55 protein-coding genes (1 of these 55 running past the window's edge) are annotated in these 57671 nt (G+C 66.7%); 47 read left to right on the forward strand and 8 right to left on the reverse strand.

Going from position 1 to position 57671, the window contains the following annotated elements; all coding sequences use genetic code 11:
• The 3 genes from GF405_00660 to GF405_00670 all read right to left on the reverse strand — a co-directional run.
• Positions 1 to 276 (reverse strand): hypothetical protein (locus GF405_00660; protein ID MBD3366666.1); only part of this gene is annotated, 276 nt, incomplete at its 3' end.
• Between the two features lie 119 nt (positions 277 to 395).
• Positions 396 to 1460 (reverse strand): TGS domain-containing protein, encoded by a 1065-nt coding sequence (locus GF405_00665; GenBank protein ID MBD3366667.1) that lies wholly within the window; start codon positions 1458 to 1460, stop codon positions 396 to 398.
• Positions 1461 to 1545: 85 nt separating this feature from the next.
• Positions 1546 to 2388 (reverse strand): hypothetical protein, encoded by an 843-nt coding sequence (locus GF405_00670; GenBank protein ID MBD3366668.1) that lies wholly within the window; start codon positions 2386 to 2388, stop codon positions 1546 to 1548.
• Here GF405_00670 and GF405_00675 point away from each other — a divergent pair.
• The 3 genes from GF405_00675 (at position 2273) to GF405_00685 (ending at position 7229) form a co-directional block, all read left to right on the forward strand.
• Positions 2273 to 3919, forward strand: a complete 1647-nt coding sequence (locus GF405_00675) for a flippase-like domain-containing protein (protein MBD3366669.1) — start codon at positions 2273 to 2275, stop codon at positions 3917 to 3919. The genes GF405_00670 and GF405_00675 overlap by 116 nt on opposite strands.
• A gap of 346 nt (positions 3920 to 4265) precedes the next feature.
• On the forward strand, positions 4266 to 5441 hold the full coding sequence (locus GF405_00680) for a methyltransferase (protein ID MBD3366670.1): 1176 nt from the start codon (positions 4266 to 4268) through the stop codon (positions 5439 to 5441).
• Positions 5442 to 5861: 420 nt separating this feature from the next.
• Positions 5862 to 7229, forward strand: a complete 1368-nt coding sequence (locus tag GF405_00685) for an NADP-specific glutamate dehydrogenase (GenBank protein ID MBD3366671.1) — start codon at positions 5862 to 5864, stop codon at positions 7227 to 7229.
• A 145-nt stretch (positions 7230 to 7374) separates the two neighbouring features.
• Here GF405_00685 and GF405_00690 read toward each other — a convergent pair whose 3' ends face one another.
• From GF405_00690 to GF405_00700, 3 genes are read right to left on the reverse strand one after another with little or no spacing between them, the layout of a single operon-like run.
• A complete protein-coding gene (locus GF405_00690) occupies positions 7375 to 10368 on the reverse strand; it encodes a histidine kinase (protein MBD3366672.1) in 2994 nt (997 codons plus the stop codon).
• A gap of 8 nt (positions 10369 to 10376) precedes the next feature.
• Positions 10377 to 12296: a DUF3857 domain-containing protein gene (locus GF405_00695; GenBank protein MBD3366673.1), complete on the reverse strand. Its 1920-nt coding sequence runs from the start codon at positions 12294 to 12296 to the stop codon at positions 10377 to 10379.
• Positions 12297 to 14309, reverse strand: a complete 2013-nt coding sequence (locus GF405_00700) for a DUF3857 domain-containing protein (GenBank protein MBD3366674.1) — start codon at positions 14307 to 14309, stop codon at positions 12297 to 12299.
• Positions 14310 to 14525: 216 nt separating this feature from the next.
• On the opposite strand from GF405_00700, the gene GF405_00705 reads away from it, so the two are divergent.
• The 22 genes from GF405_00705 to GF405_00810 all read left to right on the forward strand — a co-directional run bounded on the left by GF405_00705 (position 14526) and on the right by GF405_00810 (position 32254).
• Positions 14526 to 15917 (forward strand): hypothetical protein, encoded by a 1392-nt coding sequence (locus tag GF405_00705; protein MBD3366675.1) that lies wholly within the window; start codon positions 14526 to 14528, stop codon positions 15915 to 15917.
• A 24-nt stretch (positions 15918 to 15941) separates the two neighbouring features.
• Entirely contained in the window at positions 15942 to 16640 is a 699-nt protein-coding gene (locus GF405_00710; protein ID MBD3366676.1) for an HAD-IA family hydrolase, read from the forward strand.
• The gene (locus GF405_00715) at positions 16637 to 17386 is read left to right on the forward strand and encodes a site-2 protease family protein (protein ID MBD3366677.1); all 750 of its coding nucleotides are present in this window, start codon (positions 16637 to 16639) and stop codon (positions 17384 to 17386) included. The genes GF405_00710 and GF405_00715 overlap by 4 nt, the downstream gene beginning before the upstream one ends.
• 142 nt (positions 17387 to 17528) lie before the next feature.
• Positions 17529 to 17774, forward strand: a complete 246-nt coding sequence (locus tag GF405_00720; GenBank protein MBD3366678.1) for a response regulator SirA — start codon at positions 17529 to 17531, stop codon at positions 17772 to 17774.
• Positions 17775 to 17776: 2 nt separating this feature from the next.
• Positions 17777 to 18145 carry a sulfur reduction protein DsrE gene (locus GF405_00725; GenBank protein ID MBD3366679.1) on the forward strand — a complete coding sequence of 123 codons (369 nt, stop codon included), beginning with the start codon at positions 17777 to 17779 and terminating at the stop codon, positions 18143 to 18145.
• Positions 18146 to 18198: 53 nt separating this feature from the next.
• Positions 18199 to 19431, forward strand: a complete 1233-nt coding sequence (locus tag GF405_00730) for an aminotransferase class V-fold PLP-dependent enzyme (GenBank protein MBD3366680.1) — start codon at positions 18199 to 18201, stop codon at positions 19429 to 19431.
• A gap of 84 nt (positions 19432 to 19515) precedes the next feature.
• On the forward strand, positions 19516 to 19935 hold the full coding sequence (locus GF405_00735; protein MBD3366681.1) for a hypothetical protein: 420 nt from the start codon (positions 19516 to 19518) through the stop codon (positions 19933 to 19935).
• A gap of 164 nt (positions 19936 to 20099) precedes the next feature.
• Positions 20100 to 20405, forward strand: coding sequence for a metalloregulator ArsR/SmtB family transcription factor (locus tag GF405_00740; protein ID MBD3366682.1), 306 nt, complete (start codon positions 20100 to 20102; stop codon positions 20403 to 20405).
• On the forward strand, positions 20405 to 20896 hold the full coding sequence (locus tag GF405_00745; protein MBD3366683.1) for a thioredoxin fold domain-containing protein: 492 nt from the start codon (positions 20405 to 20407) through the stop codon (positions 20894 to 20896). The genes GF405_00740 and GF405_00745 overlap by 1 nt, the downstream gene beginning before the upstream one ends.
• 36 nt (positions 20897 to 20932) lie before the next feature.
• On the forward strand, positions 20933 to 21631 hold the full coding sequence (locus GF405_00750; protein ID MBD3366684.1) for a cytochrome C biogenesis protein: 699 nt from the start codon (positions 20933 to 20935) through the stop codon (positions 21629 to 21631).
• 31 nt (positions 21632 to 21662) lie between these two features.
• Positions 21663 to 22961: a hypothetical protein gene (locus GF405_00755; GenBank protein ID MBD3366685.1), complete on the forward strand. Its 1299-nt coding sequence runs from the start codon at positions 21663 to 21665 to the stop codon at positions 22959 to 22961.
• A 10-nt stretch (positions 22962 to 22971) separates the two neighbouring features.
• Complete coding sequence (locus GF405_00760) at positions 22972 to 23211, forward strand: thioredoxin family protein (GenBank protein ID MBD3366686.1); 240 nt, start codon at positions 22972 to 22974, stop codon at positions 23209 to 23211.
• Positions 23208 to 23741: a hypothetical protein gene (locus GF405_00765; protein MBD3366687.1), complete on the forward strand. Its 534-nt coding sequence runs from the start codon at positions 23208 to 23210 to the stop codon at positions 23739 to 23741. Before GF405_00760 ends, GF405_00765 begins: the two co-directional genes overlap by 4 nt.
• Entirely contained in the window at positions 23738 to 24166 is a 429-nt protein-coding gene (locus GF405_00770; GenBank protein ID MBD3366688.1) for an arsenate reductase ArsC, read from the forward strand. Before GF405_00765 ends, GF405_00770 begins: the two co-directional genes overlap by 4 nt.
• A gap of 216 nt (positions 24167 to 24382) precedes the next feature.
• Positions 24383 to 25006 (forward strand): transcriptional repressor LexA, encoded by a 624-nt coding sequence (gene lexA / locus GF405_00775; GenBank protein MBD3366689.1) that lies wholly within the window; start codon positions 24383 to 24385, stop codon positions 25004 to 25006.
• A gap of 204 nt (positions 25007 to 25210) precedes the next feature.
• Positions 25211 to 25858 (forward strand): SagB/ThcOx family dehydrogenase, encoded by a 648-nt coding sequence (locus GF405_00780; GenBank protein ID MBD3366690.1) that lies wholly within the window; start codon positions 25211 to 25213, stop codon positions 25856 to 25858.
• Between the two features lie 47 nt (positions 25859 to 25905).
• The gene (locus GF405_00785; protein MBD3366691.1) at positions 25906 to 26160 is read left to right on the forward strand and encodes a hypothetical protein; all 255 of its coding nucleotides are present in this window, start codon (positions 25906 to 25908) and stop codon (positions 26158 to 26160) included.
• 3 nt (positions 26161 to 26163) lie between these two features.
• Complete coding sequence (locus GF405_00790) at positions 26164 to 27033, forward strand: Fpg/Nei family DNA glycosylase (protein MBD3366692.1); 870 nt, start codon at positions 26164 to 26166, stop codon at positions 27031 to 27033.
• 31 nt (positions 27034 to 27064) lie between these two features.
• The gene (gene dinB / locus GF405_00795) at positions 27065 to 28498 is read left to right on the forward strand and encodes a DNA polymerase IV (GenBank protein ID MBD3366693.1); all 1434 of its coding nucleotides are present in this window, start codon (positions 27065 to 27067) and stop codon (positions 28496 to 28498) included.
• Positions 28227 to 29438, forward strand: coding sequence for a DUF72 domain-containing protein (locus GF405_00800; GenBank protein ID MBD3366694.1), 1212 nt, complete (start codon positions 28227 to 28229; stop codon positions 29436 to 29438). Before dinB ends, GF405_00800 begins: the two co-directional genes overlap by 272 nt.
• 19 nt (positions 29439 to 29457) lie before the next feature.
• Positions 29458 to 29877, forward strand: coding sequence for a YjbQ family protein (locus GF405_00805; protein ID MBD3366695.1), 420 nt, complete (start codon positions 29458 to 29460; stop codon positions 29875 to 29877).
• Positions 29878 to 29881: 4 nt separating this feature from the next.
• Positions 29882 to 32254 carry a DEAD/DEAH box helicase gene (locus GF405_00810; protein ID MBD3366696.1) on the forward strand — a complete coding sequence of 791 codons (2373 nt, stop codon included), beginning with the start codon at positions 29882 to 29884 and terminating at the stop codon, positions 32252 to 32254.
• Here GF405_00810 and GF405_00815 read toward each other — a convergent pair.
• The gene (locus GF405_00815) at positions 32193 to 33677 is read right to left on the reverse strand and encodes a DUF4070 domain-containing protein (protein MBD3366697.1); all 1485 of its coding nucleotides are present in this window, start codon (positions 33675 to 33677) and stop codon (positions 32193 to 32195) included. The two genes, GF405_00810 and GF405_00815, sit on opposite strands and share 62 nt — an antisense overlap.
• A gap of 212 nt (positions 33678 to 33889) precedes the next feature.
• Between GF405_00815 and GF405_00820 the strand changes: the two genes are divergently transcribed.
• The 17 genes from GF405_00820 (at position 33890) to GF405_00900 (ending at position 49888) form a co-directional block, all read left to right on the forward strand.
• Positions 33890 to 34669 carry an MBL fold metallo-hydrolase gene (locus GF405_00820; protein ID MBD3366698.1) on the forward strand — a complete coding sequence of 260 codons (780 nt, stop codon included), beginning with the start codon at positions 33890 to 33892 and terminating at the stop codon, positions 34667 to 34669.
• Positions 34670 to 34717: 48 nt separating this feature from the next.
• Positions 34718 to 35779 (forward strand): dipeptide epimerase, encoded by a 1062-nt coding sequence (locus GF405_00825; GenBank protein MBD3366699.1) that lies wholly within the window; start codon positions 34718 to 34720, stop codon positions 35777 to 35779.
• Positions 35766 to 36572 (forward strand): hypothetical protein, encoded by an 807-nt coding sequence (locus GF405_00830; protein MBD3366700.1) that lies wholly within the window; start codon positions 35766 to 35768, stop codon positions 36570 to 36572. The genes GF405_00825 and GF405_00830 overlap by 14 nt, the downstream gene beginning before the upstream one ends.
• Positions 36573 to 36751: 179 nt before the next feature.
• The gene (locus GF405_00835) at positions 36752 to 38413 is read left to right on the forward strand and encodes a 2-oxoacid:acceptor oxidoreductase subunit alpha (GenBank protein MBD3366701.1); all 1662 of its coding nucleotides are present in this window, start codon (positions 36752 to 36754) and stop codon (positions 38411 to 38413) included.
• 32 nt (positions 38414 to 38445) lie between these two features.
• Positions 38446 to 39300: a 2-oxoacid:ferredoxin oxidoreductase subunit beta gene (locus GF405_00840; GenBank protein ID MBD3366702.1), complete on the forward strand. Its 855-nt coding sequence runs from the start codon at positions 38446 to 38448 to the stop codon at positions 39298 to 39300.
• Positions 39297 to 39866 carry a nitroreductase gene (locus GF405_00845; GenBank protein MBD3366703.1) on the forward strand — a complete coding sequence of 190 codons (570 nt, stop codon included), beginning with the start codon at positions 39297 to 39299 and terminating at the stop codon, positions 39864 to 39866. The genes GF405_00840 and GF405_00845 overlap by 4 nt, the downstream gene beginning before the upstream one ends.
• Before the next feature lie 85 nt (positions 39867 to 39951).
• The gene (locus tag GF405_00850) at positions 39952 to 40803 is read left to right on the forward strand and encodes a hypothetical protein (protein MBD3366704.1); all 852 of its coding nucleotides are present in this window, start codon (positions 39952 to 39954) and stop codon (positions 40801 to 40803) included.
• Positions 40804 to 40955: 152 nt separating this feature from the next.
• Positions 40956 to 42452: a sodium/solute symporter gene (locus GF405_00855; GenBank protein MBD3366705.1), complete on the forward strand. Its 1497-nt coding sequence runs from the start codon at positions 40956 to 40958 to the stop codon at positions 42450 to 42452.
• Positions 42449 to 42973 (forward strand): hypothetical protein, encoded by a 525-nt coding sequence (locus GF405_00860; GenBank protein ID MBD3366706.1) that lies wholly within the window; start codon positions 42449 to 42451, stop codon positions 42971 to 42973. Before GF405_00855 ends, GF405_00860 begins: the two co-directional genes overlap by 4 nt.
• Entirely contained in the window at positions 42973 to 43851 is an 879-nt protein-coding gene (locus tag GF405_00865; GenBank protein MBD3366707.1) for a histidinol-phosphatase HisJ family protein, read from the forward strand. The genes GF405_00860 and GF405_00865 overlap by 1 nt, the downstream gene beginning before the upstream one ends.
• Before the next feature lie 117 nt (positions 43852 to 43968).
• Positions 43969 to 45381 (forward strand): hypothetical protein, encoded by a 1413-nt coding sequence (locus tag GF405_00870; GenBank protein ID MBD3366708.1) that lies wholly within the window; start codon positions 43969 to 43971, stop codon positions 45379 to 45381.
• Between the two features lie 5 nt (positions 45382 to 45386).
• Positions 45387 to 46070: a Tol-Pal system subunit TolQ gene (locus tag GF405_00875; GenBank protein ID MBD3366709.1), complete on the forward strand. Its 684-nt coding sequence runs from the start codon at positions 45387 to 45389 to the stop codon at positions 46068 to 46070.
• Positions 46071 to 46089: 19 nt separating this feature from the next.
• Positions 46090 to 46500 carry a protein TolR gene (locus tag GF405_00880; protein ID MBD3366710.1) on the forward strand — a complete coding sequence of 137 codons (411 nt, stop codon included), beginning with the start codon at positions 46090 to 46092 and terminating at the stop codon, positions 46498 to 46500.
• 63 nt (positions 46501 to 46563) lie between these two features.
• Positions 46564 to 47277 (forward strand): TonB family protein, encoded by a 714-nt coding sequence (locus GF405_00885; GenBank protein MBD3366711.1) that lies wholly within the window; start codon positions 46564 to 46566, stop codon positions 47275 to 47277.
• Between the two features lie 4 nt (positions 47278 to 47281).
• Positions 47282 to 48655 (forward strand): Tol-Pal system beta propeller repeat protein TolB, encoded by a 1374-nt coding sequence (tolB, locus tag GF405_00890; protein ID MBD3366712.1) that lies wholly within the window; start codon positions 47282 to 47284, stop codon positions 48653 to 48655.
• A gap of 93 nt (positions 48656 to 48748) precedes the next feature.
• On the forward strand, positions 48749 to 49225 hold the full coding sequence (locus GF405_00895) for an OmpA family protein (GenBank protein MBD3366713.1): 477 nt from the start codon (positions 48749 to 48751) through the stop codon (positions 49223 to 49225).
• A gap of 297 nt (positions 49226 to 49522) precedes the next feature.
• Complete coding sequence (locus tag GF405_00900) at positions 49523 to 49888, forward strand: LysM peptidoglycan-binding domain-containing protein (GenBank protein ID MBD3366714.1); 366 nt, start codon at positions 49523 to 49525, stop codon at positions 49886 to 49888.
• Between the two features lie 105 nt (positions 49889 to 49993).
• Here GF405_00900 and GF405_00905 read toward each other — a convergent pair whose 3' ends face one another.
• Positions 49994 to 50797: a hypothetical protein gene (locus GF405_00905; protein MBD3366715.1), complete on the reverse strand. Its 804-nt coding sequence runs from the start codon at positions 50795 to 50797 to the stop codon at positions 49994 to 49996.
• Positions 50798 to 51057: 260 nt separating this feature from the next.
• Here GF405_00905 and GF405_00910 point away from each other — a divergent pair, with 260 nt between their 5' ends.
• From GF405_00910 to GF405_00930, 5 genes are all read left to right on the forward strand, one after another.
• Complete coding sequence (locus GF405_00910; protein MBD3366716.1) at positions 51058 to 51867, forward strand: hypothetical protein; 810 nt, start codon at positions 51058 to 51060, stop codon at positions 51865 to 51867.
• Between the two features lie 113 nt (positions 51868 to 51980).
• Positions 51981 to 52934, forward strand: coding sequence for a hypothetical protein (locus GF405_00915; GenBank protein MBD3366717.1), 954 nt, complete (start codon positions 51981 to 51983; stop codon positions 52932 to 52934).
• A 296-nt stretch (positions 52935 to 53230) separates the two neighbouring features.
• A complete protein-coding gene (locus GF405_00920; GenBank protein ID MBD3366718.1) occupies positions 53231 to 53566 on the forward strand; it encodes a hypothetical protein in 336 nt (111 codons plus the stop codon).
• A 100-nt stretch (positions 53567 to 53666) separates the two neighbouring features.
• Entirely contained in the window at positions 53667 to 55316 is a 1650-nt protein-coding gene (locus tag GF405_00925) for a DUF885 family protein (GenBank protein MBD3366719.1), read from the forward strand.
• Positions 55304 to 57671: the 5' portion of a hypothetical protein gene (locus GF405_00930; protein ID MBD3366720.1), read on the forward strand. The gene runs 233 nt beyond the window's last position; 2368 of the gene's 2601 nt are visible here — the first part of the coding sequence; its start codon is at positions 55304 to 55306; its stop codon lies off the right edge, out of view. The genes GF405_00925 and GF405_00930 overlap by 13 nt, the downstream gene beginning before the upstream one ends.

Consider the following 57671-nt stretch of genomic DNA (forward strand, 5'->3'; position numbering starts at 1 on the left):
GATCTGGTCCTGTCCGTCGATGGTCACGGAGGACGAGCCGCCCTCGCCCTTCAGGACGAAGTTGATCCCGTCGGGTATGTCGATGTCCCGGTTCCCGTCGCCGGTGTAGGTCCCGGGCATGACGAGCACCGTGTCACCCTCGGCGACGGTGTCGACCGCCGCCTGGATGGTCTGGAAGGCCGTCGGTTCCGATGGGTCGACGACCCAGGTCGTCGCGTGGGCCGCGGCCGTCAGGAACACGGCCGTCAGTACGGCAGCTGTCGCAGTCCACTTCATCCCAACCTCCCGTTCGTGGGACGCGGTGCAGGGCTTGAAACCCCGTGAGATCCGCCTTCCTCAGAATGCAATTTCGGGGCCGGATCTCCCGTGACAGGCGTCCCGCAGGGCCCCCCGCGCTACATGTCGACGTGGATCTCGAGGATGTCTCCGTCCTCGACGAGATGCTCTCGGTCCACGACCTGTCCGTCGAACTTGCCCGAACCCCAGACCCGCGCCGACTTCATGTTCTCACCGAACTCGCGGTGGATCTGCCGGGCGACGTCGAGGACCGTGCTCCCGCGCGGCACGACGAACGGCTTCTTCATGTCCGGCTTCTTGCCGGGGATCTTGCTGTAGATCCTGACGATGTCGAGGAGCCTGACAACCGCCTGTTCGAGCTCCGGCACGCCCTTCCCGAGCTGCGCACACAGCGGGACGACGGTGAGACCCTCCTCGTTGACCTCTCGGAGCAGCTCGAGGTTCTCGTTGGCCTCCGGACTGTCGAGCTTGTTGGCCGCGATGAGGGCCGGCTTGACGTTGCGCGGAAGCTCGTTCTCTCCCGGATCGTGCTTCGTCGAGAGACGGATGGCCTTCTTCGCCAGAGCCTCCTTCAGAAAGAGATACATGTCGACGCAGTCGGGGGCGCCGAGATCGACCACCACGATCGCCGCGTCGGCGTTGCGGATCATCTCGGGCATCCAGGGATCGATGTGGTCGGGCGAGAGCGGCGGGCCGTCGATGAGCTGAATCTGAATGTCCTCGTACGGCATCATCGCCGGGGCGGGGAGACGGGTCGTGAACGGGTAGTTCGCGACCTCCGGCGTCGCGTTCGTCGTGGCCGCCACGATCGACGACTTGCCGGTGTTCGGCGTCCCGACCATGATGACCTGCGGCGCGTCTTCCTTCGGGATGTGGTAGGAGATCCCGCCCTTCTTCTTCCGGCTCTGCTGCTCGCGCTCGTCCTTGAGCTTGGAGTAGCGCCTCCTGAGTTCGCCGCGGAGCTTGTCCGTCCCCTTGTGTTTCGGGATGACGGCCATCATCTCCTCGAGGGCCGCGATCTTGTCCTCGATCGTCCTGGCCTGTCGGAAACGTTCCTCGGCGGCCTTGTAATCAGGAGTCAGGTTCGCGGGCATGGAGCTCCACACTCTCAGCTCTTGAGGTTCTTCCGGGGCGGTCGGACCGCCCGACAGCGACGGGAACATGGTAGCGCACGCGGGCCGCCCGCGGCAAGCCGGGGTCGCCGGAGAACGCGTGGCTCGGGGGAGAAGCGGGAGGGAGGCTGGGCGATCAGCCCTGCAGGTACATCGCCTTCAGTCCGCCCCACGTCGCGGCCTCGACGGGCGTCTGGGCCACGTCGGCGACGTAGTCGGTGTCGTCGTCGTCGCGGGGATGGGCTCCGGCCTCGTTCAGGATGGCGCGGAGCGCGTCGTCGGCCTCCATCTCGGTCACGGGGGCGGAGGGGAACCGCGTGGTCGCGGTGCCGTTCTCATGGCAGGACGTCGGAAGGTCGTTGCCCTCCATGTAGATCGGACCCGAGTCGCCCGAGATGACGACGGCGTCCGACGCATCGCTTCCCGGTCCCGGAGCGTAGATGTTCGCCACGATGTTGCCCGTCGTCCCGTTCCTCGTCCGCGTCCCGTAGTTCGAGCCCCACCCGTAGACGACGTTGTTGACCATGTCGACGTTCGATGCGTCGTCGAACTGCGGGTTCCGCTCGTAGCCGTTGACGAAGAGGTTGTGGTGAAGCGAGATGTTCGAGACGCCCGTCCTGATGAGCGAGTTCTTCACGCATTCGGCGAGGATCGACCACTGGATCGTGATGTCGTGCGCGCTGATGCAGATGTCCACGTTGCCGTCGCTCGCGCGCCGGAACGAGCAGTGATCGATGACCACGTTGTAGGCGCCGTCCCAGATGCGGAGGTTGTCGCCGGCGTTGTCGTCGGGTGCGTCGGTCACGCGGATGTTGCGGACGATGATGTCGTGCGCCTCCTTGATGTCGAGGAGCGCACCGTAGATGCCGCCGTGCGCCGCCGTGATCGTGATGCCGGGGGCCGGCGCGTCGGTCGCGTCGATCGTCAGATGGTGTCCCGAGATCCGGAGCGTCTTCTCGAGCGGAATCGTCCCGCCCACGGCGAACGTCACGACCCGGTGCGACACCGGTCCCTCGACCGCATCCCGAAGCGTGCCGGGACCGTCGTCGGCGAGCGAGGTGACGACGTACGCCTCGCCGCCCTCGCCTCCTGTCGTGTCCGAACCGAATCCCTCGATCGGTCTGTCGGGGAACGCCGCCCCGGCCGTACCGGCGACGAGGAGCGCCGCCGCCAGAGTCCATGCCGCCACGTGTGTAGAGCCTCTCATCCCATTCCTCACCATGGTGCTCCTCCCTTCGGCCTCCCGGGCGCGTCAATCTAGCGTGTCTTGTTGCGTTTTGCAAGAAGCGTTCCCCGTGACAGTCTCCTCGCGGCGTCCGCTTGACCCCTGTGAGCCCCGGCCCTACACTCGGGAGACGCGCTTCGTGACGCCGCGCCCGGTCGGACGGGTCGGCGCGCGGAGGAAGGGGGGAGTTCGAGTGGCCACACAGGACGCGCCGCGGCTTCCGTTCTCGAAGATCCGCAGGGCGGCGGCGATATTCGTGCTCGGGAGCATCGCGATCCTCGCGGTCACGCTGGTTCTGACCACGGACGAGACCACCTGGGAAGGCGTGGTCTCGTTCGGGGCGGTGCTCATCGTCGTCCTGTTCGTCGTTCAGCTCATGAGGATGGTGCTCGAGGCGCTGGGCCTTCTTGTGCTCCTCCGGGCGTCCGGAGAGCCGGGCGTGACCTTTCTCGAGTCGCTCGAACTGACGGTCGAGGGCTACTTCGTAGGTCAGCTGATCCCGTTGAGCGCGGCCGGCGTGCCGTACCAGGCCTATCTCCTGGTGCGGAAAGGAGTGAGGGCCGGATGGGCCTCGGCCGCCGTCCTCGTCAAGGGGTTCATCCCGGGGCTCTTCTTTCTCGGCGTCCTGCTTGTCGTGGCGGGGCTCCTCGCGCTGGGGTGGGAGGGCCCCCCCTCGACGCTCGCCTTCCTCAAGATCGTCGCTCCCATCTCCGCCATCCCGACGGGGCTCGTCGTCGCGCTGTTCGTGATCATGGTCAGGAAGCCGAAGCTCTTCGACAGCTTCGTGGACCACGTGACCCGGTTCCTCTCCAGGCGCTTCAAGGGACGCGGCCGGGAGAAGGTGCTCCAGGCGCGCGACGAGATCGAGGAGGAGTCGCGTATCTTCCGCAGCGCGCTCAGCACGCTCGGGCGCGAGCGGCGATGGACGCTCGTCTGGGGATCGATCCTGGTCGTCGTGGCCTTCATCTGCGAGTTCGTCGTCGGGCTCGTCATCCTCCTGGGATTCGGCTACGATGGTCCGCTCGTCGAGCCCCTGGTGCTCCAGAGCGTCCTCAAGCCGATCCTGACGGCCTCACCGACGCCGGGCTCGCTGGCGATCGGGGAGGGCGGCTACATCGGCTTCTTCGCGGTCTACCTGCCCGAGTCGTTCGTCGGCGTCTCGCTTCTGCTCTGGCGGCTCGTGCTCTACTTCGCCCCGATGTTCATCGGCGGTCTGATGGTCGCGAAGCGTGTCGGACTCGGGAGGTTCTCGAAGAGTCCCGCGACGCCGAGCGAGCAGGAGTGACGGGCGCGAGAGCGGACGGTCGCCGGTCGCCGCGGCGACGAACACGGCTTTCTTGCCTCGGGAACGGGAAATCCGCTTGACCAGTTCAGCAAGTGGACGTATCATCCCACACGAAGGACGGAAGTCACGGGTCGACCTCCCCGGTCGGCCTTGACATAGATTCAAGACGGTCCCATACGACCGCGTGCCGTCGACACTGCTCTCGAACGCTGGACGATCCACTCCAGCTCGCGGATGCCCCGCTCAGGCAGGCGGGGCATTCTTTCTCTCGGGAGACACTCGAGCCGACGGCTGCTGACCGCACCGGTGACCGCGCGTGCGGTCTCCCGGGACTTGAGGAACCTGCATGGACAGAACCTCCTACGAGATCACCGCGTCCCTGAAGCACGGCGAGAGGACCTTCCGGTCGGCCGGCGGGCTCTTCTCGAAGAACAGGATCGCCAAGTCGACATCGCTGCTCGTCAACGCCATCTCGCCCGGGCCCGGCAACCGCATCCTCGATTACGGCTGCGGCTACGGCGCCGTCGGCATCGCGCTCGCCGACTCGGCTCCCGGGCTCGACATCCAGATGGTCGACTCCGACATCCGCGCGGTGAGACTGGCGCAGCGGAACACGCGGGCGAACGAGGTGCGCAACGCTCACGTCCTGCTCGACCACACGCTCAACCGCTTCCCCAACGGTTCGTTCAACATCGTCGCTCTGAACCCTCCCGTGGACGACGGGACCGAGCTCATCTTCGAGATGATCGAGCGGGCCCAGCCCAAGCTCCGGCACGGCGGCTTCTTCTTCCTTGTGGCCAAGTCGAGCCGCGGCGCGCGAAGCTACATGAAGAAGCTGACGCGGACGGTCGGCCCGGCAAAGGTCGTCAAGCGCAGCGGCGGCTACTGGGTGATGCGGGCGGAGCGCAGCCCCATCCGTCCTCCGGAAGTCGTCGAACTCTCTCGATACGAACACACGGTCGAGGGGATCCTCCGCGGCCGGAAGTACAGCTTCAGAACGCGCGCGGGCATCTTCTCGCGGAAGGCCATCGACGACGGCACCGCGCTCCTCATCGAGTCGATCGATGTGCGTCCGCGGCACTCCGTCATCGACATAGGCTGCGGTTACGGTCCGATCGGGATCGTGTGCGCGCACCTGGCATCGGTCGGCCGCGTCGTCATGGTCGACTGTGACGCGAGGGCGGTGGAGTACGCCGACCTCAACATCCGGTCGCACCACCTCAACCACGCGCGGAAGAACGGCAAGCCGCGGGTCGAGGCCGTCCTCGGCGACCGGTTCGACGCGGTCCCCGGCGAGCGCTTCGACCGCGTCGTCTCGAACCCGCCGTTCCACGCGGGCGTCGACGTCCTCCATCCGCTCGTCGAGGAGGCGCACCAGCATCTCCGGATCCACGGTCGGATGTACCTGGTTCTGATGCGCTACCGCGGCGTCCTCAAGCAGATGCGGCGCGTCTTCGGGAACGCCGCGGTCGTGGCGGAGGGCGAGAAGCACGTCGTCGTGATGTCCGAGAGGACGCGCTGACCGCTCCCCGCCGTCCGGCCGCCGATCGGAGACCGGAGTCCGGACCGGGATCCCTCGATCCCCGGATTCCTCTGCAGTTGTCGTCTCCCGCGGCCTGGAGCCTCTACTGAGCAGCCGTTCAGCGTTGACCCTCCCGACCTGCCGTGATAGACTCCATCGTTACGCTCATTACCATGAGATGAACTCAGGAAACGCCCCGGGGTGGAGACATCCGGGGGCATTCCATGCCGCACCGACCCGGGACGGCGGCCGGGCCGACGACGGCCGGAGCAGGTCCGGAATCCCGGGGTCGGTGTTCGAAAGGAGGCCCTCCGAAGCAGTACGATGTTCGACCGGTGTGGGCCCACAGCGGGCCCGGTGGCGGACGGGAGAGCCCGTCCGGTAGTTCAGTTCCTCACGTTCCAGCAGGAGGAGTGAAGAATGGCGAGAGCCGCTGCGTGTGATGCCTTCCTTGATGGCGTCAAGGCGAAGAACCCGGCGCAGGACGAGTTCCACCAGGCGGTGTGCGAGGTCGTGGAGACGATCTGGCCCGTCCTCGACCAGCGCCCCGAGTACCGCAAGGCCAAGATCATCGAGCGGATCGTCGAGCCCGAGCGCATCATCATGTTCCGCGTTCCGTGGGTCGACGACTCCGGCGATGTCCATGTGAACCGTGGCTACCGGATCGAGATGAACAGCGCGATCGGTCCCTACAAGGGCGGCCTCAGGTTCCACCCGAGCGTCAACCTCGGCATCCTCAAGTTCCTGGCCTTCGAGCAGGTTTTCAAGAACAGCCTGACGACGCTCCCGATGGGCGGCGGCAAGGGCGGTTCGGACTTCGATCCGAAGGGCAAGAGCGACACCGAGGTCATGCGCTTCTGCCAGGCCTTCATGAGCGAGCTGTTCCGTCACATCGGTCCGAACACCGACGTGCCGGCCGGTGACATCGGCGTCGGCGGCCGCGAGATCGGCTTCCTCTACGGCCAGTACCGGAAGCTCACGAACGAGTTCACCGGCGTACTGACCGGCAAGGGCCGGAACTGGGGCGGCAGCCTCATCCGTCCCGAGGCGACGGGCTACGGCGCCGTCTACTTCGCGCAGGAGATGCTCGGAACCCGCGGCGAGGACCTCAAGGGCAAGACCTGCCTGGTCTCCGGCTCGGGCAACGTTGCGCAGTTCGCCTGCGAGAAGCTCCTCGACTTCGGCGCGAAGCCGGTCACGTTGTCCGACTCGTCCGGCTACATCTACGACGAGGAGGGCATCGACCGCGACAAGCTCGCGTTCGTCATGGAGCTCAAGAACGTCAAGCGCGGCCGCATCAAGGAGTACGCGGCGAAGTACTCGAACGCCGTCTATACCGAGCGCGATGCGAGCGCCGATCACAACCCGCTCTGGAACCACAAGGCCGACTGCGCCTTCCCGAGCGCGACCCAGAACGAGATCAGCGAGAAGGACGCCCAGAACCTGGTCTCGAACGGCGTCTACGTCGTCTCCGAGGGCGCGAACATGCCGACGGTCCCCGAGGGCATCGAGATCTTCCTCGACAAGAAGATCCTCTACGGCCCCGGCAAGGCCGCGAACGCCGGCGGCGTCGCCGTCTCCGGCCTCGAGATGAGCCAGAACAGCCTGAGGCTCTCCTGGACGCGCGAGGAGGTCGACAACCGCCTGCAGGGCATCATGAAGTCGATCCACTCGGCCGCCTTCGAGACCTCGAAGGAGTTCGGGGACGAGGGGAACTACGTCATGGGTGCGAACATCGCCGGCTTCATCAAGGTCGCCGACTCGATGCTCGACCAGGGCGTCATCTAGCCCGTCACACCACGGCGGGTCGCGTCAATGATCCGCCGGACAACGAAGAGGGGGTCGGCATCCTCACTGCCGACCCCCTTCTTCTTCTCTGTACGTGTTGTCGGGCCGCGCCCCGGGGCAAAGCTCCCCGATCGCGCCCGCCTCCTCACCCGTCCGTCTTCCGTCCGTCCTTCCCCGGCTTCAGGATGACCCCGTGCCGGTCGGTGCTGTTGACGAGGATGCGGAGCGGCTCCTCGAGCCTGATGTGCCTCAGGTACCCGGTCTCCTCCTCGGCCGGCTGATTGTCGAGCCACTCGCTGTCGAGCGACGAGTGTTCGTCCTCCGGGCGCACCGTCAGGTACGCGATCCCGAACGAGGTGATGTTCTGGAAGAAGTGCGAGCCCTGGGACGGGTCGACCGCGATGTCGGGCATGTCGGTCTCGACGATCGCGCCGACCCCGGCGATCTGGCGCCAGCTGACGGGGATCCCGAGCCAGCGGTCCGCGCTTCCCCAGCGACCGGGACCGATGAGCAGGTACGTGCGCCCGGCGTCCCGGAGGGACCGGTCGAGCTTCCCGACCTCATCGGCGATCCTGACGGTCGCGTTCCGATCGAACGTGTCCGGGCGTACGTACACGATGTCGGTTATGCCCTCGGCCGCGCCGTGCCCGAGCGAGCTGCCGGACGAGCAGAGCACGTCGTCGCTGTCGATGCCGGAGAGGTCGATCTCCTCGGTCGAGGCCTCGAGGACGAGGGGCCTGATCTGGAGGAACGAGAACTCGTGGGGTCCGTCCTCGTTGAGCATGACCGCGAACTCGATCTCTACGTGGCACGTGAAGCCCGACTTCCCGACCTCCATCAGGAAAGCCAGCGTCTCCGGCAGCGGAAAACGGTCGCCCGAGAGCAGCCCGGCCATCGTGACGAGCTTGACCCCCGGCCTGCCCGAGCCGTCGTAGATGCGCTCGCTCTCCGGAACGTAGACCGAGCCGACGGGGAGGAAGGTCCCGTGTTCAGAGGCTGCCTCGACATCGAGAAGCGTCAGGTTCGCCTCCGGCTCGTCGGTCGGCTTCCGGACGGGAGCCTTCTTCGTCAGGTCGAGGGCATAGAACTGACGCTGCGCGTTGTTCAGGTAGTCGTCCGGCGTCGAGAACTGATAGAGCGCCCGGGGCTTCACCGGGGAGAACCGGATGCAGCGGCCCCCCTCGACAACGGTCTTCCCCATCCCGAGGGCGACGCAGGCGACGCCGTCCTCCGGCTCGATCCGCTTGATGGGATAGTGGTCGTACGTTCTGGCGACGCCCGCGGCGTTCGGATAGACGACGTCGCCGTGCCTCCGCCCCGTGATCTGCTGGATGACGACCGCCATCTTCTCCTCCTCGAGGCGGTTCGTCGTCGACTCGATGTAGCTCTTCGAGTCGGCCGAGTAGGTCGAGGCGTAGACCAGCCTGATCGCGCGGCAGAGTTCGTCGAGCCGCACCTCGAGGTCGTCGTGCGTGTTCGGGAGCATGTAGGTCTGGTAGATCCCGGCGAACGGCTGGTACGAGGAATCCTCGAAGAGGCTCGACGACCTGACCGCCAGGGGATACCGGACGCGCGAGAGAAAGGCCCGGAGCTCGCTGATGGTCTCCTCGGGAAGACGGGCGGCGAGGAAGGCCGCGCGGATGGTCACGTCGTCGTCCTCGGAGAGCGCCAGGGACGTGAGTCCCGACGTCTCCATGAACCGGTCGAAGACGTCGGTCGCCACGACGGCGGTCTGCGGTACCGTGATCCGAACGCCCGGAATCTTGTCCTCGATCTCGTAGGCGTCCAGGAGCGAGTTCATGAAAGCCAGCCCTCTGCCCTTGCCTCCCAGCGACCCGCGTCCGATGCGCGTGAACGAAGTCTCTGCCTCGAAGGTCTCGCTGGAGAACTCCTCGACCAGACCGGCCCGGGCCCGGAATCTGTGTTCCTTGAGCGCTCGGAGGAGGTACTCCCGGAGTTCCTCGGAGGAGTCGAACTCGTCCGCGGCGATCGCCCGGAGCGCCTTGGCCAGGTCGAACTCGGTCCGGGCCATCAGCCAGGTCGAGAAGTCGTTGCGCCGGGCGTGGTACATGAGGGACTCGTCGGGGACGGTTCGCACCAGCTCGACGAGTCTCCTGAGGTCGCCGGCTCGCGCGACCTCCGTGCCGTCGGGCGTCCGGAAGATGAAGTCGCCGAACCCCAGATGGTCCCGCATGAAGGCGCGGACATCGTGCATCAGTGTCGGCGACGTCTTCTGAAGGAACGTGGCCCCGACGCTGAAGGCCTCCTCCGTGCAGGTCCGGGTCGTCGACTGGATGAGCACCGGCGTCGTCGGGTCGTGCTCCTTGACCATGGACGCGAAGGCTACGCCGGCCATGTCGTCCAGCTCGCCGTCCTTCGGGAATCGCGCGTCGACGATGACGCCGAGCATGTCCCCGCGGGCCTTCTCGTAGATCGCACGTCCCTCCTCGAAGGTCGTGGCGAGCAGGATCTTGGGGCGGGCCCGCATCCGCATGAGCTGCTGCATGCGGTTGACGCCCTCCGACATGAGGGCCTGCGTCTGCTCCATGATCTCGCCGTAGAGCATCGGCAGGTAGGCGGAGTAGAAGCGGACAGAGTCCTCCACGAGCAGGATGCTCATGACGCCGGCCGTCGCCGCGTCGTGCGCGCGGTTCATCCGGTCCTCGGCCCACTTGATGATGGCGAGGAAGACCCGGGCGTCGCCGAGCCACACGAAGATGCGGTCGACGCACGAGAGGTCCTCCCGCGCCTTGAGAAGCGAGAGCTCTCTCGTGTCGTAGGCGAGGAGAACGACCGGGAGGTCGGACGAGTGGCTCTTGATGAGCCTGCCGAACTCGAAGACGTCCATGTCGCCGACGCGCGGCATCGTGATGATGAGGTCGGGGTCGATCTCCTGTACCCGCTCGATGGCCTCGCGCGCGGTCGACACGCGGAAGATCGTCGGGGCGGAGCTCAGGTTCAGCTCCTGATACTCGGTGAAGAGCATCTCGCCGAGGTTGCCGTCCTCCTGGAACGTGAACGAGTCGTACAGGCTCGACACCAGGAGAATGCGGCGCACGCGCCCCGGCATGAGATCGGAGAACGGCACGCGCTTACGCTCGATCGCCCCCGCGATCTCCTCGAGTGGTCTGAATCCCACGACGCCCCCTAGGCCTTCTCCAGCAGAATGAGGCCGTTCTTCGGCGACAGCAGGCGGTCGTAGGCCGCCTTGAAGTCGGCGTACCGTTCGGGTGGAACCCGCTTCGAGAGGAACTCGATGCGCTTGGTCCAGACGACCGAGCGCTCCTCCCGGTCCCACTCACACGCGAGTTCGAAGACGGCGTCGTCCGTCGCGACCTCGATCGGCTCGGGGATCCGGATCGGCTCGTAGCCCTCGGGAATCCGGGTCCTGAACTCGTAGATGCTCACGAGCTCGGCCGGAAGCATGAAGGAGAACTCCCGCTCCGCCAGCGACGGCTCGACGGCGACGCGCGCGAAGGCGAACGGGAACTCCGGGACGCGGAGGATCATCATGTCGCCCTGCGGCACTGCGAAATCGGGCGCGTCGATCGTCTGACGGACCCTGACCGGCTCGAGCAGGTTCTTGAGATCGGTCATGAAGTGCTCGACGTCGGTGGCTCCGGGACCGATGCTGCCGGTCGCCTCCTCGAAGAACTTCTGGACCTCGCTGTCGGTCGCGTCCTTGAGGGCGGCCCTGCACCTGCGGTCGAAGAACCCGGACACCTCGGCGTTCGCAACGAGCTCCGCCGCGCCGTCGTCGTCCAGCTCGGCGACGATGCTGCGCTCGCTGGCGTTCTCGGACGGACTGAAGGGCGGTATCTCGACGAGCTCGCCGGAACCGTCATCCATGACGACGAGCCCCGTGTTGCCGCGACCCCAGTAGAGATAGCCGTAGTGCACGTTGTCGAGGAAGGGGTCGAGGAAGCGGTAGCCGTCGCTCGACCTGACAGCGACGAGGATACTGTCGAACTGCTCCAGCGTCGGCACGTCGTCGACGAATGTCACCGGGCCGTCGTTGACCAGCACCGGCCAGGCGTCGACGCCCGCCGCGCGCAGCATGCTGACCAGCAGCACGGCCTTGTCACGGGTGTCGCCGTAGCGGTTCTCCATGACGAGCGACGCGTTGTTCGGCTCGTAGCCGCCGAGGCCGAGATCCAGATAGACGTTCCGGACGTTCTCAGCAACCTCGAGGAAAACGTCACGGATGATCCCGTCGGTGTCGGCAGCCCCCTCGGTGATCTCCGCCGCGCGCGCCGCGACGTCACCGTCCGTCTCGACGTGCTTGTAGAAGACGTCGGCGAAGAAGGCCGACGGTCCCTGCCAGTCCTCGTACGAGGAGTAGACAGCGCGCGGGTAGAGCTCGGCCGTCGGGGGCATGTTCTCCTCGGGCACGAGCCCGGGCACGTCCCGTACGTGCCATGCCTGATCGTCGAAGTCGGCATCGGCATCCGCGAACCCGGCGTCGCCCTCAACGACCGCCGTCGTCAGTGTCACGCCGTCCGGCAGCGTGAAGACGACCTCCTTGTCGAGGATCGGATCCTCTCCCCGGAAGTACTCGATCCCCGAGAAGCTGCCGTCGGGCGCGGGCTCCATGCGCGTCAGAAGCTGAAGCTCCATCGTCGAGCCCTTTCCGACGACCGGGAACGAGAACACCTTCTGGACGACGTTGGCGTAGATCGTCGCTCCCTCGAGGAACGCGGGCGTGACGTCGTTGATGGCGTCGGGCTCGATCTCGACCGTCCTGCCCGTCCGCCGGATGGTGACGCCCTTCACAAGCTCGAGCTCCTCGCGGTCCGCGTTGTAGTAGAATGACTGGTTCGCGTAGTTCTCGCGGCCCTTGAGGGTCAGGGTCTTCGTCAGGACGTTTCTCCTTGTCGTGACGGCCCCCTCGGCGTCCACGTCGATCAACTTCTGGATCTTCAGGAACAGGGCCGAGGCGTCCGGGTACTCCTCGGCGTCCGGCGCGTTCTCCCGAAGCTCGGCCACGTCGACGTCCTGCCACTGGTCGCACCACGCGAGGGGAGCGGCCAGCGCGAGGATCAGAAGCACAGAGGCGAAGCGTCGCATCTAGCCCTCCTCTCTCTTGAGGATGATCTCGCCGCGGATCGACCGGTCCGCCATGCGGGCCGCGCGGCGCAGGTTCTTGTACTCCTCCGGCGATATCTGGAACGAGTCGACGCCGAACGACTTGGAGTAGCTGACAACACCCTCGCCTCCGGTCTCCGCGGGCGGCGAGTAGCCGTAGTCCAGGTCGAGCGACACGACACCCTGCTCGAACGTGACCGGGTCCGGCATGCTCTTGACGGTGAGTCCCTCGGGGATCGCGATTTCGGCCTCCTCGTTCAGGCCGATCGTGATGCCGAGGTGAACAGGGTGCTCCCTCTCGGGGAGCGACGTCAGTCTTCCGACCAGCAGCTGTGACATGAAGTCGAAGGCGCCGGTGGCCGACGGGACACGGAAGAGCACATATGGATCGGCGTCGAGCAGATAGTCATCGACGGCGTAGCCGACGGTGATCGTCAGCGGCGTCGAGAGGTCCTCCGGGTCCGACGAGTCGAAGCTCGTCATCGTGGCGCCCGGATAGAGCGCCTGGACCGACTCCTCCCACATCATCTTCATCTGCTGAGGCGAGGTGGCCCTGGCGATCTGGCGGAGGATCTCCTCGTACATCCCGTTGCCCGTGACGGTCACCGTTCCGGAGATCGATCCGTCCTCGGAGAGCTCGGCCTTCTCTACGATCATTCCGGAGTTCCTGCTCGGCGGATAGTGCGGGGCCTTGAGGAGTTCCTCGCCGCCCTCCCTGAGGACCATGACCCAGCGGTCCCCGGGGTAGGTGGCGTAGACCTCGCGGCTGGTCTCCTGCGTCGGGTCGATGAAGACGTACTCGCCGTTCTCGCCCTCGATCGCGACGATGCCGTGCTCGAACGACGTGTTCGGGACCTCGGGGTCGGTCTTCTTAGAAACGTTGATCACCGTCACCCACGCGGGGACGCCGATCTGCTCGAGCATGGCCACCATGAGAACGGCCTTGTCGCGGCAGATGCCGTACTCCTTCTCGAGGGTGTACGCAGGCGTGTGCGGCTCGAGGAAGGCCCCGAAGTCCATCCCGATCCCCAGGTAGCGGACGTTCTCGAGAATCCAGTAGTGGATCGCGCGGATCTTCTGCTCCTTCGTCTCGAGGCCCTCCGTCAGGTCGGCGACCAGCTCGCGGACCTGATCGTCGGCGATGCACTTGTCGTCGTACATCCGCCAGAGTTTGTCGGAGAGCTCCTCCCACTCGTGGACGGTCGAGACGTTGACGCGCGTGGCGATCTGCGCCATCGGCGCCATACCGATCTCCCGCTCGATCTTCGGAACGTCCCGGGCTGTCCATGTGTAGTACGTCCAGTCCCCGCCCTCGCCGCGGTCCGGGTCCTCGACGACAGACCGTTCCTCGAACTCGACCTCGACGTCGCCGACGACGGCGTGCTTCAGGGGCATGTCCGGCGGACCCTGGATCGTCACGCTCGACTCGAGGATCGGCTCGCTGAACTGGAGGTAGAACGTCTGTGCGAAGGCGTCCTCGATGAGCGGCTCGTAGTCGTCGTGCGTCAGGAGCTCGATGGCGTCGCCCGGCTCGAGGTTCGGGAAGACGATCGTCTTCTCCCGGAAATCGGTCTCGTAGATGTTCATCGCAGAGAGCGAGGGAGGCGTGCCGTCCGTGACCAACTCGTCTCCGACGACGATCTCCGAACCGTCCGGCTTGATGACGCGCGCCATCAGGATCTCGTTGGTGCCGTAGCGCTGGTGGTAGACGGCCGAGTGGTCGGCGAAGTCGTCGACGCCCTCGTCTGTCAGGACTTTCGTGAGAGAGTGGCTGTACTGCTCGAACGCGCCCGTCTCGTCGAACTCGACCAGCGTACGGTCGAAGATGACCACCGCGTTCGCGTCCGGGTGCTCCTCGACGCCGCCGGCCTCGCCGATGATCCGCGCGGCCTCGTCGAGCTCGAGCGGCTCGGGGGCCGCGGCCGTCGGCACGGCGGGTGCCGTTGCGGCGACGAACACACTAAAGAGGAGTATTAGGTGTCTTCCCGCAGACATGCAGGCTCCTTTCGGATTGAGTGGTGCGTCAGTTCCGCTTCTCGTTGTTACATCTGTACTTCGGGAAACGATTATGCATGGAGAAGGGTCGAAGGGCAAGTGGCTCAGGAGGAGGCGGCCGGGCAGCTTGGTGCGTCCGCCGACCTTGTGGTACCATCCGCAGGGACGCGCGGACCTCAGTCCGGGCGTCCGACTCGATGCACAACGGGAGGCACGATGAGAGAACAGAGGGCGTTGAGACCGATGATGCTGCGTCTCGTGTGGCTGACGGCGGCCGTTGTCGTTCTCGGCGGGTCGGCGGCCGCACAGGAGACCGCCCCGTACATGACGCCGACGGCTCCGCCTGAGAGCGGGTACGGTTACAACGTCCCGCTCCCTCGCTGGCTCGTCGAGTCGTCCCTGGAGCACCGTCGGGCCTTCATCGAGGGTGTTGCGGGCGAGGCGGTCACGCTCGCCGAGACGGACGAGGAGACGGGGATGGGCCTGGTTCTCGCGTCGGCCGGGGAGCTGGCGGGGGTGACCGAGCGCATCGAGTCGACGATCGCGCAGATCGGTGAGATCGACTCCGCGTTCGGGATCCGCGGCATCTCCAGACTGGTGACGGCCGAGGGCGCGGTCCGCGACACGTTGTTCGGCTTCGTCGTGTGGCACGAGTCCGCCGCGGGGGAGAGCCGGAAGATAGCGAGGGAGTTCGAGGACACCGTCGACCGCCTGCTGGCGCTCGGCCAGGCCGCCGACCGGATCGGCGGCGAGCTCTCGTCGAGCGCGCGCGCCGGCCGCCGCGCGCTGGACAAGGGTGAGTACAGCTCGATCGCGGAGTCGGCGGTCACCATCAACCAGGCGACGGCGAACCTGGGAACCGTGGCGAACGAAGTGGTTGCGAAGGCGGACGAACTCGAGGAGATTGTGTGGGAGATTCGGGAGAGCGGCAGCACCCTTCTGGACGCCGAGTGGGACCAGGTCCTTCTGGCGACGAGCGAGGCCCGGCGGCTCGCGGCGCGGATAGTCCCGGCCCTCGAGGAGGCTCGGACATCGAGTCTCGCGTTCGGGGGCATGGCGACCGCGCTCCAGGAGATCCTCGGAACGCTGGATATGGTCGAGGACGCGCCTCGGCAGAACGGGCACTACGCCGTCCCGTGGAAGGTATTCCTTCGCGATCAGGAGGTCGTCGGCGATATGGTCCAGGGGATCCTCGAGATGGAGGGTCTCGATGAGATCGTCACGACCAGGGTGAGCGATCTGGCGAGACGTATCGTGATGGCCGACAGGCTGCTGGTCGAGTACGGCGTCTACTACACGGGTAACTATGTCGCCGGCGTCAGGGACGATATCGAGGCGCGCTACAGGGAGGACGCCGGGTACAGCGACAACGACCCGCAGAGCGAACGGCTCGACGTGCTCGAGGAGGTCGACCGCCGGCTCAGGGAAGATCTGGAGCTTCAGACGGCGCTCTTCGCCGCGACCTCGATGCGGACCGCCTTCGCGTCAGGGCAGGCCGCCGAGGGCGGGGCGATCGGGTCCGAGAGGACCGCGCTCAGCCACTACAAGAACGCTTGGCTCCACGCGCTCAACGCGGGCGCGATGGTCGACCGGGCCGCCTCTGACTGAAACGCGCGACCATCCAGGGAGGCAATGATCCGGGGCGTCTACTTCGACGCGGGCAACACGCTCATCTTTCCAGACTACGGGATCTACCGTGACGTGGCCGGCAGGCTCGGCGCTGCGATCGGCGTCGATGATGCCGTCGCGGCCGAGGCGCACGCGCGCTCGGCGTTCGATGAGGCGGTGGCTTCGTCGTCCGGGCGTGATGTAATGTCCTTCTGGGACATCTACTACACACCGTTCTACAGGCATCTCGGTCTGGCGGAGGAGAGCATCCCGGCCGCCATCGAGCTCACGCGCGACGCCAACGACGAAGGTCTCGGCATCTGGAAGGTGCCCGTCGAGGGGTACCGCGACACGATCGGGGCGCTGCGCGAGAGGGTCGATGTCATCGGCATCGTCTCGAACTCTGACGGTCGTCTCGACGACAGGCTCAGGGGGATCGGCATCCGCGACGACTTCGACTTCGTCATCGACTCGGCGGTCGTCGGTACGAGCAAGCCCGACGTCGCGATCTTCCGGGCGGCCCTCGACCTGGGCGGGCTGTCGCCCGAGGAGGTGGTCTACGTCGGCGACTACTACGCGGTCGACGTGGTCGGCGCGCGGGGCGCCGGCATCCGTCCCGTGCTCTTCGATCCTGTAGGGGCCTACGGTCCGGTGGACTGCGACATCATGACGACGTTCCCCGAGATCGTCGGGCTCGTCGACGCCTGGAGGGAGGGCGCGTGAACGTGCCGGAAGGAACGATGCGCTTCGCTCCATCCTGCCTGGCGGCGGGGCTCATGGGCGTCGGGCTCGACGAGATCCTGGCCTTGGCCAGTACGCAGACGGGGCTCGGCCTGTCGAGGCCCGTCGTCATCATCATTCAGATCGTCGTGCTCATGTTCGCCATCATCGTGCACGAGGTCTCGCACGGGTATGCCGCTGAGCAGCTCGGCGATCCGACGGCCCGGAGAATGGGCCGGCTCACGCTCAATCCCATCCCGCACATCGATCCGTTCGGCAGCATCCTCGTGCCCGGCATTCTCTTCCTCACGAGCCGTGTGACGGGCATGCCGCTCATCATCGGATGGGCGAAGCCGGTGCCGGTCGACATCCGGTACTTCAAGGACCCGCTCCGCGGGTTCGCCATCACCTCGGCGGCGGGCCCCGGGTCCAACTTCCTCCAGGTCATCGTCTACGCGCTCATCTTCCGCACGGCGGTGCATCTCGGCTGGCCGACGTGGGTCCAGTTCATCGGGATGCTGGGCGCGTGGTTCAACATGATCATCGCGTTCTTCAATCTCATCCCTGTGCCTCCGCTCGACGGTTCGCGCCTTGTCGCAGCCGTGCTTCCGCCCGACACGGCGGGTCGATACCTTGCCTTCGGGCGCTACGGCATGTTCGTGATCATCGCCCTCGTCTTCTTCGGCCTTCTCGATCCCTACTTCTCGGCTATCCGACGGCTTCTGATCCTCGTTCTCGGCCTCTCATAAGGCGCGAATCCCGGGGCCCGTGTCGGCATCCCAAGATGTAGAACACAGAGGTGAGCACAATCGACTCGCGGGCTTCGTCTTGTTTACTGTGCGCGCATCCTGGCACGGGGCTCGCGGGTCTTCTATTTGGGGGAGGTGTTCCATGTCCGAGCGACAGAACCCCGAGATCGCAGACACGCTCGACATGATCGGACAGTTCTGTCCCGAGCCCGTCATCCGCACGAACGAGGCCGTCGAGGCGCTCGACCCTGGACAGGTGCTCGAGGTGCTCGCGGACGACCCGTCCTCGAGGTCGGACATCGAGAGCTGGGCCAGGAGGACGGGCAACGAACTGGTGTCGGTCGATGAGACCGAAGGGACATTCAGGTTCCTCATCCGTCGGAGGTAGCCGTGGCAGACAGGAAGCGGATACTGTACGTTCAGACCTCGGGCGTCGACACGCCAGAGAGGACCTACGCGCCTCTCGTCCTCGCTACGACCGCCGCATCGATGGGCATCGACGCGATCGTCTACTTCCTCGGGAAGGGCGTGACGGTCGTCAAGGCCGGAGAGGCTGAGCGGGTGCAGCTCGGGGGCTTTCCCAGGCTCTCCGACGTGCTCAGGCGGGCGGCCGATGCTGGCGTGAAACTCCAGGCGTGCGACCAGAGCACCCAGATGCTCGGACTGTCGCGCGGCGACTACATCGGGCAGTGCGACGTCGTCGGCGCCGCCACACTGAACGACCTCATGCTCGAGGCCGATGCCGTCATCAGCTTCTGACGGACGCGCGACATCTCTTGACGCGTTCTGTTGTCACAGCGAAGGGAGGATCCATGCCGGAGGTTCCGGCAGCGCGAGGCTATCTGGACTACCAGTCGGGCGCGCCGGTCGACCCGCGCGTCGTCGAGGAGATGCTTCCCTACATGACGGAGCGGTTCGGAAACCCCGCCGTGCTCCATTCCGACGGCGACCCGGCCCGCGAGGCCGTCGAGACGGCCAGGGCGCGCGTCGCGTCCCTCATCGGCGGTGAGCCAAAGGAGATCGTCTTCACGTCGGGCGCCACCGAGGCATCCAATCTCGCCTTGAAGGGCGTCGCCCGGAGGATGGCCGACAAGGGCAGGCACATCGTCTCGTCGGTCATCGAGCACCGCTCGGTCATCACGCCGCTCAAGTATCTCGAGAAGCAGGGATTCGAGGTCACGTATCTCCCGGTCGACTCGGAGGCGACCGTCGATCCGGCGGCCGTGAAGGAGGCGCTCCGGGACGACACCATCCTCGTTTCCATCATGACGGCGAACGGGGAGGTCGGCACCATTCAGCCGGTCGGCGAGATCGCCACGCTCGTGAAGGACCGCGGCGTGTTGTTCCACACGGACATCGTCCAGGCCCAGGCCTGGGTCCCGGTCGACGTCTCGACGCTCCCGTTCGATCTCGTGACCCTCTCATCGAACGACATCTACGGACCGAAGGGCGTCGGCGCCCTCTACGTCCGCAAGGGGACCCGGCTCGAGGCAGTCCTTCACGGCGGCGGGCAGGAGCGGGGGCTCCGGTCCGGCACCGAGAACGTCCCGGGTCTGGTCGGCTTCGGGAAGGCGGCCGAGCTCGCGGCCGACGAGATGGCGTCCGACGTCGAGCGCGTGAGATCGCTTCGCGACCGCCTCTTCGAGGGTATCCTCGGCTCCATCGAGGACGCGGAGGTCAACGGCTCGCGGCAGCGGCGGCTTCCGAACAACGTCAATATCCGGTTCAAGTACATCGAGGGCGAGAGCCTCATCCTGTCGCTCGACATGGAGGGCATCCGCGCCTCGACCGGGTCGGCCTGCTCCGTCAAGACGCTCGAGCCGTCGTACGTGCAGATCGCGATGGGGGTGCTCCACGAGGAGGCCCACGGGTCGCTTCAGTTAACGCTCGGCCGGTGGTCGACCGGCGAGGATGTCGACAGGACGCTTGAAACGCTCCCCGGCATCATCGAGCGGCTGAGGGCGATGTCGGCATGGAAGCCCGGCATGACCTACGATCGCGACGACTTCGGTCACGACCACGATGGCGGGTCAGGCGAGGAATAGCGTTACAGTGCTTGACGGGCGTTCAGACGCCCTGCTAGTCTGCCGGCGTGTGGAGTCGGCGTGGGCCCCTGCTGGAGGTGTGAGATGGGCGAGTATGCGGAGAAGCCCCAGGTTCCGGAGTCGTCCCCGGCGCCGTCGGGCGGAGACCAGATCGTCAAGGACGTCTCGAGCCCGCTCTTCGAAGCGAAGGGCTGGATGAAGTTCCTTGGCGTCCTCATGATAATCTACGGCATCATCATGATCTTCACGGTCGTCGGCATCATCGTCTGCTGGCTTCCCATCTGGCTCGGCGTGCTGTTGTTCCAGTCGGCGAGCGCCGTCGAGGGAGCGCATCAGATGGGGGACAAGCGAGAGCTCCACAAGTCGCTCTCGAAGGTCAAGACGTACTTCACCATCCAGGGCATCCTGGCGCTCATCGGCATCGTCGTGGCGATCATCTCGATGATCGTCATGGGGACGGCCGGACTCATGGGTGCGCTGTCCTCGATGGGGAGCGGGTACTAGAGGAAGACGAGATCGCGCCGGCTTCTCCGGAGCTGAGGCGTGTGACGACAGGAGGCCCCGGGACGCGATTCCCGGGGCCTCTCTGCGTTTTGAGCGGGCGCCTGCCCTTGCGCAAGTCTTGGCGATTTGGTAAAATGCGCAAGTGTTTGAGAAGGGAGCTTCCCATGCGTTCTGAGGAGGAGGCGACGTACAGGGAGCGCGCCGAGATCATCAAGGCGATGGCCCACGCGACGCGCCTCTACATCGTGGATGTCCTCTCCGAGGGAGAGCGCTGCGTCAACGACCTGACGGAGCTCGTCGGCGCGGACATGTCGACGGTGTCGCGTCATCTTTCGGTCCTGCGCTCGGCCGGCATCGTCTCGGCCGAGAAACGCGGCTCGCACATCTACTACCATCTGCAGGTGCCGTGCGTGCTGAGGTTCTTCGAATGTGTCGAGGCCGTGCTCCGGGGAAGGAGAACCGATTCGTGATGACAGGAGCCACTGCAGCGAAGCGGGGCCGATTCGGTAGATCGGTTCTGGCGCTCGTTCTCATCCTGACGTGCTTCGTCGCCGCGTGCGACAGGAGCGGCGAGGACGCAGGCGTCCGTTCGGACGGAGACGCAGGGAGGACCCGAGGGGACACGACGGCGCCGTCCTCCGGCGATGCTGTCGCGAACCGTGACCTGCCCAAGCTGATCGACCTCGGCGCCGACAAGTGCACGCCGTGCAAGATGATGGCGCCCATTCTCGAGGAGCTGCGGACGACGTACGAGGGGGATTTCGAGGTCGTCTTCATCGACGTCTGGAAGGAGCCCGAGGCCGCTCGCGAGTACGGCGTGAACGTGATCCCAACGCAGCTCTTTCTCGATGAGTCCGGCGACGAGCTCTTCCGTCACCAGGGTTTCTACTCCAGGGAGGAGATCCTGGCGAAGTGGCGGGAGCTCGGATATGAGTTCGAGCCGTCCTCACCCACAAGCTAGGTTCCGGACCACCTGACAGGGGAGGATGCAGGCAGCATGGGTGAGCTCTTCGCGAACCTCACAAGGGCAGTTCAGGGAGCGCCGCTGGTGGCGCTCTCGGCGTCGCTCGCCTGGGGCGTGTTGAGCGTCGTCCTGAGCCCCTGTCATCTCGCCAGCATCCCGCTGATCGTCGGGTTCGTCGATGGGCAAGGGAGGATCTCCACGAGGCGCGCCTTCCTGATCTCCCTCTACTTCTCCGTGGGCATCCTCATCACCATCGCGGCCATCGGGGTCGCCACGGCCGCGGCCGGACGCATCATGGGAGACCTCGGAAGCGTCACGACGTACGTGATAGCCGGTGTGCTCGTGCTGGTGGGTCTTCACCTCATCGGCCTTGTGCCCGCGCCGTGGTCGGGTCCGAGCGGCGTGGCCGTGAAGCGCAAGGGCGGGCTCGCGGCCTTCGTGCTCGGGCTCATCTTCGGCGTCGCGCTCGGGCCCTGCACCTTCGCCTACATGGCCCCCATGCTCGGCGTCGTGCTGGGCATCGCGGGCACGAGCCTCGCCTACAGCGTCGTTCTGCTTCTGGCGTACGGCATCGGGCACTGCGCGGTCATCGTCCTTGCGGGGACGTTCACTGAGGTCGTCCAGCGCTATCTGAACTGGACCGAGCGCTCAGGCGGCGCCATATGGCTTCGGAGGGCGTGCGGTGTGCTCGTGATCGCCGGCGGGGTCTACCTGCTGGTGACCCGCCTGTGACGTCCGGGCGGCTCGCTTCGGGAGAGAGACCATGGATCTGAAGAGAGAGTGGAAGGTCCTCGCGGCGATGGTGCTCGTCTTCGTCGTCGCGTTCCACCTGCCCGTCGGCGCGCCCCGCTTCGATAACGCGCTCAGGGAGTCGCTCCTCCTCGTTCGGTCGTATGCGCGCGAGCACGTCCTGACGTGTCTCATCCCGGCTTTCTTCATAGCCGGCGCCATCGCCGTCTTCATCAGCGGTCGGGCGGTGCTCAGATACCTGGGACCCAGGGCGAACAAGGTCCTGGCCTACGGCGTCGCTGCCGTCTCGGGGTCGATCCTGGCGGTCTGCTCCTGCACGGTGTTGCCGCTCTTCGCGGGCATCTACAAACGCGGCGCGGGACTGGGGCCGGCCACGGCGTTCCTCTACTCCGGCCCCGCGATCAATGTGCTCGCCATCGTCCTGACGGCGCGCGTCCTCGGACCGGAGATCGGACTCGCGAGAGCCGTGGGCGCCGTCGTGTTCAGCGTCGTCATCGGGCTCGCGATGCATCTCATCTTCCGCAGGGAGGAGCTCGTCAGGGCGGCCGGACACACGGAGGGGCCCGACGATGACGGCGGGCGGCCGCTCTGGCAGAACGCGACGTACTTCGCGCTTCTCGTGGCCATTCTGGTCTTCGCCAACTGGGGCGCGGCCTCCGATTCCGGAGGGCTCATGCGTGCCGTCCACCAGGCGAAGTGGTGGATCACGTCGGGACTGACGGCCCTTCTCGGCGTCGTGCTCGTTCTCTGGTTCGGCGTGCGCCCGGTCGCGCTGGCCGCGGTCGGAGTCGTCGTCGCCGCGACCGCCTGGCTGACCGGCGGCCCCCTGGTCCCGTTCGCCGTCGGCGTCGTCGGCCTGTCGTTCGTCCTCAACCTGTCCGGCGGCGACGGCAGGAAGTGGTTTGAGTCGACGTGGGGGTTCGCGAAGCAGATCCTCCCGCTGCTGCTCATCGGCGTCGTCGTGGCGGGGCTGCTGCTGGGCAGACCCGGCGGCGAGGGAATCATTCCGTCGGAGTGGGTCAGTCGCGCGGTCGGCGGGAACTCCCTCGGCGCCAACGTCTTCGCGGCCATCGCGGGCGCGTTCATGTACTTCGCCACCCTGACCGAGGTGCCGATCCTTCAGGGGCTCATCGGGAACGGGATGGGGAAGGGGCCGGCGCTGGCTCTACTGCTCGCGGGGCCCGCGCTCTCGCTTCCGAACATGCTCGTGATCCGCTCGGTCATGGGCACGCGGAAGACGCTCGTCTACGTGGCGTTGGTCGTCGTGATGGCGACCGTCAGCGGGTTCCTGTTCGGTCTCATCAGCGGATAGGAGGTTGGATGTGAAGGTTCAGATCCTCGGGACGGGATGTCCCAAGTGCAAGGAGCTCGCGGCGAACGCGGAGGCGGCCGCGGCCGAACTCGGCGCGGACGTCGAGATCGAGAAGGTGACCGATATCAACGAGATCATGGCGTTCGGCATCATGATGACACCGGGGCTGGCCGTCGACGGCGAGGTCAAGTCCTCCGGGGGCGTGATGACGAAGGACGAGATCGTCTCGCTGCTGAAGGAGAGCAGGTGACGTCTCGAAGGAACATCGCCGTTCTGGCTCTGTCCGTCCTGTTCCTTACGTCGCCGGCCGGCGACGGGAGCGGCGGCGCCGACGCGTCCGCGGTGCCGTCCGTTCCGGCGGACACAGCGTCGCCCGGACCTCAGCGCGCCCCGACCGACTCGACGGCGATCGACAGTCTGAGAGCCGTGCCCGACAGGGTCGACGTCCTGTACTTCCACAGAACGGCCCGCTGCGAGAACTGTGTCAGGTTCGAGGAGTACACGGCCGGCGTTTTGGCGGACTCGCTTTCCCCGGAGCTTGAGCGCGGAACCGTCACGTGGCGGACCGTCAACCTGGACGACGAAGGCGAAGAAGGCCTCGTCGAGCGATACGACATCCTCGAGAGCTCTCTCGTGCTCTCCGTCCTCGAGGACGGAGAGGAGGTCGCGTGGTCGAAGCTCGACGGGATATGGGTGTTCGTGGAGGACGAGGCGCTGTTCAGACGGTACGTGCTCGGCGAGATGCTGAACGCCATTGATGCAGTCAGGAGGACTCAGTGAACAGACCGGCCGTGCTCTTCCTGTGCACCGGCAACACGGCGAGAAGTCAGATGGCCGAGGCGTTTCTTCGGAGACACGGAGGGGACCGCTTTGAGGCGGCGAGCGCGGGCTTCGAGCCGTCAGAGATCAACCCCATGACCCGACAGGTCATGGAGGAGGTCGGATACGATCTCGCTGGACAGCGCTCGAAGAGCCTGGACGAATACCTCGGACGGAAGCACTTCGGGTACCTCGTGACCGTCTGTGGCGAGGCGGAGAAGCGTTGTCCGAAGGCGTTTCCCGGCGTCGGCCGGCGTGTTCACTGGCCGTTCGACGATCCCGCGGCGCACGAGGGCGCCGAGGAGGAGAGGCTCGAGAAGTTCCGTCAGGTACGGGACCGGATCGAAGCGAGGGTCAAGGCGTGGATCGAGGAGGTCGGGAGCTAGGTCGATCGGAGGACGGGAGCCGTCCGGCATCACCGCGTCGACAGCACGAGCTTTTCCAGGGGGCCGCCCTGTCAGGCGGCCCTCTCTTTTCCCCTTGACGGGTGCACATGTGTGCAGTAGTCTGGTGCACGGATGTGCAGGGGGGCTTCCAGGCTGCCCTTCTGCTGAAACGGCGGACGGGACACGCCCGCTGCGACACGCTCCGGGAGGGTGGCGATGCGGCACGACCTGACAGCAACGCAGCAGAGGATCCTCGACTTCATCGTCGAGACGATCCGCGACCACGACCGGTCTCCGACGATCCGCGAGATCGGTGACGCGTTCGGGATCGCTTCGACCAACGGGGTCCGCTACCACCTCGACGCGCTCGAGGAGCGGGGATACATCCGGCGTCACAAGGGTATCTCGCGCGGGATCGAATGGCTCGAGCACCACGCGCCCGCCGCGAGGGCCGACGTCGCCCGCATCCCGCTCGTCGGCAGCGTCGCCGCCGGCGCGCCGGTCCTCGCTATCGAGAACGTCGAGGACGAGATCGCGGTCGACGACATGTTCGTGCGGGGCGACGGCTGCTTCGCTCTTCGCGTGACCGGCGACAGCATGAGGGACGCGGGCATCCTCGACGGCGACGTCGTCGCGGTGAACCCGCAGCCGACTGCGAAGACCGGGGATGTCGTCGTCGCGCTCATCGACGACGAGGCGACGGTCAAGGTCTACACGCGTCGCAGGAAGCAGGTCGTCCTCGAGGCGCGGAACCCGGAGTACGACGACATCGTGCTCAGGGAGGGCGACGCGGAGGCGCGGATCCTCGGAACGGTCGTCGGATTGATGCGGAGATTCTAGTGCGGGCCCTTCCGGATATCGCGGCGGAGAACATGTTCCGCGGCGGACACCGGAAGCGCCCCCGGAAGGAGGAGGAAGGATATGAACAACGTACGCAGAAGAGAACGACGAGGCTCGGCGACGCAGGCGTTCTCCTTTATCGCGCTCGTCATCCTCATCATGGGCGCCCTGCTCGTGCTCGACGGGCCGGCGCCCGCGAAGGAGATGGAGCGTTCGGTGGACACAGCGACCACCAATCTCTCTGCTGCGCGGGCGGTCCGGCCCGACCGGGTCGCGCTGCCGGCGCCCAGGATCAGTTCCATGCCGGTCGAGCGGGCGATCAGCGGACGGCGCTCGGTCAGGGCCTACTCGGATGCGCCGATCCCGCTCGCCGATCTCTCGCAGCTCCTCTGGGCGGCGCAGGGCGAGACCGAGGCGGGGCGGCGGGCGGCGCCGTCCGCCGGCGCGCTCTACCCCATCGAGCTCTACGTCGCGGCCGGACGCGTCACGGACCTGCCGGCGGGGCTCTATCACTACGACCCGGAGGCGCACGACCTCGCGGTCGTCGAGATCGCGGACGTGCGGCCCATGCTCTCGGACGCAGCGCTCTCGCAGGAGTGGGTCGCCGACGCGGCGGCCGTGGTCGTCATCGGCGCGGTCCCCGGGAGGACGGCGGCCAAGTACGGTGCCCGCGCGGAGCGATACGTCCACATCGAGGTCGGCGCGGTGGCGGAGAACATCTATCTGCAGTCGGAGAGCCTGGGTCTGGGGACCGTGTTCGTCGGCGCGTTCTCCGACGAGGATGTCGCCGGCGTGCTCGGCGAGCCCGAGGTCGAGCCGTTCGGACTCATGCCGGTCGGCGCGCTGCCGTAGGTGCGGTGGGGGACATGCGAGGGACAACAGCAAGAGGACCGGACCACATGATCCAGGAGATCAACGAGCCCGTCACCGTGCTCACGCGGTTCAGCGGCGGCCGGCTCGACCCCCTGCGCTTCCGGTGGCGGAACCGCGTCGTCGACGTCGACCGCATCACCGGCCGCTGGGAGGTGCGCGAGGGGCAGTACAAGCACCACCATTTCTCGGTCGTCACGACCGAGGAGGATTTCTTCGAACTGGTCTACGACACCCGGACGATGGCGTGGCTCCTGACCCGGACCGATCTGGAGGGTTCCTAGAGGATGCCTGAACTTCCCGAGATAGCGAACAGGGCGAGCGAGATGCGAAAGCACCTGACGGGGCGGACCATCACCGGCATCGAGGTCCTGCAGCCGAAGTGCCTGAACGTCTCGAAGCGGACGTTCTCGCGACGGCTGAAGGGCTCCCGTTTCGAGGATGTGTCGCACCGCGGGAAGTGGATCGTCGCGTCCATGTCGGAGGGGTACCTTTTCATCAACCTCGGCATGGGAGGCGACCTTCTTCTTGTGCCGTCCGACGAGCTTCCCGAGAAGCGGCGGGTCACGTTCCATCTCGATGACGGTACCAGCCTCGCCGTCAACTTCTGGTGGTTCGGTCACACGCACGTCGCGGCCCGGCTCGAAGACCACGCGCCCATCGCGAAGCTCGGCCCCGATGTGCTCGACCTCACGAAGCGGCAGTTCCGGGAGCTCGTCGGCGGCAGGCGCGGCGGGGTCAAGTCGTTCCTGCTCAATCAGGAGCGCATCGCCGGCATCGGGAACGCCTACGTGCACGACATCCTCTTTCTGGCGGGACTGCACCCGCTCCGCACGCTCGATTCACTCACCGACGAGGAGATCGACGGCCTGTGGAAAGCGATCCGGGACGGTCTGAAACCGAGTCTCAGAAAGGGCGGAGCGTTCTACGAGCGGGATCTCTTCGGCCGCCCCGGCCGCTTCTCGGTCGACGATCTCCTCGTTGCGTACCGTGAGGGGAAGGCGTGCCCCACGTGCGGCACGGCCGTCGAGAAGCTGAAGGTCGGCAGCACGACGAGCTTCATCTGCCCGACCTGCCAGCCGCGGCCCCGGGCGAAGAAGTCGCGGCGCACGAAGGCCCGGCGGGTGACGAAGAAACGGGCATCGAAGGAGAAGTGACGCCCGGGAGCGATTCCCGAGAGGAACCACCATGCTGGGACGCCACAGAAAGGAGGCGCGCGTCGGCTCGTCGCGCGACGAGCGCCTCGTCTTCCACATCGACATGGACGCGTTCTTCGCCTCGGTCGAGGTGATGTGCCGCCCGAAGCTCAAGGGTTTGCCGGTCATCGTCAGCGGCAAGCCGACCACCAGGAGCGTCGTGGCGGCGGCGTCGTACGAGGCGCGCGAGTACGGGATCCACTCGGCGATGCCGACGGCGGAAGCGTTCCGGCGCTGCCCGCACGTCGTCGCCGTCGAGGGGAACCCGGGGCAGTACATCTACGTCTCGCTCGAGCTCCTCCGCATCTACAAGTCGTACTCGACCGTCGTCGAGCCGTACTCGATAGACGAGGCGTTCGTCGAGATGACCGGGACCGAGTGCACCTGGGAGAACGCGCACGAGGTCGCCCGGGAGATCAAGAGGAGGGTACGCGAGCGCTTCGGCGGCATCACGGCCTCGATCGGGATCGGCCCGAACAAGCTCATCGCGAAGATGTGCTCAGGGATGCAGAAACCCGACGGCATGACCGTCATCTCCCCGGGCGAATTCATGAGGGTCTTCGGGGACCGACCGGTGACCGACATCTGGGGCGTCGGGACGAAGACCGCGGTCGCCCTCGGTATGATGGGCGTCACGACCATCGGCGAGCTCTCGGAGTTCCCGGTCTCCATGCTCCGGCGTCGCTTCGGCATCATGGGGGAGATCCTCCACCTGATGGCGTGCGGCCAGGACGACACGCCGGTCGTGCCCTACTACGAGGGAATGCCGGTCCGGTCGATGGGCCACGAGCACACGTTGCCGGAGGACACCTGGGACATCCGGGAGGCCGAGAAAGTGCTCCTCCGCCTGTGCGACCAGGTGGCCAGGCGCATGCGGAAGAAGGAGTACATGGGGAACGTCATCTCGATGCGTCTGAGGTTCTCGGATTTCGACTCGGTCGGTCGTCAGAGGAAGATCAGGTTCTACACCGACGAGGAGCGCGTCATCTACCGGGTCGCGCGCGATCTCATGCACCGCCACTGGCGGCCCGGTCAGGCGATCCGGCTCGTGGGGGTCAACTGCTCGGGGCTGGTGCGCGTTCCGGAGGTCATGCAGATCGACCTCTTCCGGCAGAAGGACGAGGACTCGCACCGGAAGCTCCTGAACGCTCTCGATGCGATCCGTGATAAGTTCGGGGAGGAGGCCATCACCCGCGCCCGCCTCATCTCGAGGAACGCGAAGATGTGGTACTCGAAGCACCGTGTCTCGGAGCCGCGCTTCATGCGGATGGGCCTGGGGGAGGACCGGCCTCCGTCGATCATGGCCGGCTGGCACGACGCGGCGCCCAACCTCGACTCCATTCCGCTCCCGCCGGGCCTCTCGTCGAGCCCGTCCGACATGCTCAGGTTCCAGGACATCGACGACGGGGGGACGCCGCGCGGCTGACGGGACGTTGAGAGGACACGAGGAAGCGACCATGAGAACGAACGACATGCAGGGGGACCTCTTCGGCGGTCCCGAGAAGGTGAACGGTCTGCCGGACGGGAACGGCGCGTGGGACTCGAGCGCGAGCCCGCCCGGCGTGCGTTGGTTCGGCCGCGAGGGACGGATCCGTATCGGCACGTCGGGCTACAGCTTCGCCGACTGGGTCGGCACATTCTACCCTGCGGGCACGCGGCGCAACGGCATGCTCGAGGAATACGTCCGGCACTTCGATACCGTCGAGATCAACACGAGCTACTACCGCGTCCCGGACGCCTCGATGTTCGAACGCATGGAGCGGCGGACGCCGCCGGGGTTCGAGTTCGTGGTCAAGCTCTACAAGGGGATGACGCACGAGATCGAGGACGAGCCCGAGCACTTCCGTTCGTTTCTCGAAGCGGTGGCGCCCTTCCGTGAAGCGGGCAAGTTCGGCGGCTTTCTGGCGCAGTTTCCATGGCGGTTCAAAAAGAACGACGACGCCCTCGCGCACCTCGAGCGGCTCCGCAACGGCTTCCCCTCGGACGAGCTCTTCGTCGAGTTCCGGCACGACTCGTGGATGGAGGATGCGACGTTCGCGTTTCTCCGGGAGCACGACATCGGCTACTGCTCGGTCGACGAGCCGTCGCTCAAGGGTCTCGTCCCGCCGCTGGCCGAGGCGACGACCGGCACCGCCTACGTCCGGCTCCACGGTCGGAACGCGAAGAACTGGTGGGGCAGGGGCGGGGGCGACCGCTACGACTACGATTACTCGACCGAGGAGCTCTCAGAGTGGTCGCGGAAGCTCCTCGACCTCGAGACGAAGGCGAAGAAGGTCTACGCGTTCTTCAACAACTGCCACGCCGGACACGCCGCGACGAACGCTGAACTGATGATGAACCTGCTCGAGGGGGAACTCGGATCCTGAACAGGGAAGGCTGGAGAGCATGACGTCGCACCGCAAGGAACTCTGGTTCAACACGCCCGGACGACGGGCGTTCATCAACATCACCCCGCAGGTCGAAGAGGCGCTGGAGGAGTCCGGCGTCACCGAGGGACTCGTCCTCGTGAACGCCATGCACATCACGGCGTCGGTCTTCGTGAACGACGACGAGAAAGGACTCCACGAGGACTACGAGCGCTGGCTCGAGCGGCTCGCTCCGCACGAGCCGGTCAGCTCCTATCAGCACAACCTGACCGGTGAGGACAACGCCGACGCGCATCTCAAGCGGCAGATCATGGGACGCGGCGTGGTGGTCGCCGTGACGGCGGGGAAGCTCGACTTCGGTCCGTGGGAGCAGATCTTCTACGGCGAGTTCGACGGCGGGCGTCGCAAGCGGGTGCTCGTCAAGATCATCGGGGAGTGAGCGTGTGGAGATAGCCCGGTTCCTCGAGTCCCTCCGGCATCACAGGTACTACCGCGGGCAGATCGCTCACATCGAGGCCGTGCCGGCCCGCGAGGCGCGGTACGGTGAGCTTGGACGGCCGCTGCCCGGGCCGCTCGCCTCCGCCCTGTCGGCCGCCGGCATCGAGCGGCTCTACTCGCACCAGGTCGAGTCGATCGACGCGGTGCGGCGGGGGGAGAACGTCGTCGTCGTGACGGGCACAGCGTCCGGGAAGACGCTCTGCTACAACGTCCCGGTCATCGAGACGCTTCTCGAGGAGCCCTCCTCGAAGGCGCTCTACCTCTTTCCCACGAAGGCCCTCGCGCAGGACCAGCAGCGGGGGCTTCTCCGGCTGCGCGAACTCGACGCACGCATCGGAGGAGCAGTGCGGTCGGGGACCTACGACGGCGACACCACGCGGCACACGCGACGGAAGCTCCGCGACGAGGGGAACATCATCCTCTCGAACCCCGACATGCTGCACGCGGCCATCCTCCCGTACCACGCCAAGTGGAACCGGTTCTTCAAGGACCTGAAGTACGTCGTGGTCGACGAGATCCACACGTACCGCGGCATCTTCGGCTCGAACGTCGCCAACGTCCTCAGGAGGCTCCGGCGCGTCTGTGAACACTACGGCTCGCAGCCTCAGTTCATCGCCTCGAGCGCCACGATCGCCAACCCCGGCGAGCTGGCCGAGGGTCTGACGGGCCTTCCGTTCAGGACGGTCGACACGGACGGGAGTCCCAGGGGGCGGAAGTACTTCGTGCTCTGGAATCCGCCCTTCCTCGATGAGGCCGAGATGGAGCGCAGAAGCTCGAACGTCGAGGGGCACTGGCTCATGGCCGAGCTCATCGCGGCCGGGTTCCAGACGATCGCCTTCGGCCGGGCGCGCGTGGTCGCCGAGCTCATCTACCGGTACGCCAAAGACACCCTGGCCCGGACCAAGCCCGAGTATGCCCGGAAGATCCGCCCGTACCGGGGAGGCTATCTCCCCGAGGAGCGGCGCGAGATCGAGCGGCAGCTCTTCAGTGGAGAGCTGATGGGCGTGGCGAGCACCAACGCGCTCGAGCTCGGCATCGATGTCGGGAGCTTGGACGCCGCCATCATCGTCGGCTTCCCGGGCACGATCGCGAGTTCGTGGCAGCAGGCGGGCAGGGCCGGGCGAACCTCCGACGAGTCGCTGGCCGTCCTCGTCGGCTACAACGACCCGATCGACCAGTACCTCATGCGCCACGGCGAGTACTTCTTCAGCCAGTCGCCGGAGAGCGCCGTCATCGACCCGGAGAACCGCTACATCCTGGCCAAGCACCTGCGGTGCGCAGCCTTCGAGCTGCCGGTGACCGGTCGTGACGCCGAGCTCTTCGGCGACCTGACGGAGCCGATCCTCGCGCTCCTGGAGGAGTTCCATGAGGTCCGCGAGCTCGACGGACGCCACTACTGGGCATCGACCGAGTATCCGGCGCGCCAGGTGAGCCTCCGGACCATCTCGGACGACACGTACACCATCGTCGACGTCGGCGACGAGAACCGGACGGTCGGCGTCGTCGACGGCGTGTCGGCGCTCGAACTCGTCTACCCCGAGGCCATCTACCTGCATGAGGGGGAGACCTACTTCGTGCGCGATCTCGACCTGGAGCAGAAGATTGCGTACGTCGAGAAGAAGGAGGTCGACTACTACACGCAGCCGATCCTCGAGTCATCCATCCGCGTCGAAGGGGAACGGGAGCACACCGCACGATCGGACGGAAGGCTGGTCTTCGGGGACGCGACCGTCACGTGGATGACGGCCGCCTTCAAGAAGATCCAGTTCTACAAGATGGACTCGATCGGCTGGTCGAACCTCGACCTGCCTCCGTTCCATCTGGAGACCCACGCGCTCTGGTTCATTCCCTCGAAGGAGATGATGGCGTCGGTGCGCGAGCGGGGCAGGAACCCGGTCGAGGGGCTTGTCGGCATACGGAACATGGCGATCAGCGTGCTGCCGCTCTTCGCCATGTGCGACCGACGGGACATCGGGGGGATCGTCGAAAGCTCCAACACCGGGGCTCCGACGATGTTCCTCTACGACCGCTACGAGGGCGGTCTCGGGTTCGTCGAGCAGGGCTACCGCCGCTTCGACGAACTCCTTACGGGGTGTCTCGATCTCGTCGAGGAGTGTCCGTGCGAGGACGGCTGTCCGTCGTGCGTCGGGCTCCCGGTGCTCAGACCCCCGGTGCAGCAGGACCCCGACTCGCAGGGAGGCTGGCCGATCCCCGATAAGGAGTCGGCGCGCCTTCTGCTTCGGTCCATCCTTGGGGTTACTGCTCGGGAAGCCCCTCGGCCAGGACCTGGAAGTGATGCCCGGCGATCGCCAGCGTGATCGCGATCGGGTAGGCGCGCGGGCGTCTGAACAGCGTCCACCACAGCAGTCCATGGTAACGCCAGCCGTCGCGCCGGGCGAAACCCAGCTTGATGAGCGCGTTGAAGTAGGCCCGGATGTGCCAGCCCCGGAGCCTCGGAGGGCGGCGCCGAGGCGGTCGGTAGTTTCTCATGAACGTGCGGATCCTCGCGTAGTACTGGTCGGCGGAGTAGATCCTGCGCAGCAGACGGCGGTATCCGCTCCGGAGCGTGGAGGGGTCCATTCGGGTGACGACGTTCGTCAGGCCGTTGACATTGTCGCCGCTCATCTCGCCGGCAATGCGTCCCTCGTCCCTGAGCCTCTCGAACAGCTTCGTGCCTGCAGGCGCCTGGAGCACGCCGACCATCGCCGTTGTGATGCCGCTCTGCTGGATGAAGTCGCTCATCCGTTCGAAGACGGTCGGCTCGTCGTGGTCGAACCCGACGATGAACCCGCCCGTGACCATGAGCCCGGAGCGCTGGATACGGTGAATGTCCTCGAGGAGGTCGCGATTCTGGTTCTGCCGCTTATTGCACTCGGAGAGGCTGGCCTCGTCGACCGTCTCGATGCCGATGAAGACCGAGTCGAATCCCGCCTTGACCATCATCGCCATCAGCTCGGGGTCGTCGGCGATCTCGATGCCGATCTGTGTGCCGAACGTGAGGGGGTCCTTCCCCTTGCGCCACTCGATGAGCGCGGGGAGGAGTTCCTCCTTCAGGATGCGGGGACGTCCGGCCAGGTTGTCGTCGACGAAGTTGATCGAGCCGCGCCACCCGGAGTCGTAGATGGCGTCGAGCTCCGCCATTACCTGCTGCGGGGTCTTCGTGCGCCACCGATGTCCGAAGAGCTGGGTGACGCTGCAGAAGTCGCAGTTGTGCGGGCAGCCTCGGGAGTACTGGATCGATCGGTTCGTGTACGCCCGGTCGTCCACGATGTCCCACCTCGGAACCGGGGACTCCGTGATGTCGGGAAACTCATCCGACGTGTAGAGGTGCTTCGCCTCGCCGTTGGCCAGGTCTTCGAGGAAACGGGGGAGGGTGATCTCACCCTCGTTGAGAACGAGGTGGTCGACGTCGTCGAACATCTCGGGCTCGGTCGTGAAGAGGGGACCGCCCGCGATGGTCATGACGCCCTTGGGCTTCACGCGGTCGATGATCCGCCTGGCCGCGTCGCGCTGGATAACCATGCCGCTCAGGAGCACGGCGTCGGCCCAGTCGATGTCGGCGTCCGTCAGGTCCTCGATGTTGAGATCGACCAGCCTGAGCGACCAGTCATCGGGCAGCATGGCCGCGACAGTCGCCAGACCGAGCGGCGGCGCGGTCGCCTTCTTCCCGGCCAACGCGAGCGCGTGCTTCATGCTCCAGAAGGTGTCCGGGAACTCTGGGAAGACGAGTAGAGCGTTCATAGGGACTCCCATATCGTGTCTGGTTCATCCGGAGTCCGCGGGGCCTTCACGGTCGTGCCGGCTGAGGAAGCCGCGGGAGGTCGTCCGAATCCGGTACAGCGCAGAGCGGTCAGGTGCGACCCGCGCCGCGCATCGTGTCCGAGGTTGCTTCACGCTCCACCATCAGATTAGCGGGCTTCATCCCGGCTGTCAAACTCTTTCGTGTACGAATAATGTCGCTCGCCCTCGGGCCGCTCCTGCGCTATAGTGGTTGTGCATGGTACCGTACGGCCCCTCGCAGCGACCACATCAAGCCCGCAGGGAGGCATCAGGTGGGGTGGACGCCACACAAGCTCGGAACGGACCTCACAGCAGAAAGCGCGTGTCTCGGGTTCGCCGAGGCCAACTGCTACATCGTCGGTGAGCCCGGGGGGGAGGCCGTCGTCGTCGATCCGGGGTCGTCCGAGCCCCGGGACGTCGAAGCGATCGCCTGGAGGATCAGGGAACTCGGCCTGACGGTCCGGGAGATCGTCAACACACACGGGCATCCCGATCACATGGCCGGGAACGACCTCCTCAAGCGGCGGCTCAACGCGACGGTAGCCGTTCACACGCTGGACGCCATGAAGCTGACCGACCCCGTGAAGAACGCGTCGACGCTCTTCGGTATGGAGATCTACGTCGACCCGCCCGACCGGCTTCTCGAGGACGGGGACGTCGTTCGCTTCGGCCGGCACGAGCTGGCGGTGCTTCACACGCCGGGCCACAGCGCCGGCGGGATCGCGCTTCTGGGAGACGGATTCGTTCTGACGGGCGACACGCTCTTCGCGGGGTCGATAGGGCGTTCCGATCTTCCGTGTTCGAGCGACGAGGGCTCGATCGCCTACGAGGTCCTCATGAAGTCGATCAGGGAGAGGCTCATGTCGCTTCCGGACGAGACCGTCGTGCTTCCGGGTCACGGTCCGGCGACGACCATCGGCGACGAGCGCCGCACGAACCCCTTCGTGCGGTGATGTACTGACACCGCCCCGAATCGGGGCGCTTCTCCACGGGGGAGTCCCTTGAAGCTGACCCACCACGTTCTGGAGGTCGTGCCGAGACACGTCTTCAGGACCGCGCGGAACACGAGCGCATCCAGCGAGATCGTCGTCGTCGAGCTTGCGTCGGGAGACCTGACGGGACTCGGCGAGGCCGCTCCCTCGCGCTTCTACGGTGAGGATGCGGGCACCGTCATCGACTGGCTGGAGCACATGCGTCCGGCGGTCGAGGACTGTCTGCACGAATCGGAGCTGATGGCCCTCCTGACGTCGCACGGCGGCACCGACCATCCGTCCGCCCGCGCCTCGCTGGAGATCGCGGCACACGACATGCTGGGCAGGCGTCTCGGCGTTCCACTCTACGAGTACTTCGAGCTCGATCCCGCGCGGACGCCGACCACGACCGTCAGTATCGGCCTCGACGAGCCGGACGAAATGGTCCGGAAGGCCCTCGAGGTCGCGGGGTTCCCACTCCTCAAGATCAAGCTCTCGTCCACGACCGGCACGGAGGTCGTACGGCGCATCCGCGAGGAGACCGGCGCGGACGTCACCGTCGACGCGAACTGCGGTTGGTCGCGCGAGGAGGCCGTCGAGCGCGCCGCGGAGCTCTCCGAGATCGGCGTGCTCTTCATAGAACAGCCGGTGGCGGCCGACGACGTCGAGGGGCTCGCCCATGTGCGGGAGCGCTCCGGTGTGCCTGTCTATGCCGACGAGAGCTGCCCGACGAGCGCCGAGCTGGAGAGAGTGTCGGGTGCCGTCGACGGCATCGTCATTAAGCTGATGAAGTGCGGAGGGCTCATTGAGGCCGTCCGGATGGCCCGTACCGCACGGGAACGCGGTCTGGGAACGATGATCGGATGCATGCTGGAGAGCTCGCTTGCCCTGACGGCGGCCGCCCACATCTCGCCGCTCGTCGACTACGCCGACCTCGACAGCGGGTTCCTACTCAGGGAGGATCCGTTCGTCGGCATGACGATCGACCACGGGACGATGAGATTGCCCGGAGGGCCCGGCCTGGGTGTGACGGCTCGGACGGGCGGATCGTACACGACCGGGGTCGATAGGGGTGACGATGCGGCCTCGTGACGCGTTCAAGGAGAGACTCGCCTCGCTGGCGCGTCGGGAGGGAGCCGGGAAGGACCCCCGGGAGGAGCCTCCGCGGGACCTCGACGGCCTCAGGGGCAGCAGCCTCCAGAACGGCGTACTCATCGTCGAGCGGAGCCTCGACGAACTCGCGTCGCGTGCCGAGGCGGAGGCCCTGGGGCGCCGGCTCTCGGAAGCGAGGAGCGCGGAGCGTGGACGGGACGACCTGCACGACGAGATCCGCAGGCTCGTCCGGTGCCCCGACGAGGCGATCTTCGTCGACACGGAGACGACGGGTCTGTCGGGCAACATGGTCTTTCTCCTCGGGACGATGCGGGTCTCCGGAGGGCGGGTCACGCTCCGCCAGGTGTTCGCGAGGGACTACCGCGAGGAGCCCGCGCTTCTGGAAGAGTGGCTGCGGCTTCTCGCCGGATCATCGATGATCGTGTCGTTCAACGGAAAGTCGTTTGATCTCCCGGTCCTCCGCGACCGGTTCGCCCTGCACGGGCTCGACCCACCGGAGGAACCGGTCCACGTCGATCTGCTGCATCACTCGCGCCGCCGGTGGCGGGGCGTTCTGCCGGACTGCCGGCTACAGACGCTCGAGTGGCGCGTGTGCGGCCGACGCCGGACGGGAGACATCCCGGGCGACGAGATCCCGGCCGCGTACCACCGGTTCGTCAGGACGGGGGATTCTACGGACATGCTCACGGTCTTCCATCACAACGCGCTCGATCTGGTCACGCTCGCCGACATCGCCGCCGCGCTGACGGCACCGGAGGACGGACCTGCATGACGGCGCAGGTTGGGATCAGAGGCATACGGTTGTGGATGGATGGTGGACAAGACGCCCGAGGCCCGTGGATGAACGGTGTGCCGCACGGGGAGAAGACGTGTGCCCGGTGTGGACAACAGCGGTCCCGGTGCTCTAGGGTGTGACGGACAGACAGGGCGGGGTGCACAAGGGGAGGTTCAATGGCAGGACGCGACGTGTTCACGTTTCTCGTAGGGGGTCAGGCGGGCCAGGGCGTCAAGAGCGCCGCCGGCGCGGCCTCCGAGATCATCGCAGGACTCGGGAGGGAGACCTTCCAGCTCGACGACTACCAGAGCCTGATCCGGGGCGGGCACAGCTTCTCGGTCGTCTCCTCGGCGCCCGATGCGATCTCGAGCCAGTACGGACGGGCCGATCTCGTCGTGGCGCTCGATGCCCGGAGCTACGACGAGCACAGGGGCGACCTCGCGGAGGGCGGCGTCCTCGTGAGGAACAGCGACGAGGTCGAGGAGGGTGACGGGATCGGCGTTCCGATCACCTCGGCCGCGGAGGAGTACCCCCGGCCGATGCTCCGTTCAGGCGTGGCGGCCGTCGCCGTGCTCTGTTCGGCTCTCGGCAAGGACGAGGGCGCTCTCGCCGAGACGATCGCCCGCATCTACTCGAAGGACTCGGAGAACAACGTCGCGTTCGCGAAGGCCGTCTACGGATCGGTCAACGACGATCTCAACGGACGGTTCGAGCTCGACGGCGACGGCAGCGCTCGGACGGTCCTCGCAGGCTCGCAGGCCGTCTGCCTCGGCGCCGCGGCGGCCGGTCTCGACGTCTATATCGCCTATCCGATGACTCCGGCGTCGCCCCTTCTGCACTTCCTGTCGGCGCACGACGAGGACCTCTCCGTGGTGACGGTCCATCCCGAGAGCGAGATCGCGGTCGCGAACATGGCCCTGGGTTGTGCGATGGCCGGGGCCCGCGCGATGGTCGGAACGAGCGGCGGCGGCTACGCCCTGATGGAGGAGGCGTTCTCGCTCGCCGGGATGTCGGAGAGCCCCTGCCTCTTCTTCCTCGGGCAGCGCTCGGGCCCCGCGACCGGCGTCCCGACCTACACGGAGCAGGGCGATCTGCGCTTCGCGATCCACGCCGGTCACGGGGAGTTCGCGCGCATCGTTGCGTCGCCCGGTGACGTCGCCGAGGCCTTCCGCCTCTCTGCCGAGCTTCTCGATCTTGCGTGGCGCTTCCAGAGTCCGGCGGTCCTGTTGTCCGACAAGCACCTGTCGGAGTGCACCGCGACCGCCGAGATCGTCCTCGACGACGCCGCGTGGGCCGAGCCCGTGATGCACGAGGGCGGCGACTACGTGCGCTACGCCGACACGAAGAACGGCGTCTCGCCGCTTCTTTTCCCGCCCTCGGGCGAGATGATCAAGTGGACGAGCTACGAGCACGACGAGCGGGGTGTCACGACGGAGGAAGCCGGGATGATCGCCCGGATGCACGAGAAGCGCCAGCGGAAGACCGAGGCGCTCGAGGAACACGTCCGGTCGCTTCATACGGTCAACAGGTTCGGTGAGAAGGGGCCGCTCATTTTCACGTACGGCTCGACGACGATGTCCGTTCTCGAGGCCGTGCGAGCAGGCTCGCTCGAGGCGCGGGTCGTCCAGCCGATCTACCTGGAGCCGTTCCCCTCGTGGCAGCTCGAAGAGTTCCGGGGTGAGCACGCGGTCGTCGTCGAGGCCAGCGTCGGAGGTCAGTTCGCCCGCTTCCTCGAGGAGAAGGCGGGGCTCGTGGTCGACAAGGTCATCAGGCGCTACGACGGCCGTCCGTTCGATCCCGTCGAGCTCGCGGACGAGCTCGGGAAGTCGTCTGCCTGACACCCCCGGACAGCGAAACCAAGGAGCCACATATGAGCCGGCAGTACACGACCGACGCAACGATCACGTGGTGCCCGGGGTGCGGCAACTTCGGCATCAAGACGGCGTACGGGCAGGCCGTGGACAAGCTCGCCGGGAGGGGCGTTCCGACGGAACGGCTTGTCATGACGGCGGGCATCGGACAGCACGCGAAGATGTTCGACTACGTCACGACGTCGGGGTTCTACTCCCTGCACGGACGGGCGCTCGCGACCGCCCAGGGCATCAAGATCGGCAATCCGGAGCTCAAGGTCGTCTCGTTCGTCGGGGACGGCGACTCGCTCGGCGAGGGGATCGCGCACTTCGTGTTCGCCGCGAAGCGGAACAGCGACATCACGGTCATCTGCCACAACAACGGCGTCTACGCCCTCACGACGGGACAGCGCGCACCGACGAGTCCCCGAGGCTTCAAGGGTCCGTCGACGCCGCACGGGAACGTGGAGGAACCGCTCAACCCGCTGGTCGTGGCGTTGGAGTCGGGCGCGACCTTCGTGGCGAGAGGCTACTCAGGGAAGCTCGAGCAGCTGGCCGACCTCATCGTCGAGGGCGTGCTCCATGAGGGGTTCGCCTACATCGATGTCCTGCAGCCGTGCGTCACGTTCAACAACCTGTTCGACCACTACAACGAGAACACCTACGATCTCGAGGAACCGGCCGACTCGTTCGGCGCGGCTCTCGAGGTCGCCCGCGAGACAGAGAAGCTCGCGACCGGCATCATCTACAGAAGGAAGGCGCCCTCGCACGAGGCCGCCCTTCTCGGTCAACGGGTCCCCGCCAGGGACCGCCCGACGAAGGCCGCCCGTCGTGAGCAGGTCGCAGGGCTGCTGAAGAGCATGGAGATCGCATGAGTGTCCGGGAGCGTATAGAGGAGCGGCGCGCCTACCGCTCGCTCGACCCGGTCGAGATCAGCGATGAGACGGTGCACGAGCTCGCCCGCTGCGCGGGCCTTGCCCCCTCGTGCTTCAACAAGCAGCCGTGGCGATACGTTTTCGCCCGGGGCGACGCGCTCGAACGGCTGAAGGAGTCGCTGAACGAGGGAAACGCCTGGGCGACGCGAGCCTCGATGATCGTCGCCGTGGTGAGCAGGGTCGACCTCGACTGCAGGGTCAGGGGGCGCGACTACTACCTGTTCGACACAGGGATGGCGACGGCCTTCCTCATTCTGCGCGCGACCGAGCTCGGGCTCGTGGCGCACCCGATCGCCGGATACGACGAGGAGAAGGCGAGGGCGGTCCTCTCCATCCCGGATGACATGACCGTCATAACGCTCGTGATCGTGGGGAAGCACGCCGACACGATACACGACCTTCTCTCAGAACAGCAGGCGGAGGCGGAGCCGGTCCGGCCCGAACGGATGCCCCTGGAGGCGTTCGCCTTCACGGGCGCGATGCCCGATCCGGAGAAGGACGCGTGACCGGCGGCGGAAGGGGCGCGCCGGCGCCCCCGACAGCGGGGACGGGTCGCATCGGCCCGCCCCGCGTGAACGAACAGGAGAGAGCATGAGACGAACGACCATCGTCATCGCGGCCCTCGTGGTCCTCGGGGCGACCGGTGCGCTTCAGGCGCTCCCGATCGTCGGGGCGAGCGCCAACACGCTTCCGGCGGGCGCCTTCATGATGGACACGTACTTCCTGTGGCGGGATTTCACCAGGGAGTACAACAACTCCCTCTACGGCACGGGGGACGGCGGCTGGATCGACCTGCCCGAGGAGCGCGGGCTCGCCTTCATCGACCTGACACCGAGGCTCTACTACGGAGCCACCGACTGGCTGACGATCCGGGCGTCGCTTCCTCTCGCCGACCGCTACGTAAGGAACGACCAGGTGGAGGACACGAACACCGGACTGGGCGACATCGTCGTCGACCCGAAGCTCCGGGTCTACGAGAGCGAGGACCGGGCCGTTCGTCTCTCGCTTCTGACGGGTGTCCGCTTCCCGACGGGCGATACGGACGGAACGCCGCCGCTCTCCGACGGGTCGACCGGCTATCTCGCGGGCGCTGCCCTGACCCATCCCGCCGGGTGCATGACGGTTCACTGGTGCGGAACCTACTGGCTGAACGGCGAGAAGGAGAACGGTGTCGACGGCACGGACCTCGGTATCGGGCTGCTCTCGATCGAGAACCCGGTGACGACGGACTGGACGCTGCTTCTCGAGTTCAAGGGCTACATGGGGTTCGAGGACGCTGATTTCACCCGTCTCTACGCCTGTCCGGGTGCTCAGTGGAACGGCGACCGGCTGACGCTCGGCGTCTCGACGATGATCTCCGTCGTCGGAGAGGGCTCGACGGCCGTGTCGACCGTCGACTTCGATTGGGCGCCCTACATCCGAGCGTACTACAGGTTCTTCTGAGAGGCGGGGCGGGCTGACCGCCGCCCGGGAGGAGACGATGAACGGACCGTTCGGCATGCCGTGGCTCACATTCCTGGCCCTCGTCGTCATAGGGCTGAGCATCGCGTTGTCGGTCGCGTGGGCTGCGCGAGGAGTCGACGGGGAGGGCGGCGATGAGTAACGGGCTCGTCTACGGCATCGTCATGACGCTCTACCTCGTGCTCCTTGTCGTCATGGGGCTCTGGATGGGCAGGCGGACGCGGAGCGCAGAGGATTTCTACATCGGCGGGCGGCAGGTGGGCCCATGGGTGACGGCCTTCTCGTTCGTCGCCGCGTATTTCAGCTCGGTCGTCATCGTCGGAGGGGGCGCGTTTGGATACCGCTTCGGTCTCTCGACGATGTGGGTCGGCGCGATGAACGTCCTGATCGGCTGCACTCTGGTCTGGATCATCCTCGGCCGCAGGCTCTGGCAGTTCACCAAGCGCCTCGACACGATGACGATCCCGGGGTTCATCGGCAAGCGCTACGGCGCGCGCGACGCGGAGGTCTTCTCGGCGGTCATCATCTTCGCATTCATGATCGTCTACAACGTGAGCGTCCTCGTCGGGATGGGCCGCATCATGGAAGGACTCATGGGCATCGAGTACACGACCGCCGTGCTCGTTGCCGGGCTCATCATCCTCGTGTACGTCTCGATCGGCGGATACCTGGCCGTCGTGTGGACGAGCTTCATCCAGGCCTGGATCATGATCTTCGGTCTGCTCCTGCTGTTCTTCGCGACACTCCACGCCGTGGGAGGCCTGAGCATCGCCACGGAAGGGCTGGCGGCGATCGACTCCGGCTTCGTCGAAACACCCGGGGTCTGGGGGTGGAACGGCCTCATCTCGTTCGCCCTCATCGTGAGCCTCGGGGTCTGGGGCATGCCGCAGCTCCTCGTCCGCTTCTACTCGATGAAGAACCCGCGGGTCCTCAAACTCGGCACCGTGCTGGCGACGCTCGGCGGAGCGATGGCCGTCCTTCCCTATCTCACCGGCGCGATGAGTCGCCTCCTGCTGCCCGCGCTCGAGAACCCGGACCTGGCCATTCCCCTCCTGACCGAGCAGGTTCTCCCGCCGTGGGGAGGCGCCATTTTCCTCGCGGGCGTCATGGCGGCCGGCATGTCGACCTTCGCATCGGTGCTGATCATCGTGAGTGGGGCGATCGTCGAGGACCTTCGCGTCGGGAGGAAGGTCTACGGCGGCCACGAGAAGGACGGTCCGAAGGCCGCCCGGCGCGAGGTCATGTTCGGGCGGCTCGCGAGCCTCGTGGCCGGTCTCATCGCGCTGGTGATAGCTTACCGCCCGCCCGCGCTCATCCTGGTCATCACCGCGTTCTCGTGGGCCGTCATCGCGTCGGCCTGCCTCTGGCCGGTGGTGCTCGGCGTCTACTGGAAGCGCGCGACGAGGGCCGGCGCGACGGCGTCGATGGTCGTCGGGACCACGGTCGCCCTCGGGTGGATGATCGCTGAGCGGACGTCGGGGTTCGGCTGGGGTGTGCACGGGTTCATCCCGGGTGTCGGTTCGTCGCTCGTCGTCTTCGTACTGGTGAGCCTGGCGACGAAGCCGCCCGAGCGTTCGCACGTGGCGTACGTGTGGGGTGAGAGCGAGAGGAGCGGAGGTTCGGGCGCTTGAAGAGAGACGACGCACCGGAACGTGAGCCGGAACGCGAGAGAAGCGGGTTCAGAGGACAGCCGCTCGGGCTCAAGCTGCTGCTCTTCGCGAGCCTGATCGCGATCGTCGTCGGCGTCGTGCGGTGTTCGCTCGAGCTGACGACACCGCTTCCACCGGTCGAGCGCGTCGGCGTGTCGGTCGCTTCAGACTCGTCGCTTCCGGACACTCTGAGACGCTCGATGGCCGCCCGGTTCGCACGAGAGCTCGCGGCGGCCGGGTCGCTGAACGTCGAGCTGACCGGAGCGGACGCGGCCGGGTACGACGCGCTGGCGGTGGTGCGGTCGGAGCCGCGCGATGGAGGATTGGCGGTTATCGCCGAGCTGAGCGACGTGAGAGCCCGGCGGTATCTGGGAGTGGCCGAGGCGGTCGGTCCGGAGGGCATGGTCGGCGACGTGGCGGCCCTCGCTGCGCAGCGGGCGGCTCCGATACTGGAGCTGGGGCGCCGAGTGGAGAACGAGGAAGCGGGGGAGAAGGGCGACTGATGCGCAGGCTGGGCCGCAGGGTGAGACAGCGCGGACTCTCGTGGACGCGGCCCCTCAGAAGATTGAGCGGGCGCAGCTACGGGAAGCTCGTCGACTACCACATTCATACCCACCTGTGCGGGCACGCGGTCGGCGTGCCGGTCGATTACGTCCGGTCCGCCCGCGCGCTCGGTCTCTCCGAGATCGGGTTCTCCGACCACATGCCACTCCTCAGAACGCGCGACGAGCATCTGACGATGGCCCCCGAGGATCTGCCGGTCTACGTTGATCTCGTACGCGACATCCAGACCTCGGCCCAGGAACTCACGGTGCGTCTCGGCATCGAGATGGACTACATCCCCGGGCAGATGGACGAGATCCATGCAGAGGCCGAGCCGTTCGGCTTCGATTACGTCATCGGCTCGGTCCACTCGCTGGGCGGGTGGGACCTGAGCGACAGCCGCTACCTGAGCTCCTGGAAGGGGAAGGACCCGGACGAGGTCTTCCCGAGATACTTCGAGGCCTTCGTCGAGGCCGTCGAGGAGGGCGGCTTCGACTTCATGGCGCATCCCGACCTTGTGAAGAAGCACGGCATCCTCCCGAGACGGCCGATGACGCGGTGGTACGAGCTTGCGGCGGGTGCGCTGGCCGCCAACGACGTCGCCATCGAGATCAACACCTCCGGCATCAGGAAGCGGATCGGCGAACCGTACCCGACCCTTGCCTTCCTCGCCGCCTGCGTGGAGGCCGGCGTGGCCGTCACGCTCGGATCCGACGCACACGCTCCGGGGCAGGTCGGCATGGACTTCGATGTCGCGCTCAGGCTCCTGAGAAGGGCCGGGATCACGGAGATCGCGACGTTCGACGGTCGGCGGCGCGGTTCGCGCGTCCTTCCTTGACAGGCCGCCGGACCGGGTGTAGCCTCTCCCGAACCGGCTACCGACGGTTTCTTGAAACGCGCTGCCCCGCCTGACCGGTGCTCGAACCGCACGTGACGGGCCGGTCGTCTCCCATCAATGACCAGAGCGAGTGCTATGAACGAGACTCACGATGTTCAGGCGGCGCAGCCGCTGAATCCTCTCGCGGCGTTCACGCTCGTGCTCGTCTTCCCCCGGAGGACGTTCGAGCGTCTCATGGAGCGGCCCCACTGGATCCTGCCGCTCATCTTCGTAATCCTCTCGTCCATGATGTCGTCCGTCTACGCCTTCAAGGGCGGTTTCATGGAGTCGTACCTCGAGTCGGCCGCTCTGAGGACCGGGTTCAGCCCGGTGGAGATCGAGTCGGGGTTCGTCGCCGCCGCCGTCCTCATGTCGGTGGTGGCGGTCCCGATCATCCTGTGCATCGAGGCGCTGTTCCTGAGGCTCACGGCGCTCGCCTTCGGCGGCAGGGCGAGCTTCCGACGTGTCTTCTCGGTCGTGACGCACGCGTCGGTGCCGGTCGGCATCGGCTCGGTCCTCTTCGCCGTCCTGCTGCCTCTGACGCGGTCCCCGCAGGCGGGCGCGAACCTGGCCTTCCTCGTCGACGGGACGGCGCACTCGTTCCTGTGGGGTCTGGCGCGACAGATCGACCTTTTCTCGATATGGTTCTTCATCCTGCTGGCGATCGGCGCGGAGCCGCTCTTCGACCTGCCCAGAGGGAAGGCGCGAAGGACCGTGCTCGTCTTCGCCGTGGCCTACGTCCTCTTGATGGCGTGGTGGGGCGGCGGCGGAGCCGGGACCTTCGACGACCCCTTGAGCGACTGGCAGAGCGCCGAGACGAGCGTCGGGACGCTCCACCACGACGGGCTGCCCGCGGAGACAGTGCGACAGGCGACGTCGGCGCTGGCGCGAGCGGTCGCCCTGTCCGACAGCGCGCTGGGGGCGCGCAGCACGCCGCGAATAGCCTGCTATGTCTATCCGTCAATCGAGCGGAAGCGCCTCATCACGGACAATCGCGAGGTGGCTCACGCGTCACCCTGGGCCGACGCGGTGCACGTCGCGTGGGTCGAGGGGGCGCCCGTGGCGCTGACGCGCGCGGTGACGAAGGTGGCTGGTGCGGCTCAGCCGACGAACGTGTATAATCCGTTCGTCAGAACCGGCACGGCGGTGTTCGCGTCGGGGACGTGGGGAGGCCTCTCCGTCCGCGACGCGGCCGCGGGCCTCGAGGCGCGCGGGTCGCTCCCGCGGCTCGAGCAGCTGGTCGATCCGGCGCAGTACGCGGCGGTCGACCCGACGCGGTCGGAGCCGGCCGCCGGCGCTTTCATGGCGTGGGTCGCGGAGAAGCGGGGTCTCGACGCGCTTCGAGCCCTGCTCTCGTCGTCCGAGAGGAACCCGAGCGACCTCGGCAGGGTGCTCGAGGATACCTTTGCCGACTCGCTCGGCGGGATCGAAGCGCGCTTCCGCGAGTACCTGTCGGCTGAGCCGGATACATCGAACACGGGAGAGGAGTAGCGTTCGTGGACACCGGATTCCTCACCAGCGTACAGCAGTCCGGCCTTGTCGGGCAGATCATCATCGTCGCGCTCTTCGCGGTGTCGGTCTACTCCTGGGCCGTCATCTTCTATAAGGGCGCGTCGCTCAAGCGGGCGCTCAGGCGCTCGGAGGAGTTTCTTGCGAGGTTCCGCGAGGACCCGGACGCGATGATCAGCCACTACGCGGACCGCCAGCGCTTCACCCCTTCGCCGTTCGCCTCCGTCTTCGAGGGCGGCCTCGACGAACTCGCGCTCCTCATGCGGCGCGGGAGAGCGGAAGCGGGGAGGACGCTGACGATGGCTGAGATCGACAGTGTAGAGCGCAGCCTCGAGCGCGCCATCGCCGAGGAGGTCATCGAGCTCAGACGGAATCTCATCGCGCTGGCGACCACCGCGGGCGGCGCCCCGTTCGTCGGGCTCTTCGGCACGGTGTGGGGTATCATGAAGGCCTTCGCCGCGATGTCGGTCACGGGCTCGGCGAGCATCTCGAGCGTGGCACCCGGCGTGTCGGCGGCGCTCACGACGACGGTCGCCGGCCTCGCGGTGGCGATACCCGCTCTCGTCGGTTACAACTATCTCATGAACCGTGTGCGGCATCTGACCATCCGGATGGAGAACTTCTCATCGGAGTTCCTTTCGGTCGTGGAACGGAACTTCGGATCGAGCTGATCGGGGAGCGGGTGAAGGTATGCCGAGACGGCGGAAGCGCCAGTTCGATCTAGAACTTGTGAGCGACATCAACGTGACGTCGCTGGTCGACGTCATGATGACGCTGCTCATCATCTTCATCATCGTCGCCCCGATGATCGAACAGGGCATCGACGTGACGCTTCCGAGCGCCGACCCGAAGCGGATCGACGTCAGCGAGGTGGTCTCGGTGCTCGTGACGGAGAACGAGCGCGTCTATCTCGAGGGTCAGCGCGTGACGCTCGAGGAGCTCGAGGACAGACTCTCCAGCATACACGCCGCACGACCCGAGACGCCGGTGCTCGTCAAGGCGGACACCGATCTGGTCTACGGACGCGTGATCGACGTGCTGAACGCGGTCCGGGGGGCGGGCATCACAAGGCTGGCGATGGCGACGAAGCCGAGGGAGTGACGGGTTTCGGACGGCGGCTTGTCTGGAAGGACGATGGGACCGAGGGGCGACAATGGAGCGGGAATGACGCGCGTTATCGTGATATCGGCCATCGTGCACGTCGTCCTCGTGGTGCTTCTGCCGTTCGCCCCGAGACTGACGCGCGCCCCCGAGCCGGCCTACGACGTTTACTCGGTCGAGCTCGTCGAGGTCGTAGAATCCGCGCCGGCGCCGGCGGTCGAGCAGACGGTAGAGCCGCCTCCGGAGGAGGAGCCCGTCGTCGAGGAGGAGGCCCCGTCCGAGGAGCCGGAGATCCCGGAGGAGCCGGTACGGCGGTCGCGGCGCATCGTCACGACGCCTCCGCCGCGGCAGGAGCGGAGCCTGGCCGAACGACTGGCCGACCGGCTCGGCGACGACGAGGAGAGGGAGCCTGCAGCTGCATCTGCCGAGGAGCCCGTGCCGGAGCAGACGCCTACGGCGAGCACCACCGTCTCGGCCTCGCGTTTCCCGTATGCCTGGTACCTGTCGATCGTGCAGGGGAAGGTGAAGTCGAACTGGAGGCAGCCGGGGGGTCTTCTTTTCGGGGAGCGAGAGCTCAAGGCTGTGGTATCTTTCAGGATACGCCGGGACGGGACCGTCGGTCCCGTCACCGTGCGACGCTCGTCCGGAAGAGCGACGCTCGATCAGTCGGCGGCCAGGGCCGTCCAGGCATCAACGCCTTTCCCTCCGCTTCCGGACGACTACCGCGAGGATCATCTCGACGTGACGATCGACTTCGCGGTCACAAGGAACAACTAGAACCGTGCCCGCGACGGACCGTGGACTGCGAAAGGAAGAACGCGTGACCAACGCATTCGGAGGACGCACGACACGAGGCGCGGCAAGGACCTCTCTCGCAGCGGCGCTGCTCCTCCTTCTCACCCCGGCGGCCCTCTGGGCCCCCGAGGTCAGACTGAGCGTCCAGAAGGGATTCGGCGAGAAGGTCGTCATCGCGCTCCCGCTGTTCACGGGAGAGGGGCGGGGCGGCATCGACCCGGCAGGGGTCCGGGACGTCCTCGGCTTCGACCTGGCGAACTCCGGCTACTTCAGCCTCGTCGAGAACACTGAGTTCGTCGACGATGTCGAGAGCGACGACCGCGCCACGGGCGACATCGACTTTCCGGAGTGGGTAGCGATCGGTGCCGAGGTTCTCGTCAAGGGGAGCATCGACGTCGGACTCACAGAGTTCCGGGTCGAGGCGTCGGTCTACGATCTCGCCCGGGGACAGCCTATCTTCGGCCGCCGCTATACGGGGGAGCCGGATCGGTGGCGTCGGGCCGTCCACAGACTCTCGGACGACATCGTCCGCCAGCTGACCGGAGAGCCGGGCGTGGCGTCGACGCAGATCGCCTACGTATCCAACGAGACGGGGACGAAGGTGATCTACGTGATGGACTACGACGGCGCCAACCAGCGGCGAGTGACGCGCGACGGAACACTGTCTATCTACCCGGACTGGTTCCCCGGGGGGGAGGCCGTCATCTGCACGCGGTTTCGCGGCAAGCGGCAGGAGACCTATCGCGCGGACGTGTCGAGCGGCGCGCTCGATGTCGTGACGTCGTTCCCGGGGCTCAACGCCTTCCCGGCGGTCTCGCCCGACGGAGATGAGATCGCCCTCTCGCTGTCGCGAGACGGCAACACCGAGATCTACCGGGTCCGTGCCGACGGAACGAGCCCGAGGCGTCTGACCTTCGGCCGGAGTACCGAGTCGTCCCCGCGGTGGTCGCCCGACGGGAGACGCATCGTGTTCGTTTCGGACCGGGCGGGAACGCCGCAGCTCTACACGATGAGCGCCAACGGCGGCAGTCCCGACCGCCTGACGTATCGTGGTTCGTACAACACGTCGCCCGACTGGTCGCCGAAGGGCGACCTCGTAGCGTACACGTCGAGGGTGGAGGGGGTGTTCCAGATCTGCACGGTCGACGTTGAGACCAAGGAGGTCGTCAGGATCACGGCGGGCCCCGGGCACAAGGAGGACCCGTCGTGGGGTCCGGACGGGCGGCATGTCGTCTACAGCATGACGTCCGGCGGGAGCGCGGATCTCTACATGATCGACATCTATGATCTTGAACCGGTGAAGCTCACGAGTGGAACGAGTGACTATTCGAGTCCGGCGTGGTCGGGCAGGCTTGAGTAAGGGGACCTGAGAGCCCTCTTAAGGAGGAGAGCGATGCGGAGGTTCTTTGGAGTTCTTGTTGTGGCCGCTCTTGCGGCGGCGCTGGTGCTGACGATGGCGGGATGTGGGTCGAAGCCTGAGGTGGAGACGGACGTGACGGACATGGGGGAGACGGAGGACGATACCTCGGCGCTGACCGGTGAGGACATTCCTCTCTCGGAGACGCCCGATGACATCGTCTACGTCGAGCCGACGAATCCCGAGTTCCAGAACATCCACTTCGAGTTCGACCGGTACGTCATCCGCGACGTCGACAAGCCGACGCTGGAGCGTATTTCCGGCTGGATGCAGGACCACGAGGGTACGTATCTGCTGATCGAGGGACACTGCGACGAGCGGGGCACGAACGAGTACAATATGGCGCTGGGCGAGCAGCGGGCGCTCGCTGCGCGCCGCTACCTTGTTGGCCTCGGCGTCGACGCCGGCCGCATCACCACCGTCAGCTACGGCGAGGAGCGTCCGATCGATCCGAGGAGCACTGAGGAGGCCTGGGCGAAGAACCGCCGGGCGCACTTCAACATCTCCCAGTAGCCTCGAACGACGCTCGAGCGGGAGGTTACCATGCGCAGAACCGAGCCCACCACTCGACGTCCGTCCAGGTTCTGTCTCCTCGCGGTGGCGTTTGTGCTGACCGCGGTGCTCGCCGGCTGCGGTACCGGTGGGCTGGCGGTGAAGCAGGATGTGTGGGAGGCGCAGGACGAGTTCGAGAGGCGGCAGGCCGGCCTCTCCGAGAAGGTCCTCTCCCTCGAGGGCAGGGTCGGAGCGCTCGAGGAGGAGGTCGGGGCGCTCCGCTTCGAGATCGATCGCCTCTCGACCCAGATGGGCGAGATGGAATCGGATTTCTCGAGGGGCCTCGAGTCGATCCGCGCAGGTCTTGAGCAGATCGGCATCGAGCTGGAGGACCGCATCCGGGACGTCGACCAGGCCCGTCAGGAGGACCGCCGCGAGCAGCTGGAACGGCTCGAGATCGTTCTCGAGGAGGTGACGCGCGAGAACGAGGCGCTCCGCGAGGAGATCGAGGCGATCCGCTCGTCGGTGGCCGAGGGCTACGAGCATACGGTGCAGCGCGGCGAGACGCTGGCGACGATCGCCTCCCAGTACGGCGTGACGGTGCAGTCGATCGTTCAGGCGAACGGGATCAGCGACCCGAACCGGATCGCCGTGGGGCAGAAGCTCATCATCCCGGCGAACTGAGGGGCACGCGGCACGCCCCTGCCGGCCGGACGACAGAAGACCCTCCCCGACGAAGGGAGGGTCTTCTCTTTCCCGCTGCGCTCCCAATCTGCTCTTCGAGAGCGCCTACGAGGGGGGATTGAACTCGAAGGACGGATCGTACCGGCGGAGACGCTCCGCCTTCTCCATGAGCTTGTCGCGGAGCTCGGGGACGCCGGTCCGGCGCCACTCGTTGTACGTGTCGAGGAACTCATCGCGCATCTTCTCGATCTCGAGGTCCCGCTCGATCTGCTCGATCGACCGCTCGAGATGGAAGAGCTCGCCCGGGGAGTACCGTCTGATGAAGTCGAGGTACTCTCCACGCATGTAGGACAGGATGCGGACGTAGCTCTCGATGCCCTCGGAGAGTTTGGCGAGCGTGGCGGCGATGGCGCAGCGTCCGCGGTTGAGCTTCGTGGCATAGGATGACGCGAGGCCGTAATAGACCGAGGCCCTGCGCACATAGAACGCCTTGGAGATCACGAGGGCCGGGTGGTGCGCGTGGTGCCGGTCCTCGAAGATGTCGAAGACGCTGGTGCCCATGAGAAGGTAATCGGCCGTCGCCCTGTAGATCGTGTACCGGTCGCGGTCGTCGTGCGCCTCCTCGAGAAGCTGATGAAGGTGCGCTTCGTCTGTGGCGACGTGCTCCGAAACGCGCTCGATATGCTTCGGGTCGATGTGTGAGTTCAGGAGATGGGCGAGGTAGACGTTGACGTCCTCGTCGTAGAACTCGGAGTTCGACTCGATGCCGGTGTTGACCCTCGAGTGAAGCAGGCAGTTAAGCATGAAGAAGTACGAGGTCTCAACGTCGGTCCCGAGGTCGAGCTTCCGCCGCCGCTGTCGGTTCCTGCTGGCGCGGCGCCGGGTGTTGTGGTTGAGTCGTCTCGACATGGTTCCTCTCTTGGTGGCTTCACCCTGAAGATTCCGGGGCTCAGAAAGCAAAATCCGTTCCACCGAACGGGGCTCCAGGGTCGTCCGGGGACGTCGGCGACCGGACCGGTTCCCGTTGTGGCTTGTCGCCCTGCGAATGCAAGAACTACGCCACGGTCCGTCAGCGGAGGAGCGGCCCGTTCCACGGGCATTGCCCGCGCGGTTACTTCCTGCTACTTTGTGTACATTGTGTGTCACCGGCGGTTTGGCTGGAGGAGAGCATGAAGGTCGCTGCGATTCAGTTCTGTCCCGAGTTCGGCGCCATGGAGCACAATCTCGGTCGAATGGAGGAACTCGTCGCCCGGGAGCGCGCCGATCTCTACGTCCTTCCCGAGCTTGCCGTCTCGGGGTACCTCTTCGAGTCGGAGTCGGAGGCGAGGGCGCTGGCCCAGCCGCCGGACTCGCGCGCCTTCAACGGACTGTCGGACCTCGCGGACAGGCAGTCCGCCGCAGTGGTCGTTGGGTTCGCGGAGGTGTCGAACGGGGAGCTCTACAACTCCTCACTGATCATCTCCCCGGACGGAGGCAGGGCCGTGTACAGGAAGATCCACCTGTTCGCCGACGAGAAGGACATCTTCGCGCCGGGCGACCGGCCCCCGGAGGTCCACGACATCGGCGGGGTGAGACTGGGGCCGATGATCTGCTTCGACTGGATCTTCCCCGAAACGGCGCGCTCGCTGGCCGTTCTCGGCGCCGACATCCTCTGTCACTCGGCAAACCTCGTGCTGCCTTACTGCCAGGAGGCCACCGTCACGCGGTGCATCGAGAACCGCGTCTTCGCGGTCCTCTCCAACCGGACGGGCACGGAGGAGCGCGGCGACCGTCGCCTCCGCTTCACCGGCATGTCGGAGATCGTGACGCCGTCAGGACAGATCCTGGTCCGGGCCGACGAGGAGGGCGACGAGGTGGTCGTCGCCGACATCGACCCCACGGAGGCGCGGAACAAGTTCGTGACCCCGAAGAACGACGTCATGGCGGACCGGAGGCCCGAGCTCTACTGCCTCGGAGATGAGCACAGGCCCGGCGACTGAGCCGGGACGGCGGGCCTGTGGCATATTCCTTGCAGTCCGGGAAAGCGGACGAACGCGCCCGCGTCCTCCGGAGGCGCGGGAGGCGACCGCGAAGTCATGCAGGGGGGAGCGGAGTGAACCGGACGGGCCTGAGCATCGAGATGAAGATCGTGCTCCTCCTCGTGAGCACGCTGCTCATCCAGGACGCTATCCTGGTCGCGATGTTCCTCGCCGGTGCGCGACCGACCGCCATCCTGATCACGCTGGGAGTCACGCTCCTCTTCGCTGTCGCGATAGCGGCCGGCTGGGCCGGCGGCGTCGCGCGCGCCATCGACGCGCTGACGCGCGCCTGCTTTGCGGCGAAGAAGGGCGACACGCGCGTCCTGACGGTCCTGCCGAGGAGCGATGAACTCCGCGCCCTCAATGACGAGATCAACGAGCTTGTCGGCCTTGTGCAGCAGGCTGACGAGCTTCGGAAGCGTGTGGAGCTGGAGGGCGCCTTCGCGGACCGCGCCGAGGAAGCCGCACCGGGTCTGCTGCACGCCTCGCACGAGCTCCTCGTCTCGATGAAGGAGCTGAGCGAGGGAGCGGCGGCGCAGAAGGACATCCTCCGCCGCACTGCCGGGGCGCTCGCTGAGGCGCGCGCCGTCCTTCAGAGTGCGTCGTCCTCGGACGGACGTGATGAGGGAACGGGCGACGTGGCGGAGAAGCTCAGGGCCCTGAGCACGCTCTCGCGTGAGGTGGAGCTTCTGGCCGATGGCCTGATGGACGAGGTCACGCGGCCGTCGTTCGACGAGGCTGCGATCGCGAGGGCGGTGAACGGTATGCGGGACGCCGCACGGACGATGGCCGAGGTGGGCCTGCAGGCGGCTCCTCCTCTGGAGCGACGACGGTCCGAGCTCGACGCGGCATCCCGTGCTCTGGAGGCCGTCGAGCGTGGCGAGGTCGCGAGGGCCGACGCAGCGCGGGTGGCCCAGTTGATGGACAGGAGCGCCGGAGGCGGGATGCGCACCGCGACGCGTATGGCGACGCTGCTCCGGAAGCTGGGCATCGAGATCGAGGCCCGAAAGCGGATCCGCGGCAGCTGACCGACTGCTCACAGGACTGCCAACACAGTGGACAACGGGGTGTCACCGACGGGTGACACCCCGCTTCAGTTGAGGGGCGAAACACCCTGTAACTGTCCGTCTCGCGGCGACTTTCGCGGAGCGGCGCCGGGTCCGGAGCCCCGGTGGCACACCGGATGCTCGTGTGGAGGATGCGGTGCACGAGGGTCCGGGGGGCACGGGGCGCGGGCGACGGGAGGCCCGCGCGCGGTTCGGAGGACGGGATGTGAGGAGGCCCGAGCGCTCCCCGGCGGACTCCCCCTGCGAGGCGACACCAGATGGAAACGCGCCGGAACGCGCTCGGCGTCCTGAGACGCGGCGGACGGCCGCCCTCGCTGACCCGTGATCTGGCCAGGATCAACCGGTCGCTTCGGGACGACCTCAGCGTGAGCGTCGTGACGGGGCCGTCGGTGCCGGGCCGAGCTCCGCGCCGGGAGGGCACGAGCGTCGTGCTCTCGTACCGACTGCCGGACGGTCGCCTCAGGAGCGTCAGCAGCCCGCTGGCGAGAGGTCGCCACGACCGGCGGCGGAGGCTCGCGCTCGCAGCATCGGTCGCCGAGTGCGCCATGACGCTCGGCCTCGGAGCGGGGATCTACCGGCCCGGAATGACTTGAGGGGGCCGCACGCCTGTGGAACAATGATGGGGCGACGTACCCGGAGGACCGCACACCACGTCCCGGGATTCCGATCACCCCCATTCCACAGGAGGCCGACATGGCCGGCACGCTGGACGGACTGGTCGACCGTTACATACAGACCGTCTCGGAGGACTATCCGACGTGGGCGACGTTCCTCGGGCTCCACGAGAGGGACGGGGAGTTCGGCGACTACTCCACGGACGGCATCGCAGAGAAGCGCGGACATCTCGAGGATCTCGCCTCGGAGCTCAGAACGCTTCCCTCGGACGGCATGAGCAGGGATGAGCTCGTCGACGCGGCGCTCCTCGGCGCCACACTGGCCTCCGCGCTCTTCGAGTACGACAAGGTCCGTCCCCACGTGCGCAGGCCGGCCATGTACCTCCAGACCGCGCTCTCCGGATGCAATCTGCTCGTCTCTCGCGAGTTCGCTCCGGTCGTCGATCGGGCCGGGAGTCTCCTGTCCCGTCTGAAGGCCGTGCCGGCTCTTCTCCTCCACATGGAGGAGAACATCGAGAACCCGCCCAGGGTCTTCGCCGCGGTCGGCGCCGAGATCGCGCACGGGGGCGCGGCCTTCGTCAGAACCACGATACCGGGCATAGCCGAGAAGGTCCCGGGGCTCGCGTCCGATCTGGACACGGCGGCGAGCCACGCCATCGAGTCATTCGAACGGGCTGCGGCGCACCTCTCGAAACTGGCTGAGGACGCGGACGCCGACTTCGCGCTCGGCCGTGAGGGCTTCGAGTGGATGCTGAGGAACGACCACATGCTCGACCTCGATGCCGACGGGCTCGAGGAGATCGGCCGGGAGGTGCTCGAGGAGACGAAGTCGGAGCTCGCGCGCGCAGCGCAGGAGATCGACCCGGACGGGACGTGGGAGGAGATCATCGACCGCCTGAAGAACGAGCATCCGGAGAAGGGCGAGGTGCGCGAGACCTACGCCTCCTGGATGGAGCGCTCGCGCGAGTTCATCAGGAAGGAGGGGCTGGTTCGCGTCCCGGAGACCGAGGAACTCGAGGTCGTCGACACGCCGGTGTTCATCCGTTCGATCATTCCGTACGCGGCCTACCTGCCTCCGGGACCGTTCGAGACGAATCAGTGCGGGCAGTTCTACGTCACGCCCGTGAACGAGGAGCTTCCACCCGAGGAGCAGGAGCGCCAGCTCAGAGGCCACGGCCTTCAGGCGATACCCGCCACGGCCGTGCATGAGGGGTATCCCGGACACCACCTGCAGCTCGTCAGGGCGAATCAGTGCCGGCGGAAGCTCCGCCGGATGACCCAGAGCACCGTGTTCTGTGAGGGGTGGGCGCTCTACTGCGAGGATATGATGTGGGAGGCCGGGTTCTACACGGACCCACGCATCAGGATCTTCCAGCTCAAGGACGCGCTCTGGCGGGCGGCGCGGGTGGTCGTCGACGTCGGCCTCCACGTGCGGGGCATGTCGATTGATGACGGCGTCGACTTCATGGTGAACGAGGCCGGTCTCGAGCGGGTCCACGCCGTGGCCGAGGTCAAGCGATACGCCGGCAGCCCGACACAGCCGATGAGCTACACGATGGGGAAGCGGGCCATCCTCGACATCAGGCGGCGTCGGGAGGCGTCGGACGAGCGCTTCAGGCTCGCCGACTTCCACAACGAGCTTCTGGACCTGGGCAACATGCCCCCGCTCCTCGCGGAGGTCTGCCTGGGACTCAGGGATTCGAAGGACGTCCACGCGTGGACAAGCTGACACGCCGCACGGTCCTTCCCAACGGCGTCAGACTGCTCGTTCGGGAGCTTCGTACGGCGCCCGTCGTCACCCTCAATCTCTGGGTCGGAACGGGATCGGTCGACGATCCGGAGGGACGGGCCGGCGCCGCGCACTTCATCGAGCATCTTCTCTTCGGAGGCCGCGGCTCGGGAGGCGCGGGCGGGAGGCTCGTTCGCGAGGTGCTCGACGCCGGCGGTCAGCTCAACGGCGAGACGGGGTGCGACGGGACGAACTTCTACCAGGTCGTCCCGAGCAGCGCCTGGAGCGACGTGCTCAGGCGGCAGGTCTCCGCCGTGACGGAGGCGGAGTTCGCTCCCGGAGACGTCGAGGCCGAGCGGTCGGTGATCATCGAGGAGGCGCGGGGGGCGGAGCGCCACCCGCAGTCCTTCCTGTGGCACCGGCTGATGGAGCACGCCTTCCCCGACCATCCGTGCCGTCGCCCGGTACTCGGGACCGAGGACTCGCTGGCGGCCATGACGCCCCGTGATCTCGTGTCGCACTTCTCCCGCCACTACAGGGGCTCGAACCTCGTCCAGGTCGTCGTCGGGGATGTGGACGCGGACAGGGTCGTCGAGGAAGCGTCGTCGCTCCTCGAGGGGCTTCCCTCCGGCGACCGGCCGCGGCGCCCCTCTCTTCCTGGGACCACCGACACGGTCGTCCGCGGGCACGGCTACCCGGGGCGCCTCGACCGCGCCTACATCCTCATCGGTCACCGGGTTCCCGATGCGCTCCACGACGACCTCCCCGCACTCGACGTGCTGTCCGGCCTGCTCGGGATGGGACGGAGCTCCAGACTGAGGCAGAGGCTGCAGCTCGACGCCGGACTCGTGTCGAGCATCGATTCGGGCGTGGTCTCGCTTCGGGATGGCGGACTGCACGTCGTGCGGGCCGTGACGAGCGCCGAGTCCGTCAAGGCTGTCGTCGAGGCGACGCTGGCGGAGTTCCGGCGCGTCGCCCGCTCGGGTGTGAGCGAGGAAGAGATGGAGAAGGGCGTCAGAAGACTCGAGTCGGCATATGCGCTGGAGCACGAGACGTCTGATTCGATCGCCCGGACGCTCGGGTACTACGAGACACTGGGCGACTTCGAACTGGCGGAGCAGTACGTCGACCGCCTGGCGTCAGTGACGGCGGTCGACGTGCGGCGCGCGGCGGAGTCCTACCTGTGCGAGGGGGAGGGCACGGTCGTCTCGTACGCCCCCGAGGGGACGGGTGCCCCGGAAGGTGCCTGGTCGCCTCCGTCGGCGGGACGGACGGTTCGCCCGAGGGCGGACCGCATCGCCGAGCCGCCTGCGGCGCGAACCCGATCGGCCCGGTTCGAGCGACCGATGCTCGCGGCGGAGTCATCGGCCCCGGTCTGCCGCAGGAGGGAGCTTCCGAACGGGGCCGTCATCGTCGAGTGTGCATCGCGGGCTGTGCCGGTCGCATCGGTCGCCGTCGCGTTCCGCGGCGGTCACAGCGAGGAACCGCGGGGCTCGGGCGGGCTGACGTATCTGACCCAGAAGGCGCTGCTTCGCGGAACGAAGCGGCTCCCCGCGGCACGCCTGGCGCAGGAGATCGAGAGCCTCGGAAGCGGCATGGGAATCGCCGTCGACCGCGATGGGTTCGGCGTAGGGCTGACGGTCCTGTCGTCACGCCTCGAGAGAGCGGTGGCGCTCCTGTCGGAGGTCATATCGGAGCCCGCGTTCGACCCCGCGCAGGTGCGGCTCGTGCGGGAAGAGGTTCTTGCGGAGATCGGCCAGTCCGAGGACGATCCGATGCACCGCGCCCTCGTGGCGGTCCTTCCGCTCGTGTTCGGGGAGCATCCGTACGGACGCTCCGTGCGGGGGGACAGAACGACGGTCACCGGCCTTGCGTCCGAGAACCTCGCGGAGTGGCACGCGGACCGCTACGGGGGGGCGCGGATGGTCGTGTGCGGGGCCGGCGACCTCCCGCCTGGGGAAGTCGCGGCGGTGGCAGAGAACGTGTCCGATGCGTCCCCGGCACCCGAGGTGCCCCCGCCGGAGACCCGTCCCGATGGGCGGACGGTCATCGAGACGCCCGACTCCCGCCAGTCCACGGTGCTTGTCGCGTTCAAGGGGCCGGCGGCGGGGACCGACGAGGCCGTTGCGGCGAGGGTCGCGGCACGCGGCCTCGGCATGATGGGCGGGCCGCTCTGGAGGAGACTCAGGGAACGCCCGCCGCATGCCTATTCCGTTGGGGCGAACGTCTTTCAGTTCGGAAGGGCGTCGATCGTTGTCGCCCACGCGACGTCGCAGCCGGGCAGCGAGGAGAAGGTGCGCGAGGCCCTCATCGAGACATTCGACGGTCTGGCCGCCGGCGGAATGGACACCGCGG

The organism is Candidatus Effluviviaceae Genus V sp. (genome assembly GCA_014728125.1).
Lineage (GTDB): Bacteria > Joyebacterota > Joyebacteria > Joyebacterales > Joyebacteraceae > WJMD01.

Excerpts from the sequence above, each read along its gene's own strand:
- GF405_00735 (MBD3366681.1), top strand. The coding sequence starts at position 19,516 with ATGGGCGAGTATGCGGAGAAGCCCCAGGTTCCGGAGTCGTCCCCGGCG.
- GF405_00920 (MBD3366718.1), top strand. The coding sequence starts at position 53,231 with ATGGAAACGCGCCGGAACGCGCTCGGCGTCCTGAGACGCGGCGGACGG.
- GF405_00895 (MBD3366713.1), top strand. The coding sequence starts at position 48,749 with ATGGCGGGATGTGGGTCGAAGCCTGAGGTGGAGACGGACGTGACGGAC.
- GF405_00800 (MBD3366694.1), top strand. The coding sequence starts at position 28,227 with ATGCGATCCGTGATAAGTTCGGGGAGGAGGCCATCACCCGCGCCCGCC.
- GF405_00835 (MBD3366701.1), top strand. The coding sequence starts at position 36,752 with ATGGCAGGACGCGACGTGTTCACGTTTCTCGTAGGGGGTCAGGCGGGC.
- GF405_00710 (MBD3366676.1), top strand. The coding sequence starts at position 15,942 with ATGATCCGGGGCGTCTACTTCGACGCGGGCAACACGCTCATCTTTCCA.
- GF405_00745 (MBD3366683.1), top strand. The coding sequence starts at position 20,405 with ATGACAGGAGCCACTGCAGCGAAGCGGGGCCGATTCGGTAGATCGGTT.
- GF405_00820 (MBD3366698.1), top strand. The coding sequence starts at position 33,890 with ATGTCGCTCGCCCTCGGGCCGCTCCTGCGCTATAGTGGTTGTGCATGG.
- GF405_00850 (MBD3366704.1), top strand. The coding sequence starts at position 39,952 with ATGAGACGAACGACCATCGTCATCGCGGCCCTCGTGGTCCTCGGGGCG.
- dinB (MBD3366693.1), top strand. The coding sequence starts at position 27,065 with ATGCTGGGACGCCACAGAAAGGAGGCGCGCGTCGGCTCGTCGCGCGAC.
- GF405_00830 (MBD3366700.1), top strand. The coding sequence starts at position 35,766 with ATGCGGCCTCGTGACGCGTTCAAGGAGAGACTCGCCTCGCTGGCGCGT.
- GF405_00805 (MBD3366695.1), top strand. The coding sequence starts at position 29,458 with ATGACGTCGCACCGCAAGGAACTCTGGTTCAACACGCCCGGACGACGG.
- GF405_00740 (MBD3366682.1), top strand. The coding sequence starts at position 20,100 with ATGCGTTCTGAGGAGGAGGCGACGTACAGGGAGCGCGCCGAGATCATC.
- GF405_00730 (MBD3366680.1), top strand. The coding sequence starts at position 18,199 with ATGCCGGAGGTTCCGGCAGCGCGAGGCTATCTGGACTACCAGTCGGGC.
- GF405_00720 (MBD3366678.1), top strand. The coding sequence starts at position 17,529 with ATGTCCGAGCGACAGAACCCCGAGATCGCAGACACGCTCGACATGATC.
- GF405_00885 (MBD3366711.1), top strand. The coding sequence starts at position 46,564 with ATGACGCGCGTTATCGTGATATCGGCCATCGTGCACGTCGTCCTCGTG.
- GF405_00780 (MBD3366690.1), top strand. The coding sequence starts at position 25,211 with ATGGAGCGTTCGGTGGACACAGCGACCACCAATCTCTCTGCTGCGCGG.
- GF405_00680 (MBD3366670.1), top strand. The coding sequence starts at position 4,266 with ATGGACAGAACCTCCTACGAGATCACCGCGTCCCTGAAGCACGGCGAG.
- GF405_00700 (MBD3366674.1), bottom strand. The coding sequence starts at position 14,309 with ATGTCTGCGGGAAGACACCTAATACTCCTCTTTAGTGTGTTCGTCGCC.
- GF405_00845 (MBD3366703.1), top strand. The coding sequence starts at position 39,297 with ATGAGTGTCCGGGAGCGTATAGAGGAGCGGCGCGCCTACCGCTCGCTC.
- GF405_00750 (MBD3366684.1), top strand. The coding sequence starts at position 20,933 with ATGGGTGAGCTCTTCGCGAACCTCACAAGGGCAGTTCAGGGAGCGCCG.
- GF405_00695 (MBD3366673.1), bottom strand. The coding sequence starts at position 12,296 with ATGCGACGCTTCGCCTCTGTGCTTCTGATCCTCGCGCTGGCCGCTCCC.
- GF405_00840 (MBD3366702.1), top strand. The coding sequence starts at position 38,446 with ATGAGCCGGCAGTACACGACCGACGCAACGATCACGTGGTGCCCGGGG.
- GF405_00865 (MBD3366707.1), top strand. The coding sequence starts at position 42,973 with ATGCGCAGGCTGGGCCGCAGGGTGAGACAGCGCGGACTCTCGTGGACG.
- GF405_00910 (MBD3366716.1), top strand. The coding sequence starts at position 51,058 with ATGAAGGTCGCTGCGATTCAGTTCTGTCCCGAGTTCGGCGCCATGGAG.
- GF405_00685 (MBD3366671.1), top strand. The coding sequence starts at position 5,862 with ATGGCGAGAGCCGCTGCGTGTGATGCCTTCCTTGATGGCGTCAAGGCG.
- GF405_00855 (MBD3366705.1), top strand. The coding sequence starts at position 40,956 with ATGAGTAACGGGCTCGTCTACGGCATCGTCATGACGCTCTACCTCGTG.
- GF405_00925 (MBD3366719.1), top strand. The coding sequence starts at position 53,667 with ATGGCCGGCACGCTGGACGGACTGGTCGACCGTTACATACAGACCGTC.
- GF405_00905 (MBD3366715.1), bottom strand. The coding sequence starts at position 50,797 with ATGTCGAGACGACTCAACCACAACACCCGGCGCCGCGCCAGCAGGAAC.
- GF405_00675 (MBD3366669.1), top strand. The coding sequence starts at position 2,273 with ATGCCGCCGTGCGCCGCCGTGATCGTGATGCCGGGGGCCGGCGCGTCG.
- lexA (MBD3366689.1), top strand. The coding sequence starts at position 24,383 with ATGCGGCACGACCTGACAGCAACGCAGCAGAGGATCCTCGACTTCATC.
- GF405_00665 (MBD3366667.1), bottom strand. The coding sequence starts at position 1,460 with ATGTTCCCGTCGCTGTCGGGCGGTCCGACCGCCCCGGAAGAACCTCAA.
- GF405_00900 (MBD3366714.1), top strand. The coding sequence starts at position 49,523 with ATGGAATCGGATTTCTCGAGGGGCCTCGAGTCGATCCGCGCAGGTCTT.
- GF405_00790 (MBD3366692.1), top strand. The coding sequence starts at position 26,164 with ATGCCTGAACTTCCCGAGATAGCGAACAGGGCGAGCGAGATGCGAAAG.
- GF405_00755 (MBD3366685.1), top strand. The coding sequence starts at position 21,663 with ATGGATCTGAAGAGAGAGTGGAAGGTCCTCGCGGCGATGGTGCTCGTC.
- GF405_00870 (MBD3366708.1), top strand. The coding sequence starts at position 43,969 with ATGACCAGAGCGAGTGCTATGAACGAGACTCACGATGTTCAGGCGGCG.
- GF405_00705 (MBD3366675.1), top strand. The coding sequence starts at position 14,526 with ATGAGAGAACAGAGGGCGTTGAGACCGATGATGCTGCGTCTCGTGTGG.
- GF405_00785 (MBD3366691.1), top strand. The coding sequence starts at position 25,906 with ATGATCCAGGAGATCAACGAGCCCGTCACCGTGCTCACGCGGTTCAGC.
- GF405_00815 (MBD3366697.1), bottom strand. The coding sequence starts at position 33,677 with ATGAACGCTCTACTCGTCTTCCCAGAGTTCCCGGACACCTTCTGGAGC.
- GF405_00880 (MBD3366710.1), top strand. The coding sequence starts at position 46,090 with ATGCCGAGACGGCGGAAGCGCCAGTTCGATCTAGAACTTGTGAGCGAC.